The sequence below is a fragment of the Luteimonas sp. S4-F44 genome (assembly GCF_022637415.1).
Classification (GTDB): Bacteria; Pseudomonadota; Gammaproteobacteria; order Xanthomonadales; family Xanthomonadaceae; genus Luteimonas.
Window position 1 is genome coordinate 2720757 of record NZ_CP093340.1, and the last position, 57671, is coordinate 2778427.

General features: G+C 69.3%; 39 protein-coding genes and 1 tRNA gene (2 of these 40 cut by a window edge). 17 read left to right on the top strand and 23 right to left on the bottom strand.

Going from position 1 to position 57671, the window contains the following annotated elements; all coding sequences use genetic code 11:
* Nucleotides 1–1721, bottom strand: partial view of an efflux RND transporter permease subunit gene (locus MNO14_RS12455; protein WP_241944040.1) — the 5' portion only. Its footprint begins 1414 nt before the window's first position; 1721 of the gene's 3135 nt are visible here — the first part of the coding sequence; the start codon lies at nt 1719–1721; its stop codon lies off the left edge, out of view.
* Nucleotides 1718–2833: an efflux RND transporter periplasmic adaptor subunit gene (locus MNO14_RS12460; RefSeq protein WP_343226395.1), complete on the bottom strand. Its 1116-nt coding sequence runs from the start codon at nt 2831–2833 to the stop codon at nt 1718–1720. The genes MNO14_RS12455 and MNO14_RS12460 overlap by 4 nt, the downstream gene beginning before the upstream one ends.
* 172 nt (nt 2834–3005) lie before the next feature.
* Between MNO14_RS12460 and cysK the strand changes: the two genes are divergently transcribed.
* Nucleotides 3006–3965, top strand: a complete 960-nt coding sequence (cysK, locus tag MNO14_RS12465; protein WP_241944041.1) for a cysteine synthase A — start codon at nt 3006–3008, stop codon at nt 3963–3965.
* 13 nt (nt 3966–3978) lie between these two features.
* Here the strand turns inward: cysK and MNO14_RS12470 are convergent, their stop codons facing one another.
* Nucleotides 3979–4437: a hypothetical protein gene (locus tag MNO14_RS12470; RefSeq protein ID WP_241944042.1), complete on the bottom strand. Its 459-nt coding sequence runs from the start codon at nt 4435–4437 to the stop codon at nt 3979–3981.
* Between the two features lie 89 nt (nt 4438–4526).
* On the opposite strand from MNO14_RS12470, the gene MNO14_RS12475 reads away from it, so the two are divergent.
* Nucleotides 4527–5045 (top strand): O-acetyl-ADP-ribose deacetylase, encoded by a 519-nt coding sequence (locus tag MNO14_RS12475; RefSeq protein WP_241944043.1) that lies wholly within the window; start codon nt 4527–4529, stop codon nt 5043–5045.
* A 166-nt stretch (nt 5046–5211) separates the two neighbouring features.
* Here the strand turns inward: MNO14_RS12475 and MNO14_RS12480 are convergent, their stop codons facing one another.
* The 7 genes from MNO14_RS12480 to gap form a co-directional block, all read right to left on the bottom strand.
* Nucleotides 5212–6219 carry a class I fructose-bisphosphate aldolase gene (locus MNO14_RS12480; protein ID WP_183426679.1) on the bottom strand — a complete coding sequence of 336 codons (1008 nt, stop codon included), beginning with the start codon at nt 6217–6219 and terminating at the stop codon, nt 5212–5214.
* A gap of 188 nt (nt 6220–6407) precedes the next feature.
* Entirely contained in the window at nt 6408–7898 is a 1491-nt protein-coding gene (gene pyk, locus MNO14_RS12485) for a pyruvate kinase (RefSeq protein ID WP_241944044.1), read from the bottom strand.
* 129 nt (nt 7899–8027) lie between these two features.
* A complete protein-coding gene (locus MNO14_RS12490) occupies nt 8028–8672 on the bottom strand; it encodes an HAD-IA family hydrolase (RefSeq protein ID WP_241944045.1) in 645 nt (214 codons plus the stop codon).
* The gene (locus MNO14_RS12495; RefSeq protein WP_241944046.1) at nt 8669–9844 is read right to left on the bottom strand and encodes a phosphoglycerate kinase; all 1176 of its coding nucleotides are present in this window, start codon (nt 9842–9844) and stop codon (nt 8669–8671) included. Before MNO14_RS12495 ends, MNO14_RS12490 begins: the two co-directional genes overlap by 4 nt.
* 573 nt (nt 9845–10417) lie before the next feature.
* Complete coding sequence (locus MNO14_RS12500) at nt 10418–11770, bottom strand: DUF3999 domain-containing protein (RefSeq protein WP_241944047.1); 1353 nt, start codon at nt 11768–11770, stop codon at nt 10418–10420.
* Nucleotides 11767–14490 (bottom strand): DUF2339 domain-containing protein, encoded by a 2724-nt coding sequence (locus MNO14_RS12505; protein WP_241944048.1) that lies wholly within the window; start codon nt 14488–14490, stop codon nt 11767–11769. The genes MNO14_RS12500 and MNO14_RS12505 overlap by 4 nt, the downstream gene beginning before the upstream one ends.
* Nucleotides 14491–14608: 118 nt before the next feature.
* Nucleotides 14609–15613 (bottom strand): type I glyceraldehyde-3-phosphate dehydrogenase, encoded by a 1005-nt coding sequence (gene gap, locus MNO14_RS12510; protein ID WP_241944049.1) that lies wholly within the window; start codon nt 15611–15613, stop codon nt 14609–14611.
* 226 nt (nt 15614–15839) lie between these two features.
* Here gap and MNO14_RS12515 point away from each other — a divergent pair, with 226 nt between their 5' ends.
* The 9 genes from MNO14_RS12515 to MNO14_RS12555 all read left to right on the top strand — a co-directional run bounded on the left by MNO14_RS12515 (nt 15840) and on the right by MNO14_RS12555 (nt 23146).
* Nucleotides 15840–16457, top strand: a complete 618-nt coding sequence (locus MNO14_RS12515; protein ID WP_241944050.1) for an OmpW family outer membrane protein — start codon at nt 15840–15842, stop codon at nt 16455–16457.
* A 43-nt stretch (nt 16458–16500) separates the two neighbouring features.
* Nucleotides 16501–17310, top strand: coding sequence for a S1/P1 nuclease (locus MNO14_RS12520; RefSeq protein ID WP_241944051.1), 810 nt, complete (start codon nt 16501–16503; stop codon nt 17308–17310).
* 67 nt (nt 17311–17377) lie between these two features.
* On the top strand, nt 17378–18241 hold the full coding sequence (locus MNO14_RS12525) for an MBL fold metallo-hydrolase (RefSeq protein ID WP_241944052.1): 864 nt from the start codon (nt 17378–17380) through the stop codon (nt 18239–18241).
* Between the two features lie 73 nt (nt 18242–18314).
* Entirely contained in the window at nt 18315–18830 is a 516-nt protein-coding gene (locus tag MNO14_RS12530) for a hypothetical protein (protein WP_241944053.1), read from the top strand.
* Between the two features lie 21 nt (nt 18831–18851).
* Nucleotides 18852–19637: a molybdate ABC transporter substrate-binding protein gene (gene modA, locus MNO14_RS12535; RefSeq protein WP_241944054.1), complete on the top strand. Its 786-nt coding sequence runs from the start codon at nt 18852–18854 to the stop codon at nt 19635–19637.
* A gap of 8 nt (nt 19638–19645) precedes the next feature.
* On the top strand, nt 19646–20353 hold the full coding sequence (modB, locus tag MNO14_RS12540) for a molybdate ABC transporter permease subunit (protein WP_241944055.1): 708 nt from the start codon (nt 19646–19648) through the stop codon (nt 20351–20353).
* Nucleotides 20350–21015 (top strand): molybdenum ABC transporter ATP-binding protein, encoded by a 666-nt coding sequence (gene modC, locus MNO14_RS12545; protein WP_241944056.1) that lies wholly within the window; start codon nt 20350–20352, stop codon nt 21013–21015. The genes modB and modC overlap by 4 nt, the downstream gene beginning before the upstream one ends.
* Nucleotides 21016–21142: 127 nt before the next feature.
* On the top strand, nt 21143–22564 hold the full coding sequence (locus tag MNO14_RS12550; RefSeq protein ID WP_241944057.1) for a carbon-nitrogen hydrolase family protein: 1422 nt from the start codon (nt 21143–21145) through the stop codon (nt 22562–22564).
* A 24-nt stretch (nt 22565–22588) separates the two neighbouring features.
* Nucleotides 22589–23146, top strand: coding sequence for a flavin reductase family protein (locus tag MNO14_RS12555; protein WP_241944058.1), 558 nt, complete (start codon nt 22589–22591; stop codon nt 23144–23146).
* A gap of 69 nt (nt 23147–23215) precedes the next feature.
* Here MNO14_RS12555 and fhuE read toward each other — a convergent pair whose 3' ends face one another.
* Nucleotides 23216–25411, bottom strand: coding sequence for a ferric-rhodotorulic acid/ferric-coprogen receptor FhuE (fhuE, locus tag MNO14_RS12560; RefSeq protein ID WP_241944059.1), 2196 nt, complete (start codon nt 25409–25411; stop codon nt 23216–23218).
* 214 nt (nt 25412–25625) lie between these two features.
* On the opposite strand from fhuE, the gene MNO14_RS12565 reads away from it, so the two are divergent.
* From MNO14_RS12565 to MNO14_RS12580, 4 genes are all read left to right on the top strand, one after another.
* Nucleotides 25626–26087, top strand: coding sequence for a transporter substrate-binding domain-containing protein (locus MNO14_RS12565; protein ID WP_241944060.1), 462 nt, complete (start codon nt 25626–25628; stop codon nt 26085–26087).
* The gene (locus MNO14_RS12570; protein WP_241944061.1) at nt 26084–27070 is read left to right on the top strand and encodes a cation transporter; all 987 of its coding nucleotides are present in this window, start codon (nt 26084–26086) and stop codon (nt 27068–27070) included. The genes MNO14_RS12565 and MNO14_RS12570 overlap by 4 nt, the downstream gene beginning before the upstream one ends.
* A gap of 188 nt (nt 27071–27258) precedes the next feature.
* A complete protein-coding gene (locus tag MNO14_RS12575) occupies nt 27259–29235 on the top strand; it encodes an acetyl-CoA hydrolase/transferase C-terminal domain-containing protein (protein WP_241944062.1) in 1977 nt (658 codons plus the stop codon).
* Nucleotides 29236–29429: 194 nt separating this feature from the next.
* Nucleotides 29430–29777, top strand: a complete 348-nt coding sequence (locus MNO14_RS12580) for a BolA family protein (protein WP_241944063.1) — start codon at nt 29430–29432, stop codon at nt 29775–29777.
* Nucleotides 29778–29847: 70 nt separating this feature from the next.
* On the opposite strand, the gene tkt is transcribed toward MNO14_RS12580, so the two are convergent.
* On the bottom strand, nt 29848–31836 hold the full coding sequence (tkt, locus tag MNO14_RS12585) for a transketolase (protein WP_241944064.1): 1989 nt from the start codon (nt 31834–31836) through the stop codon (nt 29848–29850).
* A gap of 99 nt (nt 31837–31935) precedes the next feature.
* The gene (locus MNO14_RS12590; RefSeq protein WP_241944065.1) at nt 31936–33354 is read right to left on the bottom strand and encodes a dicarboxylate/amino acid:cation symporter; all 1419 of its coding nucleotides are present in this window, start codon (nt 33352–33354) and stop codon (nt 31936–31938) included.
* Nucleotides 33355–33433: 79 nt separating this feature from the next.
* On the opposite strand from MNO14_RS12590, the gene recQ reads away from it, so the two are divergent.
* Complete coding sequence (recQ, locus tag MNO14_RS12595; protein ID WP_241944066.1) at nt 33434–35296, top strand: DNA helicase RecQ; 1863 nt, start codon at nt 33434–33436, stop codon at nt 35294–35296.
* Between the two features lie 82 nt (nt 35297–35378).
* Here recQ and MNO14_RS12600 read toward each other — a convergent pair whose 3' ends face one another.
* The 5 genes from MNO14_RS12600 to MNO14_RS12620 all read right to left on the bottom strand — a co-directional run bounded on the left by MNO14_RS12600 (nt 35379) and on the right by MNO14_RS12620 (nt 55046).
* Complete coding sequence (locus MNO14_RS12600) at nt 35379–36821, bottom strand: DUF11 domain-containing protein (protein WP_241944067.1); 1443 nt, start codon at nt 36819–36821, stop codon at nt 35379–35381.
* A 26-nt stretch (nt 36822–36847) separates the two neighbouring features.
* Nucleotides 36848–40522, bottom strand: coding sequence for a hypothetical protein (locus MNO14_RS12605; RefSeq protein WP_241944068.1), 3675 nt, complete (start codon nt 40520–40522; stop codon nt 36848–36850).
* A 14-nt stretch (nt 40523–40536) separates the two neighbouring features.
* Nucleotides 40537–48909 (bottom strand): isopeptide-forming domain-containing fimbrial protein, encoded by an 8373-nt coding sequence (locus MNO14_RS12610; RefSeq protein WP_241944069.1) that lies wholly within the window; start codon nt 48907–48909, stop codon nt 40537–40539.
* Nucleotides 48910–49795: 886 nt separating this feature from the next.
* Complete coding sequence (locus MNO14_RS12615) at nt 49796–50485, bottom strand: response regulator transcription factor (RefSeq protein ID WP_241944070.1); 690 nt, start codon at nt 50483–50485, stop codon at nt 49796–49798.
* Between the two features lie 127 nt (nt 50486–50612).
* A complete protein-coding gene (locus MNO14_RS12620) occupies nt 50613–55046 on the bottom strand; it encodes a DEAD/DEAH box helicase (RefSeq protein WP_241944071.1) in 4434 nt (1477 codons plus the stop codon).
* Between the two features lie 175 nt (nt 55047–55221).
* On the opposite strand from MNO14_RS12620, the gene MNO14_RS12625 reads away from it, so the two are divergent.
* Entirely contained in the window at nt 55222–55368 is a 147-nt protein-coding gene (locus tag MNO14_RS12625; RefSeq protein ID WP_241944072.1) for a hypothetical protein, read from the top strand.
* Between the two features lie 82 nt (nt 55369–55450).
* On the opposite strand, the gene MNO14_RS12630 is transcribed toward MNO14_RS12625, so the two are convergent.
* The 5 genes from MNO14_RS12630 to ybgF all read right to left on the bottom strand — a co-directional run.
* Nucleotides 55451–55526 (bottom strand) — tRNA-Lys (locus MNO14_RS12630).
* A 151-nt stretch (nt 55527–55677) separates the two neighbouring features.
* Entirely contained in the window at nt 55678–55851 is a 174-nt protein-coding gene (locus MNO14_RS12635; RefSeq protein ID WP_241944073.1) for a hypothetical protein, read from the bottom strand.
* 195 nt (nt 55852–56046) lie between these two features.
* Nucleotides 56047–56727, bottom strand: coding sequence for a 7-cyano-7-deazaguanine synthase QueC (queC, locus tag MNO14_RS12640; protein WP_241944074.1), 681 nt, complete (start codon nt 56725–56727; stop codon nt 56047–56049).
* A gap of 96 nt (nt 56728–56823) precedes the next feature.
* Nucleotides 56824–57504, bottom strand: coding sequence for a 7-carboxy-7-deazaguanine synthase QueE (gene queE, locus MNO14_RS12645; RefSeq protein ID WP_241944075.1), 681 nt, complete (start codon nt 57502–57504; stop codon nt 56824–56826).
* Between the two features lie 4 nt (nt 57505–57508).
* Nucleotides 57509–57671 carry the 3' portion of a tol-pal system protein YbgF gene (ybgF, locus tag MNO14_RS12650; protein WP_241946338.1) on the bottom strand. 677 nt of this gene lie beyond the right edge of the window, so the window shows 163 of its 840 coding nt (coding positions 678–840); its start codon lies beyond the right edge, outside the window — the gene reads right to left on this strand; its stop codon occupies nt 57509–57511.

Here is a 57671-nt window from a genome sequence, read left to right on the forward strand (position 1 = left end):
GCGCCCTCCGGGCCGTCGACGCCGACGAAGAACCGCCCGCGGTCCTCGGCCGGCGACAGCTCGCTGGGCACGCGCGCAAACAGCAGCACCGCAGCGGCCATGCATATCGCGATCGCCGCCACGAGCAGCAACAGCAGGCGACCGGCGGGCAAGGCCACCAGCGTGTCCACGCGACGGCCATAGCCGCTGCCCAACCGCGCCAGCTGCCGGTTCATCCACGCATTGAAGCCGCGTTGCTTGGTATGCGGCCGCACCAGCTTGGAGCACATCATCGGCGTGAGTGTCAGCGCGATGAACGCCGACAGCGCGACTGCGCCGGCCAGCGCAACCGACAGTTCGCGGAACAGCCGCCCCGAATTGCCCTCCATGAAGCCGACCGGCAGGAACACCGCGACCAGCACCGCGGTCGTGGAGATCACCGCGAAGGCGACCTGCGCGGTGCCGCGGCGCGCGGCCACCAGCGGCGGCTCGCCGAGATCGGCACGGCGCTGTACGTTCTCCAGCACGATGATCGCATCGTCCACGACCAGGCCGATGCACAACACCAGCGCCAGCAGCGTCAGCAGGTTGATCGAGAAACCGAACACGTACAGCGCAATGAACGCCGCGATCAGGCACACCGGCACGGTCAGCGCCGGGATCAGGGCCGCGCGCAGACTGCCCAGAAACAGCCAGATCACCAGGAACACCAGCACCATTGCCTCGCCCAGCGTCCAGTAGACGCGGGTGATCGCCGCATCGATGAACACGGTGTTGTCGGAGGCGACGAAAATCTCGGTGCCCTCGGGCAGCGTTTGCTGGATGCGCTCGGCCTCGGCCCGCGCGGCGCGCGCGACGTCGAGCGCGTTGGCCGTCGAGGTGCGCACGATGCCCAGGCCGACGTTGGGCACCGAGTTGCTGCGCATGTAGGAGCGCCGCTCGGCCGAGCCCAGTTCGATCTGCGCCACATCGCCCAGGCGCACGACATAGCCATCGCTACCGCGGCGTACCGGAATTTGCGCGAACTGCGACGGCTCGCGGAAGCCGCGCTCCACGCGCAGGGTGAAGTCGCGGGTCCGCGACTCGATCCGGCCGGCCGGCAACTCGACGTTCTCGGTGCGCAGCGCATTCTCGACATCGGCAGCGGTGATGCTGCGCGCGGCCATCTCGTCGCGGTCGAGCCAGATCCGCATCGCATAGCGATGGCCGCCGCTGAGCAGTACGCGCGCCACGCCGTCGAGCGAGGACAGCCGGTCGAGAATGTAGCGGTCGGTGTAGTCGGTCAGCTCGAGCGTATTCATCGTGCTCGAACGCAGGTTCAGCCAGACGATCGCGTCGGCATCGGCCTCGACCTTGGAAATCTCCGGCGGGTCGGCCTCGATCGGCATGCGGTCCATGACCCGGCTGATCGCATCGCGCACGTCGTTGGCGGCGGCCTCGATGTCGCGGGTCAGGTTGAATTCGATGGTGACGTCGGCGCGGCCGTTGCGGCTGCGCGACTCGATCGTGCGAATGCCCTCGATGCCCGACAGCGCGTCTTCGAGAATCTGCGTGATGCGGGTCTCGACCACGGCCGCCGAAGCGCCGGGATAGCTGACGTCGACCGAGACGATCGGCGGGTCGATATTGGGCAACTCACGCAGCGTCAGCCGGGTGAACGCCATGATGCCCAGTGCCACCAGCAACAAACTGATCACCGCCGCGAACACCGGCCGACGGATCGAGACATCCGACAGTTTCATCGCACCTCGTCTCCGGCGGCATCGGCGTCCTCGGCCGATTGCGCCTTGGCCTCCTGCACCGTGCCTTCGACGATCTTCATGCCAGGCCGCAGTTTGCCCGTGCCGTCGAGCACGATGCGCTCGCCCGGCGCCAGGCCCTCGACCAGTTCGGCCAGGCCATCCTGGCGCACGCCGATCTCGACCGGCGCCTGCTCGACCGTCTCGTCCTCGCGCACACGGTAAACGAAGGTGTCGCGACCGACCTGGATCACCGCGATCTCCGGCACCATCAGCGCCTGGCGGGTGCGCTGCTGCAGGCGCACCTGGATCAGCATGCCCGGACGCAGCCGGCGGTCGGGATTCCCAAACGCGCCGCGCACGGTGACTGCGCGAGTATTGGCATCCACGCGCGCGTCGATCGTCTGCACCACACCCTCGAACTCGTCGGCCGGATACGCCGCGCTGCGTCCGAACACGCGCTGCCCCGGCGCGATCGCCGCCAGCCGGGTCTCGGGCACGGGGAAATCGACATAGACGGTCGAGACATCGTCGAGCGTCGCGATCGGGGTGCCGGGCGTGACCAGCGCACCCGGGCTGACCTGACGAATACCCAGCACCCCGGCGAACGGCGCGCGGATGGTGCGGTCGCCGACATTGGCCCGCATCTCGGCCACATTCGCAAGGGCGGCGTCGCGGGTCGCCCGCAGGGTGTCGAGCGAGGCACGTGCGATCAACTGCTGATCCACCAGGCCCGCACCGCGTCGGAACTGCTGCTCGGCCTCGAGCGCCGCCGCCTCGGCTGCCTCGAGCGCCGCCTGCTGCTGGCTGCCGGTCAGCGTGACCAGCACCATGCCGGCATCGACGTCGTCGCCACTGTCGAAATGCACCCGCTGCACCGTTTCGCTGACCTTCGCGGTCAGCATGATCGACTCGCGCGCCTTGACCGTGCCCAGCGCCGCGACGGTGTCGTTCCAGTCGCGCAGCGCGGCGACCGTCGTGGTCACCGGTACCGCAGCACCGGCCTCCGGGCGGGCCGCATTATCCGGACTGCCGCAGGCTGCGAGCATCGATGCGAGGAGGGCGACGAACGCGCACGACACGGTGCCGCGGCGGCCTGGGGCTTGCTCGGACAAGGGAAGACCCTGAGACGGTGAAAGCGCCGGAGTGTACCCGCTGGCTCGTGACGCCGACTGTGCCATCGGATGGTGTCGAAAAAACAGCGTTCCATGTCAACGCATGGTCCGCCGGCGCGTTTTGTCGCAGTCTGGAACGACCGCGCACCGCGCCTGCCCCCGCGAGTTCCTCATGGCCCTGTACGACAGCATCCTCGACACCATCGGCAACACGCCCATCGTCCGGCTGAACAGGCTGGCGCCACCCCATGTCGCACTCTACGCCAAGGTCGAATCCTTCAATCCCGGCGGCTCGGTCAAGGACCGTCTGGCGCTGGCCATCGTGCTCGATGCCGAGCGCCGCGGCCTGCTCAAGCCCGGCGACACGATCGTCGAGGCCACCTCCGGCAATACCGGCGTCGCCCTGGCGATGGTCGCGGCCGCGCGCGGCTACAAATTCGTCGCCACGATGGTCGAGACGTTCTCGATCGAACGTCGCAAGCTGATGCGGGCTTACGGCGCCAAGGTGATCCTGACCCCGGCCGCCGAGCGCGGCTCGGGGATGGTGCGCAAGGCGCGGGAGCTGGCCGAGCAACACGGTTGGTTCCTCGCCAGCCAGTTCGCCAACCCCGCCAATCCCGCCTACCACCGCAACACCACCGCGGCCGAGATCCTGCGCGACTTCGCCGGCCGCAGACTCGACCACTTCGTCACTGGCTGGGGCACCGGCGGCACGCTGACCGGCGTGGGCGAGGTCCTCAAAGTCGCCCGCCCCGAGGTCAAGGTCACCGCGGCCGAGCCCGCTGGGGCGGCCATGCTGCAGGGCAAGGACTGGGCGCCGCACAAGATCCAGGGCTGGACGCCCGACTTCGTGCCCGAAGTGCTCAACCGCGACATCGCCGCGCAGGTGCTGTCGATCGACGACGGGCTGGCGATCGAGACCGCGCGCCGGCTTGCGGCCGAAGAAGGCATCTTCGTCGGGATCTCGGCCGGCGCCACGGCCGCCGCCGCGCTTGAGGTTGCCAAAACCGCCAGCGACGGCGAGGTGATCCTGACGATGCTGCCCGACACCGGCGAGCGCTACTTCTCCACGCCGCTGTTCGCCGACGTCAACGAAGGCTCGGACGACGACTGGCTGGCGGGCCTGCCGTGACGGCCGCTCGGCGCTAGCCCTGCCCCATCAACAGCGCCAGGCCGGCGCCGAGCGCCAGCAGCAACGCCACCCAGAGCAGCCAGCCATACCGGCCGCTGTCGCCGACGACGACCGTCTCCTGGCGCGCCTCGCGCAGCAGCGGCGAGGCGTGTCGGGACACGGTCTGCCGCGCGGCCTCATCGTCGAGCGCCGGATCGAGCTCGCGCAGGCGCCGCGCCGCGTCCTCGGTATTGCCCGTCGCGATCCGCGCCGCGACCTCGGTGGGCAGCGTCGCCTCGCCCACAGGTCGCGCCTGGGATGACGGGCGGTACGGGTCGTCGCGCCCGTCGAGGGCCTCGACCGTGTCCTTCGCGGCCCGCAGCGACAGCCCCGGATTGGCATCGCGCAGGACCTTGATCGCCTCAAGCGTGCGCCCGCGGCGCATCAGGTCGTGGACGGGGGACGGGACGTGCAGCGGCGCGCGATCGCTCATTGAAAAGTCACTCTCGGGACAAGACCGGCCGCCAGCATCGCGCAGACGGCGTGATGCCACGATCCACCCGCCGCCGATATGCTGCGTCGATGGACCGCCTCCGCGCCCTGCATGCCGACATCACCCGCTGCGACGTCGATGCCATCGTCAACGCTGCCAACCCCTCTTTACTCGGCGGCGGTGGCGTCGACGGCGCGATCCACCGGGCGGCCGGGCAGGACCTGCTGCGCGCCTGCCGCGCCCTGCCCGAATCGCGGCCAGGCGTGCATTGCCCGGCCGGCGAAGCCCGGATCACACCCGGCTTCGCGTTGCCGGCGCGCCATGTGATCCACACGGTCGGCCCTATCTGGCAGGGCGGCCAACACGGCGAGCCGGCGCTGCTCGCCGCCTGTTACCGCAACGCGCTTGCGCTGGCGCGGGCGCATGGACTGACGTCGATCGCGTTTCCGGCGATCAGCTGCGGCGTCTACGGGTATCCGCCCGACGCCGCGGTCGCGATCGCCGTCACGCAGGTGCGCGGTTGCCTGGCCGAGGGCCCATTGGACGTGGTGTTCTGCTGCCACGACCCCCCGATGCTGGCGCGCTACATCGCGGCGCTCGCGGCCTGAGCGGCCGCTCCGGCGTTTGTAGTCCTTCATCCTCGTACGGGGGACCGAAGTCCCACTCTGACCCCGGTTCTGGGTCCTGGTTTTGCGAGCGGACAAACGGGGGCGGGCCCACTACGCGAAACGCCGGCGCAAGGCCGGCGTTTCGAGGGGCGAACGGGGATGAGGCTCAGCCCTTCTTCCACTTGCCCTGCGCGGCCAGGCCGTTGTCGCGGGCGCGGGCGAACACCGTCTCCTGGGCCTTGGCGACGTTGTTGGCCAGGTCCTGCGACCACAGCTTGAGCGCGGCCTGCTGCATCGCACGGCCATAGGAGAACGACAGCGGCCACGGGTTCGGCCCGAGGCGGTTCATCGCATCCAGATGCGCGGTCGACTGCTCGTCGCTCTGTCCACCCGACAGGAACACGATGCCCGGCAGGATCGCCGGCACCGCCGACTTCAGGCACATCAGCGTGGCCTCGGCGACCTCGTCGACCTCGGCGGTCTCGCCGCTGTCCTTGCCCGGCAGCACCATCGAGGCCTTGAGGATCGTGCCCTCGAGCATGACGTTCTGGTTGTACAGCGCGTCGAACAGTGCGCGCAGCGTGACCTCGGTGACCTCGTAGCAGGTCTCGATGTCGTGGCTGCCGTCCATCAGCACTTCCGGCTCGACCATCGGCACCAGGCCCTGCTCCTGGCACAGCGCGGCGTAGCGCGCGAGCGCATGGGCGTTGGCCTCGATGCAGGTGCCCGACGGGATGTCCTCGCCAATGTTGATCACCGCGCGCCACTTGGCGAAGCGGGCGCCGAGCTTGTAGTACTCCTCCAGACGCGCGCGCAGGCCGTCCAGACCCTCGGTGACGAGCTCGCCCGGGAAGCCGGCGAGCGCGTGCGTGCCCTTGTCGACCTTAATGCCCGGGATCATGCCGTGATCGCTCATGTACTTGGCGAACGGCACGCCATCCTTGGTCGACTGGCGGATGGTTTCGTCGAACAGGATCGCGCCGCTGATGTGGTCCGACAGCTTGGGCGTGGTCAGCAGCAGCTCGCGGTAGGCGCGACGGTTTTCCTCGTTATTCGGGATGCCCACGCCCTCGAACCGCTTGGCGATGGTGGAGGTGGACTCGTCGATCGCGATGATGCCCTTGCCCGGGGCGACCATGGCCTGGGCGATGTCTGCAAGCTGTTCGATGCTCATGTGGCGGTGACGTCCATCGGCGGGGGAAGGCGCCCATTATAGCCCGCCGCCCTTGAGTGAGCGTCCAGCGCGCAGCGCCGCCGCGCGCGGAAATCGCGCGCAACGTCGGGGAAAACGTTTACAGAGCGCCGCGATCCGTGCAGGCAACGCGAGAGGGCCGATGACGACCGGCCCCGCGCGCGGGCCGGCTACAGCTCGCCAAGCCCCTCGGCCCGGCCGTCAGCGCCGACCTGCAACAGGCGCAGCGTGTTGGTCGCGCCATGCGTTTCCATGTGCTCGCCGCTGGTGAACACCACGCGCTCGCCCGGCCCGAGCAGGCCGGCGTCGACCAGCAGCCGGATGCTGCCGCGCGCCGCTTCGCGCGGCGTCTGGCCGCGGCTGTCGTAGTTGAACGGGAACACATCGCGCATCAGCGACATGCGCCGGCGCGCGCCGTCGTGGCGGGAGAACGCGTAGATCGAGGCCCCGCCGCGGAAGCGCGACAGATAGCGCGCCGTGCCGCCCGACTCGGTCATCGCGACGATCGCGCCGACGCCGACATGCTCGGACAGGAACATCGCCGCCATCGCGATCGCGTGGTCGGCGCGTTCCAGGTTGCGCTGCGCCTTCTCGAAATCGGTCTCGTGCGCGAACTGGCGCTCGGCGCCGACGCAGACGCGCGCCATCGCCTCGACCGCGCGCACCGGGTACGCGCCGGCGGCGGTCTCGGCCGAGAGCATCACCGCGTCGGTGCCGTCGATGACCGAGTTGGCGACATCGAGCACTTCGGCGCGCGTGGGCATCGGGCTTTCGACCATCGACTGCAGCATCTGGGTGGCGGTGATCACCACCTTGTTGCGCGCCAGCGACTCGCGAATGATCTTCTTCTGCAGGCCCGGCAGCTCGGCATCGCCGATCTCCACGCCCAGGTCGCCACGCGCGACCATCACCACGTCGCTGGCATCGATGATCTCGGTGAGATTCTCGATCGCCTCGGTGCGCTCGATCTTCGACACCAGCGCGGCATCGCTGCCGTGCGCACGCGCGATCGAACGGGCCTCCTCCATGTCGGCCGCATTGCGGCAGAACGAGACCGCGATGAAGTCCACACCGATCTCGGCGGCGACCTGGATCAGCGCGCGGTCGTGATCGGTCAGCGCACCGAGCGACAGGCCGCCGCCCTGCTTGTTGAGTCCCTTGCGGTTGGACAGCACGCCATCGTTGAGCACGGTGGTGACGATGCGCACGCCGTCGACGGCGGTCACCTGCAACTGCATCAGGCCATCGTCGAGCAGCAGCACATCGCCTGCCGCCACATCGCCGGGCAGGCCCAAATAGCTGACGCCGACCTCGTCGACCGTGCCCAGGGGCGCGTCCGGATCGGCGACCAGGTCGAAGCGCGCGCCCGCGCGCAGCGTCACCTTTCCTTCGACGAACTTCTCGATACGGATCTTCGGACCCGGCAGGTCGGCCAGGATGCCGATCTCGACACCGGCGCGATCGGCCGCGGCGCGGACGGCCTCAGCGCGTACCTTCTGCGAGGCCGGATCACCATGCGAAAAGTTGAGGCGGACGGCGTTGACGCCGGCGGCGATCAGCGCGTCGAGCACGCCCGGCGCGTCGGTGGCAGGGCCGAGCGTGGCGAGGATGCGTGTGCGGCGCCGATGCGCCGGGACGGGAAGCAATTCGTTGGCAGTCATTCCGCGATCTTAGTGTCCACCGATGGTCAGGCGCGCGCTGGCGGGCAACGCACCCGAGGCATCCCGGAACGGCATGCCGCCTGCGAGCTTACTTGGAAACGCTTGCAACGGCATGGCGGCCTCCTAGGATCAGCCCACCGCCGCGACCAGCGCGGCCGGCGAGTCGACAACGAGGTCGGCGCCGGCCTGGCGCAATTCGTCGGCCGAGCCGAAGCCCCACAGCACGCCGATCGCGCGCATCCGGTGCTGGCGCGCGCCCTCCATGTCCATGCGCCGGTCGCCGATCATCGTGCAGCGCGCGGCCGGGAGCGCCAGCCGCGACAGCGCTTCGGCGATCAGCTCGCGCTTGTAACGGCGCACGCCATCGTCGCTGGCGCCGACGATCGTCGAGAACGCATCGCCGAACGGCAACGCCTCGACGATCCGGCGCGCGAAGCGCTCGTTCTTCGAGGTCACCACCGCCAGCGTGCGGCCGCCTGCCCGCAGGGTCTCGATCGCGTCCGCCACACCGGGATAGACGCTGTGCTCGCGCCAGCCGACCGTGTCGTAGCGTTCGCGATAGATCGAGATTGCGCGGTCGACCCGGTCGGCATCCCCTCCGAACAGGGCATCGAAGCTGTCGCGCAGCGGCGGGCCAATCCACGGCAACAGCGTCTCGCGCGGCAGCGACGCATGTCCCAGGGTGTGCAGCGCATGGGCGATACCGCCCAGGATGCCGGGTTCGGAATCGATCAAGGTGCCATCGAGATCGAAGAACAGCGCATCGCCGCTCACGCCCCGCGCGCCTCCAGCGCCGCGACCGCCGGCAGCGTCTTGCCTTCGAGGAACTCCAGGAACGCACCGCCGCCGGTCGAGATATAGGACACGTCGTCGGCGATGCCGTACTTGTCGACCGCCGCCAGCGTGTCACCGCCACCGGCGATCGAGAACGCCTTCGAGGAGGCGATCGCGCGCGCCAGCGCTTCGGTGCCGTGACCGAACGCGTCGAACTCGAACACGCCGACCGGGCCATTCCAGACCACGGTGCCGGCGTCGGCGATCATCGCCGCATAGCGCTTCGCGGTGTCCGGGCCGATGTCGAGAATCATGTCGCCGGCCTCCACCGCGTCCACGGCCTTGACCGTCGCCGGTGCATCGGCCGCGAAGGCGGGCGCCACCACGACATCGGTGGGCACCGGAATCTCGGCGCCGCGTGACTTGGCATCGGCCATGATCTGCTTCGCGGTCTCGATCAGATCGGTCTCGACCAGCGACTTGCCCACGCCGTGTCCGAGCGCGGCGATGAAGGTGTTGGCGATGCCGCCGCCGACGATCAACTGGTCCACCTTGCCCACCAGCGACGACAGCAATTCGAGTTTGGTGGAGACCTTGCTGCCGGCCACGATCGCCAGCAATGGGCGCGCCGGCGCGTCGAGCGCCTTGGCCAACGCGTCGAGTTCGGCCATCAGCAGCGGGCCGCCAGCGGCCTGCGGTGCGAAGCGGATCACGCCGTGGGTGGAGGCCTGGGCGCGATGCGCGGTGCCGAACGCGTCCATGACGAAGACATCGGCGAGCGCTGCGTACTTGCGTGCCAGCGCCTCGTCGTCGGCCTTCTCGCCGACGTTCATGCGGCAGTTCTCCAGCAGCACCAGTTGCCCGGGCGCGACCTCGACGCCGTCGACCCAGTCGCGCACCAGCGGCACCTCGATGCCGAGCAGCTCGGACAGGCGCGCGGCGACCGGCGCCAACGAATCGGCCTCGCTCCAGCTGCCCTCCTTCGGCCGGCCCAGATGCGAGGTCACCATCACCGCCGCGTTCTGTGCCAGGGCCTGACGCAGCGTGGGCAGTGAGGCGAGGATGCGCTGATCGGACGTGACCTTGCCGCCATCGACGGGGACGTTGAGGTCCTGCCGGATCAGCACACGCTTGCCGGAAAGGTCGAGGTCGGTCATGCGAACGATGGTCATTGGGACTGGACTCACTTGAGAAGGAGAAAGAGGGTCGCGCCATGCCGTCCATGGCGCCGCATGACGGCTTCGGATGCACCTGCCCGGCCATCCTTGGCCGGGCGCTCGCCGCGCGGACTGCCGGAAAGGCAGTCCGCTCAGACCGGCTCGCCCTGCCGGATCAGCACACGCTTGCCGGAAAGGTCGAGGTCGGTCATGCGAACGATGGTCATTGGGACTGGACTCACTTGAGAAGGAGAAGGAGGGTCGCGCCATGCCGTCCATGGCGCCGCATGACGGCTTCGGATGCACCTGCCCGGCCATCCGTGGCCGGGCGCTCGCCGCGCGGACTGCCGGAAAGGCAGTCCGCTCAGACCGGCTCGCCCTGCCGGATCAGCACACGCTTGCCGGAAAGGTCGAGGTCGGTCATGCGAACGATGGTCATTGGATCTGCACTCGCTGAAAGGGGAAATTGGCGCGCGCGCCGGGCAGCTCGCACGGCACCTGCGGCATACCGGCACCTGCACGCGGATGGCACACGACCCGGCATTGTCGGCGCAGCCGTCGTGGACAGGCAAACCCGGCGCGGCGACCTCAGGCGGCCTTGCGTCCGCGCAGCAGGCTCAGCGCGAAGCCACCCACGACGAGCACGCCGAGCAGCAGTACCCCCCACAGCATCCAGGTCTTCCAGTCGCGCGTGGGGGCCGCCGGCCGCAGCGCCGCCTCGCCGGCCAGCACCTTCATCGCACCGGGCACCGCATCCGCCGGGCGCCAGTCGGACCCGTGCTGGGCGCGCAGCGCAGCGAGCAGCGGCGCGACCGGCGCGTCGGTGCGCGCCGCGCGCGCGCTGCCGGCCTGCAACGCATAGGGCGCACGGCCCTCGGCGACGAACACCAGCGTCTCGGGCCGGTAGCCCAGACGCAGCGCAGGCGGTGCGCCGGGCGCCGCAGTGGCCGGTGTCAGCCGCCATTGGCGATCGCGGACAGGCGCCGACAGCGCCAACGGCGGCGACCGCCGCAGGTCCGCGCCGCTGCCGGCCTGGAACACCACATGATCGGCAGCCACCGTGCGCCAGGGCGCATCGTCGGCATCGCGTCGCTCGAGCGTCCAGCGTCCGGTGCCGTTGCCGGCGAGCGCGATCTCGATCCGCTCGACCGGGAAGCGACCGTCGCTGAGATAGACGAGCGCGCCGCGGTCGTCGGCGACCTGCGGCACCGGCAGATCCCAGTGCCAGGCCACCGGCGCCTGCACCGGCGCCAGCTCGGCCTCGACCGCCTGCAACCGGAGCGGCGCCGCGGCCGCACCCACCGGCGTCAGTCGCAAGTAGCGCGCATGGACCGGCGTGGGCAGCGCGATGCGCCGCTCGACCAGCCGCTGCGCATCGCGCCGCAGGTCGAGCACACGCGCCTCATCGTGCACGTTGCGCCATTGGCGCAGATCGTCGGACGCCTCGATCCGGTAGGCCTGCTCGAACGGCGGCTGCGCCTCGTCCCAGCGCAGCGCGAGCGCGGCCACCGGCCCCTCGACCGCACTGGCATCGACCAGGAACGCGCCGGCGGCCTCGCCGCCCGATGTCCGCAACTGCACGCGCCGCAGGCTGCCGTCGGCGGCGATCTCGCTGATCGCGGCGATGTCGCCGTCACGGCGGCCGGCGTCGGCGGGCAGCGGAAACCACGGCAGTTCGCGCTGTGTCGGCGTCGCCGGCGCCATCGCGGCATCGACGAAGGCTGCAGGCACCGCGCGACCGTCGCCGTCGACCACGACCACGTCGCGCAGCGACGGCGACCAGACCTGGGCGTAGATCTCGGGCGTGAGCGTGACGCGGTACGCGCTCGCCGACGGGTCCTCGAGCGTCAGCGGCCACTGCGCGGCGAAGTCCGCTTGCGCAGCGGCGACTGCGGATGCGCCGAGCAGGCAGACGGCGATGGCGGGACGGAATCGGATCATGCAGGCGCCTCCTCGCGGGGAACGACGGCGCGCGGCGGTGCCGGCGCGAAGAAGCCCACGACCGTGCACAGCAGGCCGTAGGCGATGAACGAGCCGATGCCCCACAGGTTGCCGAGGTGGCCGCGATCGACCAGCACCAGCTTGGCCAGCACCACCGCCATCAGCACCGCGCCGGCAAGCCACAGCGCGCGCTGGCCGCGGCGCGAGCCGATGATCCAGCCCAGCACGCCGAGAATGCTCCAGACCACCGTGAGGCTGGTCTGGGCCAGGCTGCTGCCCGCCAGGCGTGCATTCCACGGCGCACCGCCCCAGTGATGCGCCGCACGCAAGGTGATCACGGTGACCAGCACGAAGGCCAACAGCGACAGCACCGGGACGCGCGGCGCGCCCTGCGGCGCGGTGCCGTCCGGCGACCACAGCCAGCGGGCAAGCAGCAGCACCACGCCGAGTTGAGCGAGATCGAGCGGGTTGAGCAGCGCGATCCACGGCAGCGGTGCACTGTCGCCGGGGTTGCCCAGCGCGACCAACCACCACAACGCGAGCACGCCCAGCAACGCGCCGCGCAACGGCGTGCGTGTGGGATCGAACCGCTCGCCCAGCGGCTGCGCCAGCCACGGCCAGCGCCACAACGACAGCGCCGAGACGACCAGCCACGGCAAGGCGATGGCGACCGCGAACCAGCCGCCGGCCAGCCCGGCCACGCGGGCGACATGCCCCAGCAGCAGCGACAGCACCAGCGGCCACAGCAGCCACCACAGCAGCTGCGCAGCGCGCGCCAGGCGGTCCTCGCCCGCGCGCAGGCACACCAGGCCGCGGAAACCGAGTGCGGCGAACACCGCCCAGGCCGGTGCGCCGTAGCCGGCGAACGGCTGCACATGCGTCTGCATCTGCCAGAACGCCAACGGCGCGGCGACCAGCAACGCGGCGAACAGCGTCGCGCCGAGCGCCGGGTCGGGTCGGCGGTGATGGACCTCGGCCGCGAGCCAGCCGGTGACCACCGCCAGCACCAGCAGGGCATCGGGCAGCGAGGCCGACGGCACGGCACGTCCGAGCTCCTGGATCCAGGCGCCCAGCCACCAGGCCAGCGCCCAGACATAGGCGATGCGGGCGACCGGCACGCGCCCGGCCTGTCGATAGGCGGCCGCGATCGCCAGGCCCGACAGCGCGATCAGCAGCGCGCCGACGAAACCGCCGTTGGCGAACATCGGAGCTACCGGGCGCGGCCAGGCGGTGATCCCGAGCGCATAGGCCACCGCTGCGGCCAGCTGCAGGCCCACGCCGGACAGCTGCGGCAGCAGGCGGCGCTGGCGCAGGCCCAGCCAGACCAGCCCGGCGCCTTCGAGCGCGAACACGCAGGCGGTCGCGCGGGCCGACAGCGCCAGCGGCACGGCCAGCGTGGCGAAACCGACCGCGAGCAGCGCATAGGCCTGGCCGAGTACCGCTTCGCGGCTGCGGCGCAGCAGTGCCCAGGCCAGCGCGGCGTAGATCGCGGCCACGCCCAGCGCGCACAGCGCGAGCGCGAACGTGCGCCCCTGCAACAGGCCGGCCTGCAGCGAGAACGCGACCAACGGCGTGCCGAACACCAGGCAGCCGTCGACGATATCGCGCCGCGACGGCGGCCGACGCCGCGCGTAGAGCAGCGGGATCGCCAGGTAGAACGCGAAGAACAGCGCCAGGAACGGCTGGGTCGTGGCGAAATCGCCGGGGCTGTAGCGCAGCACGCCCCAGAGCGTGCCGATGCCGAAGGTGAAGGCGAAGCCCAGCAGGTTGAGCACCCGCCATGCCCGGAACCAAGCGATTCCCAGGATCGCGGCATTGAGCACTGCGTAATACGCGAACAGCGCGACATGGCTGCCCCCGCCGCTCGACAGCCAGATCGGTGCGAGAAACCCGGCCAGCACCGCGAACACCGCCAGCGCGCGGGCGTTCTGCAGCACTGCCAGCACGCCGGCGCCGGCGACCAGCGCCACGCTGGCGGCGAACGCGATGCCGCCGGGCAGCATGCCAAACTGCTTGTAGGCGGCGAACACGACCAGCAGCAGGATGCCGATCATCCCGCCCTGCAGGCTCAATGCGAACGTGCGGTGGCTGTCGCGGCGGTGCCAGCCGAACGCCAGGCCGCCGATCGCCGCGGCCGCGACCGCGGCCAGCCGCAGCTCCACCGGCACCGACAGGTAGCCCTGGTCGCTGGCGTACTTGAGCAGTGCGGCGACGCCGGCGAACAGCACCAGCATGCCGATCTTCACCGGCACGTTGCCAGTGGTGAACCAGCTGCGCACCCAGCGCGCCGCGCGCGCCAACGGATCTGGCCCGGCCGGGGGCGGCATGGGACCAGCCGTCGGCTCGGACGCAGCGGCTGCGGGATCGGCATCGCGCCAGGCCGCGCGCGGCGGCGCCGGCGGCAACGGCGGTGGCACCGAGGCAGACCGCGGAGGCCAGGGATCGGCCAATGACGACGGCGCGTCGCGATCAGTGATCGGTCCGTCATCGCCACTGGGGCCAGAGGCGGCGTCGACCGCGCCGTCCTGCCAATCCCCCTCTGGCGCGGCGGCATCGACCGCCGCGTCCGGCACCGCGATCGCGCGGGCCTGCAGCGCCTCAATCTGTGATTCGAGCCCGGCCACCCGACGACGCAGGCTGAAGACCGTCACGATCGCGACGATCGACATGATCGGCGCCGCGACCAGCAGCGCGACCCCCAGAAAGAGCAATGCTTCCATGGCGCCCATCCGTCCGCGCCAGACGGCGCGTCTGGGCGCACCTTACCCGGCCGGACGCGAAAACGAGAAGCCCCGCGCAAGGCGGGGCTCCGGGTCGCGCGTGGGCGTGCGGCGCGGCTTACTTGCCGGCGACCACCCGGGCCAGCTCCAGGCACTTGTTGGAGTAGCCCCACTCGTTGTCGTACCAGGCCACGAGCTTGACGAACGTCGCGTCGAGTGCGATGCCGGCTTCAGCATCGAAGATCGACGTGCGCGCATCGCCGCGGAAATCGGTCGCCACGACCTTGTCCTCGGTGTAGCCCAGCACGCCCTTGAGCGCGCCTTCGCTCTGCGCCTTGATCTCGGCCTTGATCTCATCGTAGCTCGCCGGCTTCTCCAGTTCGGCGGTCAGGTCGACCACCGACACGTCCGAGGTCGGCACGCGGAAGCTCATGCCGGTGAGCTTCTTGTTGAGCGAGGGAATCACCACACCGACCGCCTTGGCCGCGCCGGTCGAGGACGGGATGATGTTCTCCAGAATGCCGCGGCCGCCGCGCCAGTCCTTGTTGGACGGGCCGTCGACGGTCTTCTGGGTCGCGGTCGCTGCATGCACAGTGGTCATCAGGCCGCGCTTGATGCCCCACTTGTCGTGGATGACCTTGGCCAGCGGCGCCAGACAGTTGGTCGTGCACGAGGCGTTGGAGACGATCGCCTCACCCGCGTAGCTTTCATGATTGACGCCGTAGACGAACATCGGCGTGTCGTCCTTCGACGGCGCCGACAGGATCACCTTCTTGGCGCCGGCATCGATGTGCTTCTGCGCGGTGTCCTTGGTCAGGAACAGGCCGGTCGATTCGATCACGACCTCGGCCCCGACCGCGTCCCACTTCAGGTTCGCCGGATCGCGCTCCTGGGTCAGGCGGATCTTCCGGCCGTTGACGACCAGCGTGTCGCCGTCGACCGACACCTCGCCCTGGAACCGGCCATGCACCGAGTCGTACTGCAGCATGTAGGCCAGGTAGTCGGGCTCGAGCAGATCGTTGATCGCGACGATCTCGATCTCGCCGTCGAAATTCTGCACCGCAGAGCGCAGCACGTTGCGGCCGATGCGGCCGAAGCCGTTGATGCCTACCTTGATCGCCATGAATCCGGACTCCTGCAGCCGCGCGGGTGCGGCATGTGAAAGGGAAGGAACGCCATGCCGGCGATGCCGGCATCGGAGATAGCACCGTCGATTCTACCGCGAGCCCGGTTCGCGCGTGGCCCTGCGGCCCAAGCGCAGAACGCTTGCGATGGCGTTGATCGGGATCAAGGCGCACACCGGCCCAGCGGCAGAGACTGGCGCCAGTTCCCACGAAGAGACCGCCCCGATGCGTCCGCTGTCCATTGCCCTGCTCGCCCTCGCCTGCGCTGTTCCCGCCCTCCCCGCCGCCGCCCAGTCGGCCGGCGAATGGACCGTCGCGATCGGCGCCCACAACGTCAATCCCAAGTCCGACAACGGCGCGCTGGCCAACGGCACCCTGCCGCTGTCGATCGGCAGCAGCACCCGTCCCACAATCGCGGTCGAGTATTTCGTGCGCGACAACCTCGGCGTCGAAGTGTTGGCCGCCACCCCGTTCCGCCACGACATCAACATTGAAGGCCTCGGCCAGGTCGGCAGCACCAAGCACCTGCCGCCGACGGTGAGCCTGCAGTATCACTTCAACAGCGCCGGCGCGGTCTCGCCGCTGGTCGGCGTCGGCGTCAACTACACCACCTTTTTCGACGAAGACGCCCGCGGCGCACTGGCCGGTTCGCGTCTGGCGCTGAGCAACTCCTGGGGCCTGGCCGCGCATGTCGGCGTCGACTTCAAGGTCGGCAACGGTGCGATCCGCGTCGACGCACGCTGGATGGACATCGACAGCGACGTCCGCCTGGACGGCGCCAAGCTCGGCACCGCGAACATCGACCCGCTGGTCTACGGCGCGGCGTACGTGCTGAAGTTCTGATCCATCGAGTTCGACGGGCGGCGCATCCGATACAATGGATCGGATGCGCCGTTTCGTTCTGTCGTCCTGTCTGCTCGCCCTCGCGGCGGCCTCGCCGTCCGCATTCGCCTGGGGCCAACTCGGCCACCGGCTGGTCGCCCAGCTCGCCGAGCGCGACCTCACCCCGCAGGCGCGGGCGCAGGTCGATGCGCTGCTCGCGGGCGAACCCGACCCGACCCTGGGCGGCATTGCCTCCTGGGCCGACGCCCTGCGTGAGCACGACCCGGCCCTGGGCCGCCGCTCGGCGAAATGGCATTACGTCAACATCGGCGAGGGGGCCTGCCGCTACCAGGCGACACGCGACTGCCCAAACGGTGATTGCGTGGTCGAGGCGATCGTCGCCCAGACCGCGATCCTGGCCGATACCACGCGCCCGCGCGCAGAGCGCGTCACCGCGCTGAAATTCGTCGTGCACTTTGTCGGTGATGCGCACCAGCCGATGCACGCCGCCTACGCCCACGACAAGGGCGGCAACACCCACCAGATCAACCACCGCGGACGCGGCACCAACCTGCACGCGTTCTGGGACAGCGGCATGCTCAACAGCGCCGGGCGCCGCGATACCGACTGGCTGACGCACCTGACGACGCTGCCGCCGCCTGCCCCCGCTGCACGCGTTCTGCCACCGCCCGCGCAGGACTGGGCCGAAACCGCCTGCCGCATCGCAGTCGCACCCGGCGTATATCCCGCGCGCGGCCGGCTCGGCCAGGACTATGTGAGCGCCCACCTGCCGACTGTCGAGCAGCAGCTGCGCGACGCCGGTGCACGGCTGGGGACGCTGCTCAATGCCGCGCTGGCGCCTGCGGCGCCCTGAATCGCGCGCGAACCTTCTCGCCACAGCGGGGTCCTACACTGGTCTGGCCCGCACGCAGGAGCTGTTCATGCCGCCCGAGGTCACCCCGTTCTTCCACGTCGGCAGCAGCACGTGGAGCTACGTCGTCCGCGATCCGGCATCGCGTGCGGCCGCGATCATCGATCCGGTACTCGACTTCGACGCCGCCTCGGCGAGGACGGACACGGTGTCGGCCGCCCACCTGCTCGACCACGTGCGCAGCCGCGACCTCGATGTGCGGTGGATCCTGGAAACCCATGCCCATGCCGATCATCTCTCGGCGGGCGATTGGCTGCGCCGACAACTGCCCGGCGCGCGCCTGGCGATCGGCGAGGGTATCCGCACAGTGCAGAAGGCCTTCCGTCCGATCTTCAATCTCGGCGAGCATTTTCCAGTGGACGGGTCGCAGTTCGACCAGTTGTTCGCACCCGATGCTGCGTTCGCGATCGGCGAGGTGGCAGCGCAGGTCATCCCGGTGCCCGGACACACTAGCGACAGCAATGCCTATCTGATCGGCGACGCGCTGTTCACCGGCGACTCGCTGTTCATGCCCGACGGCGGCACCGCACGGTGCGATTTTCCCGGTGGCGACGCGGCGATGCTGTATCGTTCGATCCAACGGCTGTTCGCCCTCCCCGACACCACCCGCGTGTTCGTCTGCCACGACTACGGACCGGGCGGTCGCCCGGTGGCGTGCGAGACGACGATCGGCTGCCAGCGACGCGAGAACATCCACGTGCGTGACGGTATCGACGAGGCGACGTTCGTGGCGATGCGCACCGCGCGCGACGCGACCCTGGCGATGCCCGCGCTGCTGCTGCCGGCGGTGCAGACCAATCTGCGCGCGGGGGCCCTGCCTGAGCCCGAAGCCAACGGCGTGCGCTATCTCAAGCTACCGATCGACACGTTGTAGCCAGGCGCCAAGGCCATGCTTTACCGACCACCGCACCCTCGTTATTCTCGTTCGAACATAACGAATGGACCCGATGATGCCCCTGCTCTGCCACCTGCTGCCGGCCTTGCTGCTGACGCTGCCGCTGTGCGCCGGCGCCCAGGACATGGCCACGGATGCAGCGGCCGGACGGGCGTCCCCGCCCGCGGCCGTCGCCTCGCCGCAGGTGGTCTCGCTCGATGAGGCGGCGCGTGCGACGCTGCAACGCCACGACCTCACGTTCGACGACCACGGCACCGCGCGCCGCTGCGAGGGCGTGTCGCTGGCTGCGATGCTGCAGGCCAGCGGCGCGATGCCGGTCACACCGTTGCGTGGCGGAGACCTGACGCGCTACGTACTGGTGAGCGCACGCGACGGCTACCGTGCGCTGTTCTCGCTGGCCGAGCTTGACCCGACGCTCGGTGGCCGCATGGTCCTGCTGGCCGACCGCTGTGATGACCGGCCGCTGGAGGCGACGCAAGGTCCGCTGCGGCTGGTGGTCGCCGGCGACACGCGCGCGGCACGCAGCGTGCGCCAGGTCGAGCACATCGTCGTGGTCGCCGCCCCCTGATCCCGAACCGGACCCCTTGCGATGCTCCCCTCCTTCTCCCGTCATCTCCGCGCCTGGCTGCTGCCGGCCTTGCTCCTGTTCGCGGCCGTGCCCACGTCCGCGCAGACGCCGCTGACGGTGTTCGCGGCCGCCAGCCTCAAGGAATCGCTCGATGCCGCCGCCACCCAGTACACGCGCGAGACCGGCCAGCCGGTGCGGGTGTCGTACGCGGCCAGTTCGGCATTGGCGCGCCAGATCGCCCAGCGCGCGCCGGCTGACGTGTTCGTCTCCGCCGACCTGGATTGGATGAACTGGCTGGACGAGCGCGGGCTGATCGACGCCGGATCGCGGCGCAACCTGCTGGGCAACCAGCTGGTGCTGGTCGCGCCAGCCGGCAGCGCCGCGCAGCCGTTCGCGCTGGACGCGCGCAGCGACCTGCTGCCGCTGCTGGGCGCGCGCGGCCGCTTGTCGCTGGCGCTCACCGCCAGCGTGCCGGCCGGCAAGTACGCCAAGGCCGCGTTCGACTCCTTCGGTACCTGGGACGCACTGCGCCCGCGCGTCGCCGAGTCCGATAGCGTGCGCGCGGCCCTCGCCCTGGTCGCCCGCGGCGAAGCGCCGCTGGGCGTGGTCTACGCGAGTGACGCGCGCGCCGAGCCGCGGGTCAAAGTGCTGGCGACGTTTCCGGCCGACAGCCATCCGCAGATCGTCTATCCGGTCGCGCGCGTGGCGGGCAGTGCGCAGCCGCGCCAGGCCGACGCGTTCGTGCACTGGCTCGACGGCGACGCCGCGGCGGAGATCTTCCGTCGCCACGGCTTCACGATCCGCTGAGCCGCACGATGGCGTCGACCGCCTGGTCCAGCTTTTCGCCCGACGAACTGGTCGCGATCGGGCTGAGCCTCAAGGTCGCGACCGCGGCTGCGCTCGGCAGCCTGCCGGTCGGCATCGCGATCGCCTGGCTACTGGCGCGCCGGCGCTTCCCAGGCAAGGCGCTGCTCGACGCCCTGGTGCATCTGCCGCTGGTGCTGCCGCCGGTCGTGGTGGGGTACGCGCTGCTGGTGATGCTCGGCGGCAACGGCCCGGTCGGCCTGTGGCTCGAAGACACCGTCGGCATCAGCGTCGCATTCCGCTGGACCGGCGCCGCACTCGCCAGCGCGCTGATGGGCTTTCCGCTGATGGTGCGCACGATCCGCCTGTCGATCGAGAACGTTGACCGCCGGCTCGAGCAGGCGGCGGCGACGCTCGGCGCAGGCCCGTGGCGCGTGTTCCTGACGATCACGCTGCCGCTGGCCTGGCCGGGCGTGGTGGCCGGCGCGGTGCTCGCCTTCGCCAAGGCGCTGGGCGAGTTCGGGGCGACGATCACCTTCGTCTCCAACATCCCCGGCGAAACCCAGACCATGTCCTCGGCGATCTACGGCCTGCTGCAGGTGCCCGGCGGCGAAGCCGGCATCTGGCGACTGGCGCTGGTCGCGGTCGCGATCTCGCTGGCGGCGCTGCTGGCCTCCGAATGGCTGATCCGCCGCCAGCGCGGAGGCCGCGACGCATGAGCCTGGCGATCGACATCCAGCTGCGTCTGGGCCACTTCGCGCGCGCGGTGCGCATCGACGCCGATCAACGCGTGGTCGCACTGACCGGGCCTTCCGGCGCGGGCAAGACCAGCGTGCTCAACGCGATCGCCGGCCTGGTGCGCCCGCACACCGGCCGTATCGAGATCGACGGCCGCGTGCTGTTCGACAGCGCACGCCGGATCGACCTGCCGGCGCATCGGCGACGCGTGGGCTACGTGTTCCAGGACGCCCGGCTGTTCCCGCACCTGGACGTCCATCGCAACCTGCGCTACGGACGCCACACGGGCCCGCAGACCATCACGCTCGATGACGTGGTCGAGCTGCTCGGCATCGGTCACCTGCTCGCGCGACGTCCGGCACATCTGTCGGGCGGTGAGGCACAACGCGTTGCGATCGGGCGCGCACTGCTCTCGCAGCCGGCGGTGCTGCTGTTCGACGAGCCGCTGTCGGCACTCGACCAGGCACGCCGGGAGGAGCTGATTCCCTGGCTGCAGCGCGTGCGCGACGAAGTCCGGCTGCCGATGCTCTACGTCAGTCATCACCCCGACGAAGTCAGGCGGCTGGCGGATACCGTGCATGTGCTCGACGCACCGGTCGCATCGGCGACGCGCAGCGAGGGCCGACCGCTCTCGCATCGATGACCTTCGGCACTGCGTGCCGTCGCCCTGGATCGCCATTCTGCCGCTCCCGCATCTCGTGTCGGCCTCCATGGTCCAGTCGCGCACTCCGTCGCTGCTTCATCGTCCCCTCGTCGTCCTCCTCCTCGCAGTGGCCGCCGGCCTGCTGCTGCGCTCGGCCATCGGGCCCGAACCCAATGCCTGGCTGATCTGGTTCGCCCCCGTGCCCACGCTGTGGCTCGCGCTGTCGCTGCGGCGCCGCGGGTGGGCGCACGCGGCGGTCCTGACCGCCACGCTGGTCGCGGCCACGACCTATGCAAGCTATCTGCGCATGCTGATGCCAGCCCCGTTCGCGGCGCTGGCCGTGTGCGGGTTCGCGGCAGGCTGGTGGCTGGCGATCATGCTGGCGCGACGGATCGTGCTGCGCTTCGCCCGCTGGTGGACCGTGCTGGCCTACCCGTTGGCCTGGGCCGCCATCGACCTGGCCATGGGCCGATTGCTGCCCGACGGCCAGTGGGGCGGCGCCGCCTACAGCCAGAGCGAGTGGCTGCCGATGCTGCAGACGACCGCGTTGGGCGGCACACCGGCCCTGTTGTTCGTCCTCTGCCTGCCCGCGTCCGGGCTGGCCCTGCTGCTCGCAACGTCCTGGCCGTTTCGACAGCGCCTGCTCGCCGTCGCAGTGGCCGCGATCGTGCCGCTGGCGGCGTTCGGCTACGGCAGCGCGCGACTGCAAGCCGCTCCGGAAAGCAACGGCCACCTGCGCATCGGCCTGGCATCGATCGACGACCTCGTGCTGCCGCGCATGCCCGAGGCCGTCGCCAACGAAGTCCGCGCAGGCTACGCCCACCTGGTCGCCCAGTTGGCCGACGACGGCGCCGAGTTGATCGTGCTGCCGGAAAAGGCCGCGATCCTGACACCGGCGGCCGCAACGACTTGGCAGCGCGACTTCGCCGCGCTCGCCCGTCAGCACGGCGTGTGGCTCGAAGTGGGCGTCGGGATCGACGACGGCCGCGCGCCGCGCAACCAGGCCTGGCTGTTCGACCCCGAGGGGCGGCTGCGCCAGGACTACGAGAAGCTGCGACTGGCGCCGCCCGAACGTCGCCAGGGCTACCGCCACGGCAGCGAGATCGCGGTGCAGGAGATCGACGGTCTGCGAACCGGCCTTGCGATCTGCAAGGACATGCACTTCGCCAGCGTCGGCCGCCGCTATGGTCGCGATGCGGTGGGGCTGATGCTGGTGCCGGCCTGGGACTTCGACTACGTCGACGCCTGGATGGGGGCGCGCATGACCCTGGTGCGCGGCGTGGAGAACGGCTACGCCGTCGTGCGCCCCGCGCGGGAGGGCCTGATGAGCGTCAGCGACGGCTGGGGCCGGCTCGTCGCCGAAGCGCCGAGTGCGCCGCTGCCCGGCGCCCGACTCCTGGCCGAGTTGCCACGCGCCTCACCCGGCATGACGCCCTACGCGCGGGTCGGCGACCTGTTCGGCCTGCTCTGCCTGCTCGCCACAACGGCGCTGGTGCTGGCGACATGGCGCCGCGGTCACGTCTCCCCGACGGCGCGCCGCACACACTGAGTACCCCGCGCCGAGGCATCGCCGATGCGTCGTCCACGCAAGCAATCGGTCCCGGTCGAACACACCCGCCGCTTCCTGGAGCCGGGACCGGTCGTACTGTTGTCGACCGCCCACCGCGGCGAGCGCGGGATCATGACGCTGGGCTGGCACATGATGCTGGGCTACGACATGGTGGGCACCTACGTCTGGCAGGCCAACCGCAGCCACGCGCTGGCCAAGCGCAGCCGCGAATGCGTCATCAACCTGCCCACCGACGCGTTGCTCGACACCGTCGTGGGCATTGGCAACTGCAGCGGCCGCGAGGGCGACAAGTTCGAACGCTTCGGCCTGACCGCACAGGCAGCGACCGACGTCGGGGCGCCGTTGATCGCCGAATGCCATGCCAACTTCGAGTGCCGGCTGCACGAGACGCGGATCACCGCCGACTATCCGCTATTCGTCTGGCGCGTGGTCCGCGCCCACGTCGCGCCGCGGCCGGTGTGGCCGCGGACCGTGCATTATCGGGGCGATGGCCGCTTCATGATCGCCGGCCGGACGCGCTCGCGGCGCGCGCTGTTCCGGCCGGACATGCTCGACAACTGACGGCGCTGTCGCGCGCCGCGAGCGCCACGGCGTTCGGTGCGGGCGCCCGCCCTACGCGCGGGCGGGTCTTCAGAAGCTATAGGTGAAGGTCAGCTGGCCGTTGCGCTTGTCGCCATAGGCGCCATAGCCGCTGATCTGCGCGTAGTACAGCTTGTTCAACAGGTTATTGGCGTTGAGCTGCACGCTGAACTGCGGTGCCAGTCGATAGCGCACGAAGGCGTTGACCAGCGCGTAGCTGGACTGCTCGAAACGGCCATAGGCCGGCACCGGATAGTAGATGCCGTTCTGCCAGTTCACGCCCCCACCGAGCGTCAGTTCCGGCGCGCTGCGCGGGGTATAGCTCGTGAACGCCTTGATCGTGGACTGCGGCAGGCGCGTATTGATGTCCACGCCGTCGGCGTCCTTGGCCACGTAGCGCGAGGCACCGAAGGTCGCATTCCAGCCCGGCGCGAGCTCGCCGTTGAGCTCGAACTCGAAGCCGCGGCTGACCGTGCCGCGTGCAGCGACGGATGCAGTCTCTCCTGCCGATCCACCGGGAATCGGCACATTGGTCGACTGCGCCACGTTATCCTGCTCGATGCGGAACACCGCGAGCGAGGCATTGAGGCGATTGTCGAACCAGGCGCCCTTGACGCCGACCTCGTAGCTCTTGCCGTCGACCGGGTCGAGATAGCGGTTGTTGATGTCGCGCGCAACCTGCGGCTGGAAGATTTCGGTGTAGCTGGCGTAGGTCGACCAGGTATCGTCGATATCGAACACTAGGCCGGCGTACGGCGTCACCGCGTCGTGCTTGCGGTCGGCGCCCTCGCCTTCGCTCTCCCATTCGGTGTAACGCGCACCCACGATGAGCTTGAGCGGATCGGCCAGCGACAGGCGCGTCGCTGCGTAACCGGCCCTCTGGGTGATCGTGCCCTGGCTCTGCAACGGCAGCACCGCGGTCCAGTCGGGCTGGGAGATATCGCCAGTCCAGCCGAGATAGCTGTCGAACGGGTCCCAAGGCAGGCTGTTGCCGAGCGCGTCCTTGCCGCCGACCTGGTAATCGCCGTAGTTGGCGTACTCACGCTTGTTGTAGCTCACGCCGGCCATGAACTGGTGTTCGCGGCCGAACGCCTGGAACGGCCCGTCCACGTAGCCGTCCAGACCGTCGACCTTGCGGTGGGTGTTGTAGAAGCCCGCCGATGGCGAGATGCCCGTGCCGGTGACGGGGTCAAAGTTCGACGCACCCGTCGCCCAGTCGTTGTAGGCCGGGTAGAACAGCTTGTCGTCGGCGTCGGTCTTGTCGTGGGTCGCGCCGACCTTGAACTTCCAGCCATTGGCGAAGGCGTGCTGGAGCGTCGCGAACGCGCGCTTGCTGGTGGTGTCCCAGTAGGTCCAGTCGGGCGAAGGATTGAACGTGACCGGGTAGCCGGTCGAGCTGCCGTCGGAGAAGACCATCGGGAACCCGCCCCAGGTCGCCCCGTCGGCGCGCTTGTGCTGATAGTCGTAGCCCACGCTGAGCTGGGTGTCGGGCGTCAGGTCGGCATCGATCACCACATAGCCCAGTTGCTTGCGCTGGCTATAGCGCTCCATCTGGGCATCGGTCTCGAGATAGCTGCCGATCGCCCGGGCGCGCACCGTGCCACTGGCGTTGAGCGGCGTGGTCACGTCGACGGTCGTGCGATTGCGACCCCACTCGCCGATGTTGAGCGACACGCTGCCCGTCAGTTCGGCGCTGTCGGCATGCTTGCGGACCAGGTTGACCGAGGCCGAGGGATTGCCCGCACCGCTGAGCAGGCCGGTCGCCCCGCGCACGATCTCGACACGGTCGTACAGCGCCAGGTCGAGCCCCGAGTCGCCGTAACTCCAGTTTTGCACCATCTGCGTCGGCAGCCCGTCGAACTGATAGCTGTCGATGTAGAACCCGCGCGCATAGAACTCGGTGCGCTCGCTGTCGGACTGCGTGCTGCTGACGCCGGTGGTGTTGGCCAGCACGTCGATGATGTCGTCGAGGTTCTGATCGGCGATGCGCTCGTGACTGATGATGCTGACCGACTGTGGGATCTCGCGCGCGGTCAGGTCGAAGCGGGTACCGGCGGATGTCCGACGGACCGAGTAGCCCTCGGCGCGTTCGCCCTTGACCTGCAGACCGTCAAGGGTGGTGACCCGGTCGGCGGCATCGTCGGCGATCGCACCCGACGCGAAGCCCAGGGAGGACAGCGCGACCAGGGTCGCACAGGCGAGCGGTGCCCGCCGGACGGGGGGGACATGCAGAGGACGACGGCGCATGGGGATCTTCTAGTGATGGTGGGAGGGGCACCGCGCGACACAGCCGCATCGCGCTGATACGCGAATGCTAACGATTCTCAATCAATCCTGCCACCCGAAACCGGGGGCAGCGTGCAATTTCCGATGCCGTTTGCTCGAAATTGCACGCTGACCCCGGTTTTGGATGGCATGCCCACGACGACGCCTGCACATCGGCTGGTCGATAACGCCGCCCATGTTCATCCGCGCCTGGCTCGCCTTGCTCCTGTTGTCGCTGACCGCCTGCGACAGCTACCCGCGCGATGCCCAGGGCAGCACCGAGCGTGCGCGCCAGACCATGCGCGTCGGCGTCAGTCACGATCCGCCGTTCGTGGCGCTGCGTGCCGGTCGGGCCCCGACCGGGAGTGAAGTCGAACTCGTCCAGGCCTTCGCGCGCGACCGCGGCTACACGATCGAGTGGGTCGAGGGTGGTCACGACCCGTTGATGACCGCCCTGCTCGGCCACCGGCTGCATCTGGTCGCCGGCGGGCACGGCGAGGATTCGCCCTGGACGGATGTCGGCTGGTCGCGTGCGTTCGTGCTGCGCGCCCCGGACGGCGGCTTCGCCCGACGCCGGCTGGCGTTGCCACCTGCCGAGAATGCCTGGCAGCTGTCGATCGACCGCTATCTGCACGCCCGCGAACGGACGCTGCGATGAGCGCCGGCGCCAACCGTCCGCACCCGCCACCCGCCGAACGCGCACCGGACCCGCTCGGGCCGGCGCAGCAGCGCGAGCTCCAGCGCGCCGCCCTCCTGTGCTGGTGGTCGCTCGGACTACTGAGCGCAGTGTCGGGGATGATGTACGTCGCGATGGGCGGCTCGAAGGCGATGCAGACCGCGTTGGTCGAGGACCTGCTGAGCCTGTTGCCGCCGGCCGCGTTTTTGATCGCACTGCGCTTTCGCGCCCGAGGCGTCGACCGCACCTATATCAATGGCCGCGAACGCGCGTTCGACATCACCTTCCTCGCGTCTTCGGTCGCGCTGACCGGCATGGGCGCCCTGCTGGTGCTCGACGGCCTGCATGTGCTGATCACGCGGGCGCATCCCGTTGTCGGCACCGTGCTCATCGGCGACACCGTGGTCTGGCAGGGCTGGTTGATGATCGCCGCACTGGCGGTCTCGGCCATCCCGCCGGTGATCCTGGGCCGCATGAAGCTCAAGGTGGCACTCGCACTGTCGTCCAAGCCGCTCTACACCGACGCCGATATGAACAAGGCCGATTGGATGACCGCGCTCGCGGGGATCGCCGGCGTACTCGGCATCGGCTTGGGCCTGTGGTGGGCGGACGCCGCGGCGGCGATCTTCATCGCCATCGAGGTACTGCGCGACGGCGTACGCAACCTGCGCAACGCCGTGCGCGACATGCACGACGCCCGCCCACAGCGCGCCGACCGCAGCGATGACGACCCCTTGCCCGCGCAGGTTGACGAGGCGGTCCGCGCACTCGAGGGCGTGCGCGCCTGCCGCGTGCGCTTCCACGAAGAAGGCCTGCGGCTGTCGGGCGTGGTGTTCGTGGAGACCGATGACGGCACCCTCGATGCGGCGACAGCGCAGGCCGTGCGCGAGACCGCCCGCGCCGTCCACTGGCGGATCGATGACGTCACCGCGACCGCCGCGCCCCCGCGCACGCCATCCGCCTGACCTGCCCTGCCACGAGCCCACCCAGAACAGGGGCCCAGAACCGGGGTCAGAGTGCAATTTCGAGCGCCATCGCCCAGCGCAGCCCACTGAATCCAAGGAATCAAGCACGCTGACCCGGTTTCTGGGACGCGTGATCACGCGGCGCGCTTGCCTGCGCGCCCACCCGCGCGTCCGGTAGGCTTGCCGGCATGACGTCCCATCTCCACGACCTCGACGCCGCCGTCGCCCGCATCCGCGCCCATGTCGACGGCCCGCTCCACATCGGCGCCCCGCTGGGCCTGGGCAAGCCGCACCGCCTGCTCAACGCGCTGTACGCCGCGGCGGTGGCGGACCCGTCGCGCCCGCTTACCCTGTACACCGCCCTGTCGCTCGATCCACCATCGGGCGGCGCTGACCTGCAGGGTCGCTTCCTCGGTCCCTTCGCGCAGCGCCATTTCGGCGAGGACTTCGTCCGGCTCGACTACGTGCGGGCACTGCGTCACGACGCCCTGCCGCCGCATATCAACGTCGAAGAGTTCTACCTGCAGTCCGGCGCGATGCTGGGCTCCACCCAGGTCCAACGTCGTTACGCCAGCCTGAACTACACCCACGTGGCCCGCGCGCTCGTCGACCGCGGCGTCAACGTGGTGGTGCAGAAGGTCGCGGCCAACGAGGACGGCAGCCGGCTGTCGCTGTCGTCGAACACCGACCTGACTTTCGACACGATCGACGCGCTTGTCCAGGCCGGCCACCCGCGGCCGCTGCTGGTGGCCGAGATCGACCCCGACCTGCCGTGGCTCGGCGGGACGGCCGCGGTCGACACCGGCTTCTTCGACCTCGTCGTGACCCCGCCACCGCCGTATCCGCGCCTGTTCGGCCTGCCGCGGCAGCCGGTCTCCGATGCGGACTACGCGATCGGGTTCTACGCCAGCGCCCTGGTCCGCGACGGCGGCACGCTGCAGATCGGCATCGGCGCGCTGGCCGACGCGTTGTGCCACGCGCTGGCGTTGCGCCACATCGACAACGCCGCCTACCGCCGGGTGCTGCACGCGCTCGACCCCGACCTGATCACGCATCCGACCGTCGTCGCCTGCGGTGGACTCGACCCGTTCGAAACCGGCCTGTACGGCTGCAGCGAAATGATCAACGAGGGCTTCAAGCGCCTGGTCGAGGTCGGTGTGATCCGCCGCAAGGTGGTCGACAAGGCCGCATTGATGCGGCGGGCCAACGACGGCACCGCCAGCGCGCTGGACCGGGAGCTGATCGAGCGCGACGGCGAATTCCTGCATGGCGCGTTCTACCTCGGCTCACCTGATTTCTATGCCTGGCTGCGCGGACTCGACGAGGACACCCGGCGCGGCATCGGCATGAAGCGCGTGGGCGAGGTCAACGAGCTCTATGGGCTCGATGAAGGGCTCGAACGCCTGCAGCGCCGCGACGCGCGCTTTTTCAACAGCTGCATGATGGCGACCGCGCTCGGCGCCGCGGTGTCCGACGCGCTCGACGACGGCCGCGTGGTCTCGGGTGTCGGCGGGCAGTACAACTTCGTGGCGATGGCACATGCGCTGCCCGATGCGCGCTCGGCGCTGATGTTCCGCGCCACGCGCGAGACCGGCGGCCGACACGAATCGAATATCCGCTGGAATTACGGGCACACGACGATTCCCCGACACCTGCGCGACCTCTACATCACCGAGTACGGCATCGCCGACGTGCGCGGCGCGACCGACGAGGACTGCGTGCGGGCGATGGTGCGCGTGGCCGATGCCGACCACCAGCCCGCGCTGCTCGAACGCGCCCGCGCGGCCGGCAAGCTCGATCCTCGCTTCGTCCGGCCTTCGGCCTGGGGCCGCAACAGCGCCGCGCACCTGCGCGACGCGCTGGCACCGTTCCGCCGCGACGGCACGCTGCCGGCCTATCCGCTGGGCAGCGACTTCGACGCCGTCGAACAGCGCCTGTTGCCAGCCTTGTCTTGGCTCAAATCGGCCTCCGCGACCCGTGCGGGCAAGCTGCGCACCGTGCTCGCGGCGCTACGTGAGGGCCGCACCGACGACACCGCCGCGCTGCAACGCATGGCACTCGACGCGCCCCGCGGGCTACAGGAACGCCTACTCGCGCGTCTACTGGCACTGGGACTTAGCAAGACGGCGGCGGCCGACACCGCGGCCCCCTCACCGGACGCCTGACCGGCCCGGACGAGCCTGCATACATCGGATGGAAGCCGCGCCGGCGTGCAGGCGTCCGGCGCCGCACACGCCGATGGCCCGCCGTTTCGGCCACGCTGGGAAAGGGCTATGACGCCGCGCACGCACCCCGCCAGCCATTGCAATGCCGCGCATCGCCACCATCATGACCCTAGCCTCCCTGCCCTGCCGATGCCATGACCACGCGAGCCGACCACCTGCGCGATGCCCTCGCCGCCCTGCAGCCCAGCCATCTGGAGGTGCACGACGAGAGCCACATGCACAGCCGCGGACTTGAGACGCACTACAAGGCGGTGATCGTCAGCGCGGCATTCACGGGCAAGCGCGCGATCCAGCGCCACCAGCTCGTCTACCGCACGCTGAGCGAGCAGATGCAACGCATCCACGCACTGGCGTTGCACACCTTCACGCCCGAGGAGTGGGCGACCGAGGCCCAGGTACCCGATTCGCCGACCTGCCGTGGCGGCAGCAAGCACGACCTGAAGAACGCCCCCGCGCCCGAGGCGCCCTCACGCACCGCGTAGGGTCAAAATCGGGTTCCACACAAGAAGGCCCGCTTGCGCGGGCCTTCTTGTGTCGGGGTGGTCGCGGCGATCAGAGCGCCTTGGCCGCCTCGACGATCTTCTCGACGGTGATGCCGAAGTAGGGATAGAGCTTGTCGGCCGGGGCCGAGGCGCCGAAGCGGTCGATGCCGATGACCGCGCCGTCAAGCCCGACATAGGCACGCCAGAAGCCGGTGACGCCGGCTTCGATCGCGACACGGCGACGCACTGCATTGGGCAGCACCGATTCGCGATAGGCCGCATCCTGGCGCTCGAACACGTCGGTCGAGGGCATCGACACCACGCGCACGCCATCGCCGAGCTGCGCGGCGGCCTCCATCGCCAGGCCGACCTCCGAGCCCGTCGCGATCAGGATCAGCTCCGGCGTGCCGGCGGCGTCCTTGAGCACGTAGCCGCCCCGTGCGATGGCAGCGACCTGCGCCGCGTCGCGCGCCTGGTGCGGCAGGTTCTGGCGCGAGAACACCAGGCAGCTGGGGCCGTCGCTGCGCAGCACCGCCGACTTCCAGGCCACCGCCGACTCGACCGCGTCGCAGGGGCGCCAGACGTCGTTGTTGGGGATGTAGCGCAGGCTCGCCAGATGCTCGACCGGCTGGTGCGTCGGGCCGTCCTCGCCCAGGCCGATCGAATCGTGGGTGTAGACGTGGATCGCGTGCGCCGGGATCAGCGCGCTCATGCGCACCGCATTGCGGGCGTAATCGCTGAACACCAGGAAGGTCGCATCAAACGGCACGAAGCCGCCGTGCAGCGCCAGGCCGTTGGCGATCGCGCTCATGCCGAACTCGCGCACGCCGTAGTAGACGTAGTTCGCATCGGCATCGTGGCTGGCCGCGGTCTTGCAGCCCTTCCACAGTGTCAGGTTCGAGTGCGCGAGGTCGGCCGAGCCGCCGACGAGCTCGGGCAGCAGCGGCGCGAATGCCTCGATCGTCATCTGCGAGGCCTTGCGCGAGGCGATCGTCGGGCCATCGGCCTGCAGCTTGGCGACGAACGCGTCCGCGGCCTCGGCGAAATCGGCCGGCAGCTCACCGCGCGTCCGGCGCAGCAACTCGGCGGCCAGTTCCGGATGTGCGGCCTGGTAGGCCTCGAAGCGGCGGTTCCAGGCGTCCTCGCGGGCCTGGCCGGCCGTCGTCGCGCGCCAGGCGTCACGGATCGCCTCCGGGATCTCGAACGGACCATGCGTCCAGCCGAGTGCGGCGCGCGTGGCGTCGGACTCTTCCTTGCCCAGCGGCGCGCCGTGCGAGGATTCCTTGCCGCCGCGGTTCGGCGAACCGAAGCCGATCGTCGTGCGGCAGCACACCAGCACCGGCCGGTCGTCCTGCGCGACGGCCTCGCCGATCGCGCGCGAGATCGCCGCAGCGTCGTGACCGTCGACATCGCGGATCACGCGCCAGCCGTAGGCCTCGAAGCGCGCCGGGGTGTCATCGGTGAACCAGCCGGCGGTGTTGCCGTCGATCGAAATGCGGTTGTCATCCCAGAACGCGACCAGCTTGCCCAGGCCCAGGGTGCCGGCCAGCGATGCGGCCTCGTGCGAAATGCCTTCCATCAGGCAGCCGTCGCCCAGGAACACCCAGGTGCGGTGGTCGACGATGTCGAAACCGTCGCGATTGAACTGCTGGGCGAGCAGCCGCTCGGCGAGCGCGAAGCCGACCGCATTGGCGAAGCCCTGCCCCAGCGGCCCGGTGGTCGTCTCCACGCCCGGCGTCTCGTAGCGCTCGGGGTGGCCGGCGGTACGGCTGTGCAACTGCCGGAAGTGCTTCAGCTCCTCAATCGGCAGGTCATAGCCCGACAGGTGCAGCAGCGCGTACTGCAGCATCGAGCCGTGGCCGTTGGACAGCACGAAGCGGTCGCGGTCGATCCAGTGCGGATTGCCCGGGTTGTGGCTGAGGTGGTCATTCCACAGCACCTCGGCGATGTCGGCCATGCCCATCGGCATGCCGGGGTGGCCCGACTTGGCGGCATCGACCGCGTCGATGGCGAGAAAGCGGATGGCGTTGGCGAGTTCGCGACGGGTCGGCGTGGTCATGGGCTCGGGAGCAGCGGACGGAAGCGCCCATTGTCCCATGCCCGCCGCTCCGCTGCCGGCCCGCGCAGACCGCGCCGCGGCCAGGCTGTCGGCCGGGGCTCAGCCCGCCCGCTGCCGCGCCTCGCCATCACCGTGCACGTGGTGCACGTGCAGTTGGCCATCGGCGCCGGTCCCGAGGTCGTCGTGGTCGTGCGCGGCCTCGCTGCGCCCGATCACGACCGAGGCCACCATGTCGCCGCCGATGTTGACCGTGGTCCGGCACATGTCCAGAAACCGGTCCACGCCCAGGATCAGTGCGATGCCTTCGGCCGGGATGCCGAACGTCACCAGGATCGTGGCGATCACCGGCAGCGAACCGCCCGGCACGCTGGCCGCGCCGATGCCGCCCATAACGCACATCACCAGAATCATCAACTGCTGGACCAGCGTCAGTTCCACCCCGAACAACTGCGCCAGGAACAGCACGGTCACGCCCTCGTAGAGCGCAGTGCCGTTCATGTTGACAGTTGCGCCGAGCGTGCACACGAATCGCGCCACCCGGCGCGGCACGCCCAGGTTCTCCTCGGCGGTCTTGAGGGAGGTGGGCAGTGTCGCCGCGCTCGAGGAGGTCGAAAACGCGGTCAGCAACGCTGGCTGCGCCCCGCGGAAGACCTCCAGCGGCGAACGCCGGCCCAGCAGCGCGATCAGCAGCGGATAGACGACGAAGAAATGCACGCCCAGCGCCGCGGCCGCAGTGCCGACGAAGCGCCCGAGCTGCAGCATCAGATCCAGGCCCATCCGCGCCGACAGCGTGAACAACAGCGCGGCCACCGCGTACGGCGCCAGGCGGATCACCCAGTCGATAAGCTTCAGGCTGATGTCGTACACGCCCTGGACCGCCGACACGAAGCTGCGCGTGCCCGGCGAATCGACCACGGCGGCCGCGATGCCGAACAGCAGCGCGAAGCACATCACCGCGATCAGGTCGGTGTTGGCCGCGGCCGCGATCGGGTTGCGCGGCACCATGTTGAGCAGCATCTCGATCACGCCGATCGGCTTGTGCTCGCCGGCGACGACGCCCGCGGCCGACGAATTGGCCAGCGCGGCGTCCAGCAGCGCCCGGTCGATCCCCACGCCCGGCTGCAGCAGATGGGTCATCGCCAGGCCGATCAGCACCGCGATGAAGGTGGTGCCGAACACCCAGGCCAGGGTCTTGCCGCCCAGGCGCCCCAATGCACGCGGATCGCCGATCTCCACCACACCCAGGATCAGCGCCGAGAACACCAGCGGCACGACCAGCATGAACAACAGCCGCAGGAACAGCTGGCCGACTGGCTCGGTGAGATTGACGATCAGCCCCTGGACCCACGGCTGGAACGCCGGCACGGGCTGGCCGTCGGCGCCGGGCACCAGCCACAGTCCGTTGGCGACCGCATAACTGCTCAGCAGGTTGATCGACAGTCCGGCGATCGCGCCGATCGCGAATCCGATCAGCATCTTGGTGTGCAGCGCCATGCCGCGCCCGTTCGATGAGGTCATCCGCCCGTCCCGTGCAAAACGGGGGAGCTTAGCAAAGCGCCTTGATGGCCCCCGGCCTGGCAGCCGGTATCCTAGACGGATGTTCCCGCTTCCCGACTCCGGCGCGTCCCCCGCACACACGCCGGCTCAAGACGCACTCGGCGTGCTCCAGCGCGTGTTCGGCCACGCCGCGTTCCGCGGCGAACAGGCGGCGATCGTCGAACACGTCGCTGCCGGCTTCGATGCCCTGGTACTGATGCCCACCGGCGGCGGCAAGTCGATGTGCTACCAGGTCCCCGCCTTACTGCGAGACGGCGTGGGCATCGTCGTCTCGCCGCTGATCGCACTGATGCAGGACCAGGTCGATGCGCTGCTGCAGTCGGGCGTACGTGCGGCCTACCTCAACTCCACGCTCGACGCCGAGACCGCACAGCGGGTCGAGCGCGAACTGCTGGCCGGCGAGCTCGACCTGCTCTACGTCGCGCCCGAGCGCCTGCTCACCCCGCGCTTCCTGTCGCTGCTCGACCGCGCCCCGCTGGCGCTGTTCGCGATCGACGAGGCGCATTGCGTCTCGCAATGGGGGCACGATTTCAGGCGCGAGTACCGCGAACTGACGATCCTGCACGAACGCTGGCCGCAGGTGCCGCGGATCGCGCTGACCGCGACTGCCGATCCGCCGACCCAGCGCGAGATCGCCGAGCGCCTGCAACTCGAGGATGCGCGCCGGTTCGTCAGTTCGTTCGACCGCCCGAATATCCGTTACACCGTCGTGCAGAAGGACAACGCCAAGCGCCAGTTGCTCGACTTTCTGCAGGCCCATCGCGGCCAGGCCGGGATCGTCTACTGCCTGTCGCGGCGCAAGGTCGAAGAGACGGCCGAGTACCTGGCCGGCCAGGGCATCGACGCGGTGCCCTACCACGCCGGCATGGACGCGTCGCTGCGCGCGGCCAACCAGCGCCGCTTTCTGCGCAGCGAGGGCGTGGTGGTCGTGGCGACGATCGCCTTCGGCATGGGCATCGACAAACCCGACGTGCGCTTCGTTGCGCATACCGACCTGCCCAAGTCGATCGAAGGCTACTACCAGGAGACCGGCCGCGCCGGCCGCGACGGCGAGCCCGCCGAAGCCTGGATGTGCTACGGCCTGGGCGACCTGGTGCTGCTGCGGCAAATGATCGAACAGTCCGATGCCGGTGACGAGCGCAAGCGCCTGGAACACCGCAAGCTCGATGCGCTGGTCGGCTACTGCGAAACCATGCGCTGCCGGCGCCAGGTACTGCTGGCGAACTTCGGCGAGGATTACGCCGGCACCGGCGAAGGCCGGGCCTGCGGCAACTGCGACAACTGCCTCGATCCGCCGGCCGCCTGGGACGCGACCGTCGCCGCGCAGAAGGCACTGAGCTGTGTGTACCGCAGCGGCCAGCGCTTCGGCGCCGCGCACATCGTCGACATCCTGCGCGGCAGCGACAACGAGCGCATCCGCCAGTTCGGCCACGCCCAGCTCAGTACCTACGGCGTGGGCAGCGACCTCGACGCCCGCGCCTGGAAGGCGGTGCTGCGCCAGCTCGTTGCCCACGGCCTGCTCGAGGTCGATGCCGAAGGCTACGGCGGTCTGCGCCTGACCGAGGCCAGCCGCGCGGTGCTCAAGGGCGCCGAAAGGGTGATGCTGCGCAAACCCACCGCCGCCCGCGAGCGCGGACGTACCGTGCGTGCGGTGGCGACGGCCGACATCGAACTGGCGCCCGTCGACCGACCGCTGTACGAGGCCCTGCGCGCACTGCGCGCCAAGCTCGCCCGCGAGCAGAACGTGCCGGCCTACGTGATCTTCCACGATGCCACGCTGCGCGAGATCGCGCGCCAGCGGCCACTGACGCTGGGTCAGCTCGGCGGCATTGGCGGGGTCGGCGCAGGCAAGCTCGAGCGCTACGGCGACGCCGTGCTCGAGACCGTGCACGAAGCCGGCTGACGCCCCCCTGCCCCGTGACCGCCGGGCCGCAGGCACCGCCATGCGGCGCGCAGTTCGCGACGCCGCCCTGTCGCGCGCTGCTCTACGGCGAAGCGGTCACGACGCAGCTGAAGCCCAATTCCAGCTGTCCGCCCACCGGTAGCGTCGGGACAACCAGGCCAGCGTTCTGCAAGGCACCGATCGTCGGCGATGCCGGACAGACGGCGCCGCCGCTCGCGCTGCACGAGACGACGGCCGCGCTGCAGTCCAGGCCGGCCACGGCGGGATCGCGAATCACCGCACCGCTGCCGTCCACGCCGTCGAGATGCGCGACTCTCAGGGTGAACGCGACATCACCGCCCACCGGTACGTTCGTCGCCGATGCGGTCTTCTCGATCGACAGGTCGAGATCGTCGTCGAGCAGGGTCCACGTGGCCTGGGCGACCGCAGCTGCGCCACACGACTGGGTGGAACTGAGCAGGTAGTCGTCGGGACTCGGCTGCAAGGTCAGTTGTACAGTCCGGTTGCCGTCGATGATGGCATTGCCCAACGCCGTGAGGCCGAGCGGCTGCGCGACATTGCCCTCGTAGGTGCCGGCCGGGATGAAAACGCTGAACGTATTGGTGCCGCTGGGGGTGGTGAAATCCGTCCCCAGCACGGCGGTGCCGCCGGTGACCGAGACCAGGATGTTCAAGTCGTCGTCGAGGGTGCCGACGACGCGCAACTCCGGCAGGCCGGCGCTGGTCCCTTCCACGGTCTGGAACCCATTGCCAGTCAGCTCGATGAAGGGCTTGAGATAGACCTGAATGTCGTCGAGGAAGTTGCCCATCGCCGCCCCGCCCGACAGCGCTTCGAAGCCGATGTTGGTGACGCCGCCTGTCCCGTTGTAGGCGAAGCTGCCGTTGTAGTCGCGCCACCCGTTGGGCCCGAGTACGGACGTCGCGGTGCCCTGCGATACCTGGAGCACGCCACCGCTGCCATTGTTGGTGGTCCCCACCTGCACGATCGGCGCGGTGCCGAGCAGAAAGGCCATCCGGTCCTGGGTGGTGGCACTGCTGCGTCCGCGATGACTGAACTGCCAGCGCACCACGTCACCGGGGACCAGGCAGACGTTCTGCGCGATACGCGACAACTGTTCCGCATTGAGCTCGGCCAGCTGCGAGCCAGTGCGTGCATTCACCGTCAGTCCGCCATTGGTCCGCGGCGTGCGCCATATCTCGAGGATGCGTGCCTGTTGGCCGGCGACGAAGCCGGTCGGCACCACGCAGCCGCCCACGTTCTCCTGGGCCCAAGGGCCATGGCTCGTCGTCCAGCCGGGGACGAACTGCTCGCCGATGTAGACACGGCACCCTGCAGTCTGCAGGTTCGGCTCTTCGAAGCTCAGATTGATGAAGCTGCGCTGCACCGAATTCACGCCCACCTGGGCAGACGCCTGCGGCATGGCGATGGCGGCGATCGCGGCCGCCAGGGCGGCACCCAGCAGGGAGCCGCGGCGCGGCGCGGAAACAACGGAGTGGCGATCTTTCATAGTCGAACCCTTGCTCATCGGTGCGGGCAGCCAGCGCTGCGTCCTTAGTAGCTACCCACGAAGTTGACGAACCAGCCCCGATGGTCGTAATCGAAATCGGTGAGGTCGTCGGTGAAGTCGGTGAAGTTGTAGCCGGCGCCGATGCGGAAGTTCCGACCGATGTCGCGATCGAGGCCGGCCATCCAACCCTTGCGCGCGCCGCCATCCTTGACGTCCAGCCAGCGGTATTCCGCCATCGCGTGCCAGCGCTCGATCAGTTCGTAACGGACCTGACCCGCGGCGAACGTGGTGGCCGAATCGAACCAGGCGCCAGTGCCGCGGCCGAAGCGCACGTCGCCCTCGCGCCGCGCCAGCTTGCCGGCGAACTCCCAGTGATGATCGAGTCGGTACACGCCCTCCAGCGACAGCACCTGCGTCCGCTGATCGTACTGCGCGCCGCCGAGTTGGCCCAGCGTCGCCAGGTCGTAGAGATAGGTGTAGCGACCGAACAGGCCCCAGCGCGTGCTGTTCCACGGGCGGTAGGCGAAACCGAGATTGCTCTCGATGAACTTGGCGCTGGCGAACGGATTCAGATCGTCCTGGGTGTCGGCGTAGTTGAAGCGTGCGGCAATGCGCCAACTCTCGTTGAGCTTGTGGGTCAGGCGATGGGTGGTGACCCATTGGGTGATCCGCTCGGCACCGGTGTCCTCACGCCACTCCAGCTTGCTCTGCCAACTGGTGTCGCCGGAGGTCCGCCCGCCGCTCAAGCTCACTGCGCGCCGGTCGACCTGGCCGCCGTCGCTGTTGGTCAGTTCGCCGTCGCTCAGGGTGAAGCCGAGGTTCCAGCCGTAGGCCGGGAAGAAATCCATGCCGTAGGTATGGGCCAGGCCGCTCTCGCGCCGGCTCTTGAGGAACTGGCTTTCGTTGAAAAGGTTGACCTGGTTGGACAGACGCCAGCGCTGGCCGAGCGTCCAGCCGTTCTGCGCATTGGGGTTGAACAGCGGATCGTAGTCGCTGCGGTCGGTCGAGTAGGTGTAGGCGCCATAGAAGCTGTGCTGCGGCGACAGCCGATATTCGGCATCCACGCGCGCGGCATCGCCGCGATCGCCCGTGGTCAGTTCGGCCCCCACGGTGGAGAGATTGGCGAAGTTGTAGCGCCCGCCGAGCGTGAACGCATCATTGTCCGCGTAGCGGCCGCTGTCGTCGTCCAGGGTCAACTGCGCGGTGCCGTAGACATCCAGCGCAGTGCCGAACCGGCGGGTGTAGCGCAACGCACCGAGCAGGCCTGCGGCGTCGAAGAAGGCGCGCGACTCCTCGACCCGACGCAATTCGAACGCGAGCGCATCGGCCTCGCCGATCCGCCACTCGGCATTGGCCTGGGCCTGCGTGAGGGCGTCGGCATTGCGTTCGGCACGGCTGAAGCGCGCATAGACGCCGACGTTGGCACCGAACTGGCCCAGCACCTCGGCCCCGTACTCCTCGATCTGCGCACCGGTATCGAAGCGCGAGATCGAATAGCCGGCGTCGACCTGACGCCACCACGCCCCCGCGCTCCACGGCTGCTCACTCCAGCCGAGCTCCTGGAAATTCGCGCGGGCCTCCACTGCGGTCGCCTCGCCTTCCCGGGATCCGCCGGGATTGAGCCGGCTGAAGCTCAGGCCGCCGTTGTCGGAGAAGAACACCGGTGCGCTCGTCGATTCGGTCCGGCTGTGCTCGAGCTTGAGATAGGTGCCCTTGCCGGCCTGAAGCGTGACGTCGGCCGACATCAGCGAGTAGTCCTCGCCGGCACGATTCTCGTCGACGTAGGTCAGGCCGACACCGAGGTGGTCGCCGAACCAGTGCTTACCGCGCACACCGGCGGCGATCTCGTCGGCGTTGAAATCGTTGGGCACCCACTCGTAATCCACGAGCAGCCGCTGCTCAAGACCGTCGAGCGGCGCATCGCGGGTCAGCGTGGGCATGTTCTGCCGCGTGATCTGCGCCAGCGCCCGGGTCAGCAGGATGCGGCCCTGGAGTTCGTCGATCTCGTAGTCGGCGCCGCGCAACAGCACCACCCGCTGCTCGACACGGCCGGTGGTCCGGTCGCGCACTTCCAGCACCACCTGGTCGGAGCCGGGCAGCACGTCAGTGTGGCGCAGGTAGTACAGGCTGCCGCCGGTGCCGATGAACTCGCTGTGGCCGGGGGCGGTCTGCGCTTCGGACGCGAACGTCCGGAGCTGGCTCACCGGATCGCCCCAGGCATTGGCACCGCGCGAACGCCAGTTCAGCGCCGCGCCGTAGAGCGAGCGCACGTACTGGCCGTACTCGGTGCCGGTCAGGCCGGTGCTGAAGTTGCCCCACAGTGCCTCGTTCTTGTCCCACTCGGCGCGCAGGTAGAAGCGGCCCATGGTGTCGACATCGCGCCAGACGCTCGAGTCGTCGCCGTAGGTCGGGTAGTACAGATCCGGATCGAGACGACGGAAGACGTCCTGCGGATCGGCGGACGTAAAGCCGTCGAACAGGTCCTCCAGCGGGCGATTCTGGGTGTCGGCCTGCGCCGTGATCAGGTACTTGCCCTGGGCCTTCGCCTTCAGATAGAAGGCCAGGCGCCCGTCGCTGAGGATGTCGTCCTCGCGGCCCGCCATGGCCAGCGAACGTCCAGGCCCGCTGGCCTTGTTCTGATACACCGTGACGTCGGCCAGGCCCACGCCGAAGAAGTAGCGGCCGCTGACGTCAACCTCCAGCGCCCGTTGCAGCGGCGCCTCGCCCTCCGGCGCTTCGAGGGTGATCTCGAACCGGTGATGGCCGATCGGCATCAGGTACTCGGCGACGAACTTGCGCTCCAGATCGACGGGATAGTTCTCGCCGTTGATGCGCAGGCCATAGCCGGCGGGCAGGTTGCGGCCCTGTACGCGCACCCGCGATCCATAGATCGGGATGTTCTGCTGGCGCAGTCCGTTGTCGGCGAACACGTCGTCGATCAGCGCCTGGTTGCGCGCCTGCTCGATGCCCAGCGCCGTGCCGAGCGAGCGCTCGACCCCGTCGCGCAGCCGCTGGATGCCCCGCTCGGCCTCGTCGGGGCGCACCAGTTGCAGCTTTCGAGGCGAGGTCTCGTCGAAGTTGCCCGCCGCATCGTAGGCGCGCAGGACATAGACCAGTTCGTCTCCGGTCCGCAGCGACAGGCCCGCCGGCAACGCGCCATCCCACTCGCTCTGCGAGACCGCTTCGACCGGCAACCCGAAGCGGGCGACCGGCTCGACCAGATCGGCATCGTTGCCGCGATAGAGCGTCAACTCGTATCGCTCGACAAACGACACATAGTTACTGCGGACAAAGAACTTGACCGGCTCGACAATCCGCCCGGCATCGAAGGCCACCATCGCCGGAGCCGACACCGTCAACTCGGGCGCCCCCAGGCTCGGGTCCTCGGTGGCCCAGACCACGCCGCCCCCGGGCAGCTGGGCGGAGAACGCGCCACGGACGGTCGCACGGCCAGGTTCGTCCAGAGCGACGGACACCCGGCGGTCGGGCTGCAGCGCCTCGGACGACGAGCGTGCGTCGGTGCCGACGCTCACCGGCTGGTCGAAGCTGCGGGTGCGTACCCGGAACACCAGGTCGCCGGCCTCGGTGGTGCAGGCACCGTCGTCGCAGTCCATCGTCGGATCGGTCGCGGGTTCCGCGGCCCGGGGCTGGCCCAGCACGGCGGAACTCATGCCCGCCAGGATGCCGATCAAGGCGGTATCAAGCAGTTTCATCTTCATGATCCGGCGATTCCTCACTTGCGCTCTTCATCGACAGGCGCGGTCGGATCGGCGCTGGATTCCACGCGGACCTTCTGCCTGGTCTCCTCACGCAACCGCGCTGCCAGCGCCTGTTGCACTGCAGTCGCACGGCGCAGTCCCAGTGTCCCGTTGTAGGCGTGCGATCCGCGCACATCGGTGTGACCGACGAGCACCACCACGCCGCCGCCGAGCGCGTCCAGGCGCCGGGCGACCTCGTCCAGCAGTGCACCGAACTCCGGCTTGACCTCAGCGCGATCGGTATCGAACAGGACGGTTCCCAACAACGCGCCCCGGGCATCGACACCGGCTACCAGCGCGTGCTGGTCGTCCACCACCGTGCGCAGCGCAACCGACAGACCCGCCCGCGCTTCCGGACCGACCTGTGCCTGCAGGGCATCGCGCACCGCCGCCGCACGGGCGAATGCCAGTGCTTCTTCGCCACCCTCGGCGACGATGGAGACGTCACCGCCGCCGTAGCGTTCGACCTGCTCGGCCATGCGCTCGATCGCCGGCAACCACATCGCACCGACCTCCGCGCTGCCCGGCGCGAAGATGACTTCGCCCAGTTCCAGATCGACCCGCTGCCCGCCGCCCGGCAGTTGCTCGACCGGCAGACGCACGCCGAAATCGAACCGGACCGGCAGGCCGGGCGTGACACGCCGCACCAGCGGGTTCGCGGTGGTGAATTCGGTGCCCGGCGGCAATGTGGCCGGATCGACCTTCAGGATGAAGTTGCGGCCATGGCGCCAGTCCCCGCCCTGCACATCGGCCAGGTGATAGCGGCCGTACTGATCCGTTTCGATCAACAGCCCCTCCACCGACGCGATCCGCACACCAGGAATACCGCGCTCGTCGATGCCGTGGTTCTCGACGATGTAGGCCACTTCGTAGCCGTTCTCGACCGCCGACACATGACGCGTCACCACCGGCTCGGCGGCATTGAGCCCCTTCGCCGCCTCGCCGTCGCGCTCCACCCGGGTCGACCCGTCGGCCGCCATTCGCACGGTGACGCCCTGCCCGCTGACCAGAACGAAGTCGTCGGTGAAGTCGGGCGCGCTCAGACGCTGGCGGATGATCACCCGATGGGCCTCGGCCGGATCGCCCACGGACTGCCGCGCCGAGATCGCACCGATCTCGATGCCGTGGAGTAGCGGCGCGCTGGCATCGGCGAGCGGCTGCGGGCCGTTGCCTCGGTCGATCGTCGTGGAGCCGGCGACGTACAGGTCGGACGCGAAGCCGCCCTGCACCCGTACCTCGGACAGATCCGCGCGGTCCTGCCACCCGTCACCGTCGCGATCGTCGAACACGGTGCCGAAGACCAGGCTGTCGTCGAGCAAGGGGTCTGACTCCAGCGACACCTGGGCAGTCGCCACATTGGACACCGGCGTCCCGGTCGTATCGACCGCTACCGCTTCATTGACGTGCACGCCCTGTCGCACGCCTGCCCCGACCCGCAGCAGATACACCACGGTCGCGCGCTCACCGACGGCGATGTCGATGCCGCCGATGCGCAGCGGGTGCTGGCCGGTCAGAGTGAAGGCGCCATCGCGATCGGCGACCGCCATCGACCCTTCGACGTAGCTGAAGCCCGCAGGCGGCGTGTCCACGATGATGCCGTCGGTCACGTTCACCGTGCCCACGTTCTCCACCGTCACGGTGTAGCGCACCAGGTCGCCGATCTTCACATTCCGGCTGCCGACGGCCTTGCTGATGCGCAACTGCGCCTTGTCGGACACCTCATGGCGGGTCTGGCAAGTGGCGCACTCGGGCTCCGGACCACCGCCTTCGCTCATATAGCCACCGAACACCCGGTTCTCCACCGCGCCGATCGCATCGGCGGTCACCGTGGCCGGATAGACGAAGGTGTAGGTGCCCGGCACGGTACCGGCGGGCAGCATGCAGACCACATTGCCGACCTCGGCAAGGCAGCCCGCCGGCAGCACGCCCACCGCCAGGCCCTGCCCGGGGGTGTCGGACAACCGCATATCCGCGAGCGTGGCCGAATTCGCGACGTCCACGGTCAGCGTGTACTCGATGACATCGCCGACCTGCACCTGCTGCGCCTCGCCGGGCGTAGCGTGCTTGGCAATGCGCACGCGCGGCTCTGCCAGCGGATGCTCGGTGCTGCATGCGCCGCACACTGGAGGAGGTCCGCCCTCGCCGGTGCCGCCGCTGGCGGTCACGACGTTGCCGACGGTTCCGGTGGCGGCGCTGTCCACGGTGGCTGTGTACGTCAGCGCATAGCGGCCCGGGAGCGTGCCGACCGGCAAGGTGCAGGTCAGCGCGCCCGTGCAGGTGAACGCACCGGCGTCGGTCACTTCGCCGAAGGTCAGACCGGTGCCGAGCGTATCGGTCAGTGTGAGCGTGTCGAGGGTGGCGGAGTTGGCGACGACCGCGGTCAGCGTGTAGACGAGCACATCGCCTGCGCGCACTTCCGTACCATTCCCTGGCTCGGAGGTCTTGGTGACCTCGATTGTCGGCTGCTCGACTTCATGCTCGGTCTGGCAGGTGGTGCACACCGGTTCCGGGCCGTTACTGCCCGGCGGGATGCTCGCCACCACGACGTTGCTCAGGGTGCCGGTCGCATCCGCGTTGACGGTCGCGGTGTAGGTCAGCGTGTAGATGCCAGGCAGCGTGCCCGCCGGCAATGTGCAGGTCAGTGCACCGGTGCAGGCGAAGGCACCCGCATCGGTGACCGCACCGAAGGTCAAGCCTGCCCCAAGCGTATCGCTCAGGGTCAGCACTTCGGTCGTCGCCGAGTTCGCGACCGTCGCGGTCAGGATGTAAGTCAGCGTGTCGCCAGGCGACACCTCGCTCCCGGAAGCCGGGTTGGAGCTCTTGCTCACCGTGATCGACGTCGCGACGACCGGATGTTCGGTCTCGCAGGTCGTGCACACCGGCTCGGGGTCATTGCCGCCAGGCGGCGTGGTCGCCACGACGGCGTTGCCGACGCTGCCGGTCGCATCCGCGTTGACGGTCGCGGTGTAGGTCAGCGTGTAGGCGCCCGGCAAGGTGCCGGCTGGCAACGTGCAGGTCAGTGCGCCAGTGCAGGCAAATGCGCCCGCGTCGGTCACGACACCGAAGGTCAAGCCTGCCCCAAGCGTATCGCTCAGCGTCAGCACTTCAGTCGTCGCCGAATTCGCGACCGTCGCGGTCAGCGTGTAGGTCAGCGTGTCGCCGGGCGAGACCTCGCTACCCGTCGCCGGATTGGAGCTCTTGCTCACCGTGATCGCAGTCGCGACGACCGGATGCTCGGTCTCGCAGGTCGTGCAGATCGGCTCGGGGTCATTGCCGCCAGGCGGCGTAGTCGCCACGACAACGTTGCCAACGCTACCCGTCGCGTTGGCGTCCACCGTGGCGGTGTAGGTCAGCGTGTAGATGCCAGGCAGCGTGCCCGCCGGCAATGTGCAGGTCAGTGCACCGGTGCAGGCGAAGGCACCCGCATCGGTGACCGCACCGAAGGTCAAGCCTGCCCCAAGCGTATCGCTCAGGGTCAGCACTTCGGTCGTCGCCGAGTTCGCGACCGTCGCGGTCAGGCTGTAAGTCAGCGTGTCGCCAGGCGACACCTCGCTCCCGGAAGCCGGGTTGGAGCTCTTGCTCACCGTGATCGACGTCGCGACGACCGGATGTTCGGTCTCGCAGGTCGTGCACACCGGCTCGGGATCGTTGCCACCCGGCGGGTTGGTTGCCACGACGACGTTGCCGACGCTGCCGGTTGCATCCGCATTGACGGTCGCGGTGTAGGTCAGCGTGTAGGCGCCCGGCAAGGTGCCGGCTGGCAACGTGCAGGTCAGTGCGCCAGTGCAGGCAAATGCGCCCGCGTCGGTCACGACACCGAAGGTCAGTCCCGCACCGAGCGTATCGGCGAGCGTCAGCACTTCGGTCGTGGCCGAATTGGCAACCGTCGCGGTCAGCGTGTAGGTCAGCGTGTCGCCAGGCGACACTTCGCTGCCCGAGGCCGGATTGGAGCTCTTGCTCACGGTGATCGACGTCGCGACGACCGGGTGTTCGGTCTCGCAGGTGGTGCACACCGGCGGCGGATCGTTCCCGCCAGGCGGGTTGGTCGCAGTCACAACATTGCCCACGCTGCCCGTCGCATCCGCATTGACGGTCGCGGTGTAGGTCAGCGTGTAGCTGCCCGGCAGCGTGCCGGCCGGCAGCGTGCAGGTCAGTGCGCCGGTGCAGGCGAAGGCACCCGCATCGGTGACCGCACCGAAGGTCAAGCCTGCCCCAAGCGTATCGCTGAGGGTCAGCACTTCCGTCGTGGCCGAGTTCGCGACCGTCGCGGTCAGCGTGTAGGTCAGCGTGTCGCCAGGCGACACCTCGCTGCCGGAAGCTGGGTTCGAGCTCTTGCTCACCGTGATCGACGTCGCGACGACCGGATGTTCGGTCTCGCAGGTCGTGCACACCGGTTCGGGGTCATTACCGCCCGGCGGGGTGGTCGCCACAACAACGTTGCCGACCGTCCCGGTCGCATCCGCATTGACGGTCGCGGTGTAGGTCAGCGTATACGTGCCCGGCAGCGTGCCCGCCGGCAAGGTGCAGCTCAGTGCACCGGTGCAGGCAAACGCACCCGCATCGGTGACCGACCCGAAGGTCAGACCGGTGCCGAGGGTATCGGCGAGGGTCAGCACTTCAGTCGTCGCCGAATTCGCAATCGTCGCGGTCAGCGTGTAGGCCAGCGTGTCGCCAGGCGACACTTCGCTACCCGAGGCCGGGTTCGAGTTCTTGCTCACGGTGATCGACGTGGCAACGACCGGATGTTCGGTCTCACAGGTCGTGCACACCGGTTCCGGATCGTTGCCGCCCGGCGGCGTGCTGGCCACTACGACATTGCCGACGCTGCCGGTCGCGTCCGCATTGACGGTCGCGGTGTAGGTCAGCGTGTAGGTCCCCGGCAAGGTGCCGGCCGGCAGTGTGCAGGTCAGTGCGCCGGTACAAGCAAAGGCACCCGCATCGGCCACGGCACCGAAGGTCAGTCCCGCACCGAGCGTATCGGCGAGCGTCAGCACTTCAGTCGTGGCCGAATTGGCAACCGTCGCGGTCAGCGTGTAGGCCAGCGTGTCGCCAGGCGACACTTCGCTGCCCGACGCCGGGTTCGAGGTCTTGCTCACCGTGATCGACGTCGCGACGACCGGGTGCTCGGTCTCGCAGGTCGTGCAGACCGGCGGCGGATCGCTACCGCCTGGCGGCGTGGTCGCCGTCACGACGTTGCCCACGCTACCCGTCGCGTTGGCGTCCACCGTGGCGGTGTAGGTCAGCGTGTAGCTGCCCGGCAAGGTGCCGGCTGGCAGCGTGCAGCTCAGTGCACCGGTGCAGGCGAAGGCACCCGCATCGGTGACTGCACCGAAGGTCAGGCCCGTGCCCAGCGTATCGCTCAGCGTCAACACTTCGGTCGTCGCCGAATTCGCGACCGTCGCGGTCAGGATGTAGGTCAGCGTGTCGCCAGGCGACACTTCGCTGCCCGACGCCGGGTTCGAGGTCTTGCTCACCGTGATCGACGTCGCGACGACCGGGTGCTCGGTCTCGCAGGTCGTGCAGACCGGCGGCGGATCGCTACCGCCTGGCGGCGTGGTCGCCGTCACGACGTTGCCGACACTACCCGTCGCATCCGCATTGACGGTGGCGGTGTAGGTCAGCGTGTACGTGCCCGGCAACGTGCCAGCCGGCAGCGTGCAGCTCAGCGCGCCCGTGCAGGCAAACGCGCCCGCATCGGTGACCGCGCCGAAGGTCAGACCTGCACCGAGCGTATCGCTCAGCGTCAGCACTTCGGTCGTGGCCGAGTTCGCGACCGTCGCCGTCAGCGTGTAGGTCAGCGTGTCGCCAGGCGACACTTCGCTACCCGACGCCGGGTTGGAACTCTTGCTCACCGTGATCGACGTCGCGACGACCGGATGCTCGGTCTCGCAGGTGGTGCACACCGGCGGCGGATCGCTACCGCCCGGCGGCGTGGTCGCCGTCACGATGTTGCCGACACTACCCGTCGCATCCGCGTTGACCGTGGCGGTGTAGGTCAGCGTGTAGCTGCCCGGCAGCGTACCGGCAGGCAAGGTGCAGCTCAGCGCGCCCGTACAGGCGAACGCACCGGCGTCGGTGACCGCACCGAAAGTCAGGCCGGTACCCAGCGTATCGCTCAGCGTTAACACTTCGGTCGTCGCCGAATTCGCGACCGTCGCGATCAGGATGTAGGTCAGCGTGTCGCCAGGCGACACCTCGCTGCCGGAAGCTGGGTTCGAGCTCTTGCTCACCGTGATCGACGTGGCAACGACCGGATGCTCGGTCTCACAGGTCGTGCACACCGGTTCCGGATCGTTGCCGCCCGGCGGGTTGGTGGCAACGACAACGTTCCCAACGCTGCCCGTTGCCGAGGCATCCACCGTGGCCGTATAGGTCAGCGTGTAGGTGCCCGGCAAAGTCCCGGCCGGCAGCGTGCAACTCAGTGCGCCGGTACAGGCAAACGCACCCGCATCGGTCACGGCACCGAAGGTCAGTCCCGCACCGAGCGTATCGGCGAGCGTCAGCACTTCCGTTGTGGCCGAGTTCGCGACCGTCGCGGTCAGCGTGTAGGTCAGCGTGTCGCCAGGCGACACCTCGCTGCCGGAAGCTGGGTTCGAGCTCTTGCTCACCGTGATCGACGTCGCGACGACCGGATGTTCGGTCTCGCAGGTCGTGCAGACCGGCTCGGGATCGTTGCCGCCCGGCGGCGTGGTCGCCATGACGACATTGCCGACGCTGCCGGTCGCATCCGCATTGACGGTCGCGGTGTAGGTCAGCGTGTAGATGCCCGGCAGCGTGCCCGCCGGCAATGTGCAGGTCAGTGCTCCAGAGCAGGCAAATGCACCCGCATCGGTGACCGCACCGAAGGTCAGACCGGTGCCGAGCGTGTCGGCGAGGGTCAGCAGTTCGGTCGTCGCCGAGTTGGCGATCGTCGCCGTCACCATGTAGGTCAGCGTGTCGCCAGGCGACACCTCGCTACCCGACGCCGGGTCGGAACTCTTGCTCACCGTGATCGCAGTCGCGACGACCGGATGCTCGGTCTCGCAGGTCGTGCACACCGGCTCGGGATCATTGCCGCCCGGCGGGGTCGTCGCCACAACAACGTTCCCAACGCTGCCCGTTGCCGAGGCATCCACCGTGGCCGTATAGGTCAGCGTGTAGGTGCCCGGCAGCGTACCGGCCGGCAAGGTGCAGGTCAGTGCGCCGGTGCAGGCAAACGCACCCGCGTCGGTCACCGACCCGAAGGTCAGACCGGTGCCGAGCGTGTCGGCGAGGGTCAGCAGTTCGGTCGTCGCCGAGTTGGCGATCGTCGCCGTCACCATGTAGGTCAGCGTGTCGCCAGGCGACACCTCGCTGCCGGAAGCTGGGTTCGAGCTCTTGCTCACCGTGATCGACGTCGCGACGACCGGATGCTCGGTCTCGCAGGTGGTGCACACCGGCTCCGGGTCATTACCGCCCGGCGGGTTGGTCGCAGTCACGACGTTGCCGACACTGCCGGTCGCATCCGCATTGACGGTGGCGGTGTAGGTCAGCGTGTACGTGCCCGGCAAGGTGCCCGCGGGCAGCGTGCAGCTCAGCGCGCCGGTACAGGCGAAGGCACCCGCGTCGGTCACGGCACCGAAGGTCAGGCCGGTACCCAGCGTATCGCTCAGCGTCAACACTTCGGTCGTCGCCGAATTCGCGACCGTCGCGGTCAGGATGTAGGTCAGCGTGTCGCCAGGCGACACCTCGCTGCCCGACGCCGGGTTCGAGGTCTTCGCCACCGTCACGACCGAGGCCAACGGATGCTCGGTGGCGCAGCTTGTGCATGTCGGCGAAGGGGACTGCGGATCATCAGGATCGCCACCGCCCGTGGCGACCACCGCATTCCCGACCGATGTCTGCGCATCCGCGTCGACGGTGGCGGTGTAGACGACGCTGTAGTCGCCCGGCGCCGCCCCGGCCGGCAGGGTGAAGGTGCGGGCGTTGCCGCTACCGCTTTCAACGAAGCCGCCGGCGCTGGTCACTGCGCCGAAGATCAGCCCGGCGCTGAGCGTGTCGTTCAACACGACGTCGGACTGGGTGGCGGCTTCGGTCACCCTCACGTTCAGCGTGTAGCTGATGACCTGCCCCACGACCACGGTCGAACCGGCGGCGGGATCGGCGCTCTTGACGACCTCAACGATCGGGCGCGCCGCGGTGACCGTTGCGCTTGCCGTGTTGTTGGCAAGCTCGATGTCGTTCGTACCCGGCGGCGCGGAGACGGTCGCGACATTGGTCACGGACGTCGACTGGGCGAACGCCGCAGACGCTCCCGCCAATCCCAGAAGACACGCCAGTACCGTACCGCCGGCGGCCGCTGCGGCCGCCCGGATGTTGTTCAACAGCATCCCGCAATCCCCCGAAAAACCTGCCATGGCCCGAGATCGACGGACCCGCATTTCCTGAATGACGATCCGGCCGCGCGACAACGCGCTCCATTGAGCTCGTCGTTCAGAAAGAAACTTCCCCACTGCGTGTGATGCCGCGCGCCTGACGAACCATTGGCGGGCGGGACGGCATTCTATGCATGCAAAAAATTAGACGTCAATCACAGATTTTCTGAGTCACACTGTGTTAGCTGACGAGAGAATTGGTGAGAAAAATGACCCGCATTCATCATTCTCAGGTCGCGTCGCTGAAGCCGAGATTTGGCGTATTCACCTCCCCTGTGAGCGTTGTCCATCCAACGCAGTACCAGGAAAAAGTGGCGATCTGTGCCTGGCTTTTCCGCCACGGCGCCTGCGTTGACGTCCAGACCGCATGCGATTCGCGCTCGACTGAACAACGAGACGTCGGTGGCTAGAATTCGGCGAACCCGTCTTCGGCCTGCAGCCACATTGGATTCGACGCCCGCGCACGCCAGAGCGCCTGCAGGTGGGCTGCCAAACCTACGCACCGGCAGCGGCCGGGCTCTGCGGCTTGTCGCCGTCCTGCCCGGGCCTTTGCGCCCGACACCGTGATCTAGAGGCTGCACCCGAACAAGAGCGTCACTGCGGGCGGCACCAAGGCTGGCAACGGGCCGGACTCACTGCGGGCGCTGCTGTTGTTCGAATGCGTGCAATTTTTGCGCACCGAGGTTGTGCGCACTCGATCGCGCCAGGGATCGCCGAGACGAGCCCGGCCCCCTGCCCCGGGTCAGACTCGACGAACGATCCAGGTTCCCGCGGTCGCACAGGACCGGCACCATCCGGTCCCCGACCGTCGCCTCATCGCGTCAGCCTTGCAGCGCCGCCATTACCAGGTCAGCACATACCCCACACCGCGCACCGAGCGCAGGGGCAGCGCCATCCCGGTGCTTTCCTGGCATTTGCGCCGCAGCCGATAGACCAGCATCTCGAGCCGGTGCGGATCGAACTCGTGCACGTCGTCGGCAAGCCCGGCGATCAGATCCTCGCGTCGAACCGGCTGTCCCGGGGAGCCGGCGAGCCGGCGCATGACTTGCTGCTCGGCGAGCGTGAGTTCGACCGCGCGACCGTCGGGCAGCAGGATGTTCCAGCCGCGTTCGTCGAGCCGCCAGCCGGTCTCACCACTGCCCTCATCACCCGCCTCACCGCCTTCGCTGCCGTCGGAAGGGACGACGCGGCGCGAGAGGTTGCGCAGCGTGGCGATCAACGCGCTGGCCTCGACCGGTTTGGTCAGATAGGCATCGACACCGGATTCCAGGCCACGCAGCCGGTCGTTGTTGGAGACGTAGCCGGTTAGCATCACCAGCCCGATCGTAGGCGCGGCCTCGCGGAGATGGCGGGCGATCGCGAAGCCGTCCTCATCCGGCAGGCCGACATCGAGCAGCACCAGGTCGTAGCGGCTGGCCACCAGATCGCGATACAGCGCCAGCGCGCCGGGCATGCCGGTCGCCTCGAACCCAGCCGCACGCAGCAAGGGCACCAGGATCTCGTCACGCAGTTCGTCGTCATCCTCGACCACCGCGACTCTGACACGCTCAACCGCCGCCCCGTTCACGCCATGTATCCCATTCCGAAGCGGGCGCCTCTCCCCGCGGGTCATGCGACAACGATAGCAAAACCCCGGTGAGCGCTGATCCCGGTTACCGTCACCCGGCGTGACCGTCAGGCGCAGCCGCGCCATGCCGGCCGTGTGCGGGACGCGGCAGTGCGCCGGGATGCTGGAGCAGCGCTCGTGCCGCGGCAGCCTCATCGGCCGAGAGCGCATCGTCGACACTGCAGCGATCACCCACCCGGCTGGCGACCACACGCCCATCGCGCAGGACCAGCCGCGCACCCGGCTGCCGGGGCACGCGCTCGCCGGGCAGCAACGTCCCGGCGAGATTCAGCGGATCGGACACGCTCACACACATCAGTTCGCCGTCCGCAGGGCGCGCACGGACCGCACGCAGCAAGCCCACGGCCTCGGGCAGCGCGTACTGCTCGCCAGACAGCCCGGCCACGAAGCGGCCGCCGCGGATCTCGCCGCGGGCCTCGAGGCGGCGATAGACCCGCACCAGCTCGCGCCACGGCGGCAGCCAGTCGGGTTCGCGATCGAGGATCCGCCAGCAGACCACGCCATAACGCCGCAACAGCACGCGCGCGACGTGCTCCAAGTCCTCGGCATCGGCACCGTCAGCACCGCGCCTTGGCTGGCTCCAGCGCCCGGCATCGGTGATGCCGACCAGCGGCCTCCCGCGCCGGCGCCCACCGGTCGCCGGCCGACGCGAAGGCGGCACCAGCAATGCGCGCAGGCCCGCGAAACTGTCGCAGTGCGCGCGTCCGGCGGCGACCAGTTCCGACAGCCCGTCCTCCAGTTCGGTCTGCAGCAGGCGCGTGTGCGCCTGCAGGTCGTCGAAGAACGAGGCGCCGTCTCGTGCCAGCGCCTCGTCGACCCGACGCGCGCGCGAAGACAGCACCTCCACGTCTGCCGGCGCCGGCGCCAGCCGCATCCAGCGCGGCGCATCCGGCCTCGGCAGCAGCGCGATCGGGGTCTGGCGCAGGTGGCCACTGCTCCCTTCGCCGGCACGCGGCCGCAGGCGCAGCCATACCAGGCGCCCGGCGGTGCACAGCGCATCGAGCCAGCCGGGCGAGAAGTCCGGCACCCGCGCCGGCAATAGATCCGACTCCCATGCCGCTGCAGGCGCTTCGTAGCCTTCGAACTGCGCCAGCACGCCGGGCAAGGCCTCTGCACCGCGCACGCGACTGCTTCGCGACACACGTTGCCAATCGCACAGAAAGCGGACGTAGTCGGCCACCGGCACCGGCTCGATCTCGCGGCGCAGGCGCCCCAGCGTCTCGCGATGGATGCGGGCCAAGAGTCCACGCTCACACCACTCGACTGGCCCCGCAGCGTCGCCGCAGAACCAACCCCGCATCGCGGTGCCCTCATGCTCAAGCGCGTGCAGTGCCGGCAGCAGCGCGGAGGCGCTCAAGCCGAGCGGCGCGGCCAACGCCTCGGCCGTCACCGGCCCGAGTCCGCCCAGGCGCGCACGGACCAGCTCCAGCAGCGCGGCCTCACGCGTCCACGCCATCGCATACTCGGCCGGCACCGCGACATCGGGCCGGATCGCCGCATCGGGATGCACCACGCGCAGCAGCGGCAGCCGCTCGACCGCAACCCAGACCGCGGCCTCGCCGCCCACGGGCACACGCGTCGCACGCACATCGTCGGCCAGCGCCGCCAGCAGTGCAGGCCAATGCGCGACGGCCGCCGCCTCTTCCTCGGCGATGGCGCCCAGCATCATCAAGGCATCGTGCATCTCGTCCGGCGTCGCCGCGTCCGGCCACGCCTCGTCGCGCACCCGCGCGATCGCCGCAGGATCGAGCCGCCCCAGGTCGTCCGCCGTCGCCGGATCGTCCCAGCGGCGCTGCTGTACCGCCTGGGTTCGGCGTTCCTCGAGAGGGGCATCATCGAGAAAAGCGTATGGGCGCGCATTGATCGCCTCGGCGGCCAGCGGCGACGGCGCGGTCAGCTCGCAGGCGCGTACTTCGATCCGGCCCGCCTCGATGTCGCGCAGCACGGCCAGCCAGCCCGACGCGTCCATCGCGACTTCCAAGCAGTCGTACAGCGTCTGCGCGACCAGTGGGTGATCGGGAATCTCGCGCTCGCCGACGATGTTCTCCAGGCACGCGACCTGGTCGGGGAACACCGCCGCTAGCAGGTCCTCGCTCTTCATCCGCTGCAGCTGCGGCGCGACCTTGCGGCCGCCGGCAAAGCGCGGCAGCGCGAGCGCGGTGGTCGCATTCCAGCGCCAGCGCACGCCGAACAACGGCGCGTCCAGCAGCGCCTGCACCAGCACCTCGCGCGCACTCGCCGCGCGCAGATAGTCCATGACCTCGGCCAGCGGGAAGCTGTGGCTGGTCGAGAGCGACAGCACGATCGCATCCTCGGTCGCCGCTGCCTGCAATTCAAAGTTGAACTTTCGGCAGAAGCGCTTGCGCAGCGCCAGGCCCCAGGCGCGATTGATGCGGCTGCCAAACGGCGTATGCAGCACCAACTGGGTGCCGCCGGTGGCGTCGAAGAAGCGCTCGAGCACCAGGCGCGACTGCGTCGGCAGCGCCCCGAGCGCATCGCGCGCACGCGCCAGGTAATCGACCAGTTGCGTGGCCGCCTCGGCCGATAACCCCACCTCGTCCTGCAGCCAGGCGTGGGCACGCGGATGCCCCGTCGCCTCGCCCGGTGCATCGAGCAAGGCCTCGACCTGCGCACGCAGCCGCGCCACGCCCGCCGACAACGCGTCCGTGCGCCCAGGCGCCTCGCCGATCCAGAACGGGATGTTCGGTGGCAGGCCCTGCGCATCTTCCACGCGTAGCCGCCCCGCCTCCACCCGCAGAATCCGGTAGCTGGCATTGCCCAGCTGGAACACGTCGCCGGTCAGGCTTTCGACTGCGAAGTCCTCGTTGACGGTGCCGATCGACTGCGACTGGGGCTCAAGCAGGACCGTGTAGTCGCCGGTGTCGGGAATCGTGCCGCCGGACATCGTCGCGACCATGCGCGCGCCCTTGCGCCCACGCAGTCGGCGATGCACCGCGTCGCGATGCACGTGGCCTGCGCGCGGCCCGTGGCGCCCGACGAAGCCCTCGGCCAGCATGCGCACGACCGCGTCGAAGTCCGCGCGCGCCAGGTCGCGATACGGCCACGCCCGCCGCACCAGCGCAAACAGCGCGTCCTCGTCCCAATCCTGCATCGCGGTCTCGGCGACGATCTGCTGCGCCAGCACGTCGAGCGGCGCTGGCGGGATGCGCACTGTGTCGAGTTCGCCGCGGCGCACGCAGTCGAGCAACGCCGCGCACTCGACCAACTCGTCGCGCGTGGTCGCCAGCAGCCGTGCCTTCGGCACGCCGCCGACCTGATGACGCGAGCGACCCGCCCGCTGCAGGAACGCGGCGATCGAACGCGGCGAACCGATCTGGCACACCAGGTCGACATCGCCGATATCGATGCCCAACTCCAGCGACGCAGTCGCGACCAGCACCGTCAGCTCGCCGCGCTTGAGCCGCTGCTCGGCGTCGAGCCGGGCCTCGCGCGCCAGACTGCCGTGGTGCGCGGCAACGCGCTCGCGGCCCAGCAGTTCGCCGAGGTGACGGGCCGCCCGCTCGGCCATGCGACGCGTGTTGACGAATACCAGCGTGGTTCGGTGCGCCTGCGCCAGGTCCGCGATGCGCCGGTAGAGCTGCATCGCCTGGTCGTTGGACAGCACCGCCGACAGCGGCGTGGGCGGCAGTTCGAGCGCCAGGTCGCGCGAACGGTCCAGCCCGACCTCGACGATGGTGCAACCGCTGTTGTCCCGCTCCGCTGTGCGGGCCGTGACCTCGCCCGCCCCCGCATGCGAGACCGAGTCGGGCTGGGCATGCGCGGCCGCTGCAATGTCCCCACCGCGCTCGCCGACCAGGAACCGGGCCACCGTGCCGATCGGCTTCTGCGTCGCCGACAATCCGACCCGCTGCAATCGCCGGCCGCACAGCGCCTGCAGGCGTTCCAGCGTCAATGTCAGATGGCTGCCGCGCTTGTCGCCGGCGACCGCATGGATCTCGTCGACGATGACGCTGCGCACATCCCCGAGCATCGCCCGCCCGGAGGCCGAGCCGAGCAACACGTACAGCGACTCGGGCGTGGTCACCAATATGTGCGGCGGCCGTCGGCGCATCCGCGCACGCTCAGCCTGCGGCGTGTCGCCGGTCCGCACCGCGGTGCGGATCGCCACCTCCGGCAATCCCATCGCCGCCAGCGCCGCACCGATGCCGGCCAGCGGCGCTTCGAGGTTGATGCGCACATCGTTCGACAGCGCCTTGAGCGGCGACACATAGACCACCCGCGTCGTGTCCGCCACCTCGCCGCCGGCCTCGAGCCCCTCGCGGACGAGCCCGTCGATCGCGACCAGGAATGCGGTCAGCGTCTTGCCCGAACCCGTCGGCGCCGACACCAGCACGTCGCGCCCGGCCGCGATCGCCGGCCACGCCGCGACCTGCGCCGGTGTCGGCGCCGCAAACGTGTCGCCGAACCACTGCGCGACGGCGGGATGGAGGGTGTCGAGGGGCATGGAACGCATCGTCGCGCGGACGACCGGACGGGGGCGAGGACGGCGGGAGCCCACGATATGCGACTGCCGCAGGCCAGCTTCAACGATGCTTCGACCCGCGTTCAGACCACAGCCTGCACCAGGCCCCGGCCCACCGCGTTACCCTTTCCGCTCGCCTTCCATCATGGCCCGGGGCATGTCCAAGCAACGCTCAGATGTCCTTTTCGCCCTGCGTGAGCTCGCCTTCGGCAAGACCATGCTCGACGGCACCGCAAAGGTGCTGGCTTGGGCCGTGCTGCTGTGCGTGCTCGCTGGGCTGATGGTCTCGGCGCTGCTGCGCTGAGGCCGCGGCGCGCTGCACCTCGTCTGGGCGACACGCGCACGCGCACGTGCGTCACTGCACGCGTGATGGATGGTCTTGAGGATGGTGGGTCGTGATGGATTCGAACCATCGACCAGCGGATTAAAAGTCCGATGCTCTACCGACTGAGCTAACGACCCATCGACGGGCGGCGTACCACCCGGTCAGCACCTCCTGGCCACCAGGGGGCGGAGGATGCCTGCCGCCCTGTGGCGGCACCGGCACAGATGCCGGCGGCGCATTGTACCGGACAGGAGCCGCCGTCTGCAGCGGTGCGCCACCAAGCGTGCTCTAGGCGTGCGGGCCGCCGACGAGCTCACGCCCCTGTTCGGTCAGGTCGATGTCGCCATCCTCGGCCAGCACCGCATAGCCGGCACGCACGGCCCAGTCGGTCTCGGCCTCGGTGATCGGCGTGGTGGCGTCGATATCGCGCAGGATCCGCAACTGGTCGTCGGTCAGGGGCATCGGAGGTGTCCGCGTGTGGAATCCATGCCCACGGTACGCACGCGCTGTGACAGGCACGTCGCGGTGCGCGTCCCAGAACGCGCTAGCGGCGGTGTGCCTCATCTACATCGCGCACGCATCGGCGATGCCCGCATGCACTCAGCGGGTGGGAGGGACGCCGCCGACAATCCAGTCGGCGGCCGCGAGCGCGCCGGCTCAGCCGGCGACGGTCGGCACGTAGTGCGTCGGATCGGGCGCACCCGCAGCGGCGAAGCCATCGGCGCGCAGGCGGCAGGCATCGCAATGGCCGCAGGCACGGCCCTGCGCGTCGGCGCGGTAACACGACACGGTCAGCCCGAAATCCACGCCCAGGCGCAGGCCCTCGCGGACGATGTCGGCCTTGCTCATGTGCTGCAGCGGCGCGTGGACGCGGATGCCGGCGCCTTCGACGCCGGCCTTGGTCGCCAGGTTCGCCAGTCGCTCAAATGCGGCGACGAACTCCGGTCGGCAGTCCGGATAGCCCGAGTAGTCGACCGCATTGACACCGCAGAACAGGTCGGCCGCGCCGATCACCTCCGCCCAGCCCAGGGCCAGCGACAGCATGATCGTATTGCGGGCCGGCACGTAGGTGATCGGAATGCCGGCACTGCCGGCCTCGGGAACCTCGATATCGTCGGTCAGCGCCGAGCCGCCGAACGCGCGCAGATCGACGTCGACGGTCTTGTGCGCGACCGCGCCCAGGGCCGTGGCGACGCGCACAGCGGCGTCGAGCTCGGAGGTATGCCGCTGCCCGTAGCGCACGCTCAGCGCATGGACCGCGAAGCCCTGCTCTCGGGCGATGGCGACGACGGCGGCGGAATCCATGCCTCCGGACAACAGGACGACGGCGTTCTTCATGGCGTTTGTTTCGTGTTTCATATGAATCGAAGGCTAGCGCATCGGGCGTACCGCGGCTGCGGATCGCCAATGCCCCATCACGATGAAGGGCGTCGGCTACCGCCCCGGCTCGTCGTTCCACAGCAGCTTGTGCAACTGCATCTGGAACTTGACCGGCAGGCGGTCGGCCACGATCCAGTCGGCGAGATCGCGGGCGGAGATTTCGCCCTTGCTTGGCGAGAACAGCACATCGCAGCGCTGATGCAGGCCCCGTTCCAGGACGAGATCGCGGGCCCATTCGTAGTCAGCGCGCGAGCAGATCACGCACTTGATCTGGTCGTGCGCGGTCAGCAGCGCGAGGTTGTCCCACAGGTTGCGGTGGGCCTCGCCCGAGCCCGGCGTCTTGATGTCGACGACGCGGCTCACGCGCGGGTCGACTTCGGACACATCGAGCGCGCCCGAGGTCTCGAGCGAGACCTGGTAACCGGCATCGCACAGGCGCTGGAGCAGTCCGATACAGCGTTTCTGCGCCAGTGGTTCGCCGCCAGTCACGCAGACGTGGCGTACGCCCTGCCGGGCGACTTCGTCGAGGATCGCGTCGATCGTCCACCATTCGCCGCCGTGGAAGGCATACGCGGTGTCGCAATAGCCGCAACGCAGCGGGCAGCCGGTCAGACGGACGAACACCGTGGGCCAGCCCGCGTCGCGGGCCTCGCCCTGCAACGACAGGAAGATCTCGGTGAGCTTGAGCCGGTCGGCCGCGGATGCGGCGACCGCATCGGGCGCGACGGCGGTCATCGGATCAGCGCAGGCGCGAGAGCTGGATCGCGCGCAACCGGTCGGCTGCCGTGCGGGCCGCATCGGTGCCCGGATACTGTGTGCCGACCTCGGCCAGCGTGGCCTCGGCCGCGTCCAGATTCTTCAGCCCGTACTGCGACAGGCCGACCTTAAGCAGGGCGCCTGGC

Excerpts from the sequence above, each read along its gene's own strand:
- MNO14_RS12580 (WP_241944063.1), top strand. The coding sequence starts at position 29,430 with ATGACCACGCGAGCCGACCACCTGCGCGATGCCCTCGCCGCCCTGCAG.
- cysK (WP_241944041.1), top strand. The coding sequence starts at position 3,006 with ATGGCCCTGTACGACAGCATCCTCGACACCATCGGCAACACGCCCATC.
- MNO14_RS12500 (WP_241944047.1), bottom strand. The coding sequence starts at position 11,770 with ATGATCCGATTCCGTCCCGCCATCGCCGTCTGCCTGCTCGGCGCATCC.
- MNO14_RS12495 (WP_241944046.1), bottom strand. The coding sequence starts at position 9,844 with ATGACCATCGTTCGCATGACCGACCTCGACCTTTCCGGCAAGCGTGTG.
- MNO14_RS12605 (WP_241944068.1), bottom strand. The coding sequence starts at position 40,522 with ATGAAGATGAAACTGCTTGATACCGCCTTGATCGGCATCCTGGCGGGC.
- MNO14_RS12625 (WP_241944072.1), top strand. The coding sequence starts at position 55,222 with ATGTCCAAGCAACGCTCAGATGTCCTTTTCGCCCTGCGTGAGCTCGCC.
- fhuE (WP_241944059.1), bottom strand. The coding sequence starts at position 25,411 with ATGCGCCGTCGTCCTCTGCATGTCCCCCCCGTCCGGCGGGCACCGCTC.
- MNO14_RS12475 (WP_241944043.1), top strand. The coding sequence starts at position 4,527 with ATGGACCGCCTCCGCGCCCTGCATGCCGACATCACCCGCTGCGACGTC.
- MNO14_RS12620 (WP_241944071.1), bottom strand. The coding sequence starts at position 55,046 with ATGCCCCTCGACACCCTCCATCCCGCCGTCGCGCAGTGGTTCGGCGAC.
- MNO14_RS12520 (WP_241944051.1), top strand. The coding sequence starts at position 16,501 with ATGCGCCGTTTCGTTCTGTCGTCCTGTCTGCTCGCCCTCGCGGCGGCC.
- MNO14_RS12570 (WP_241944061.1), top strand. The coding sequence starts at position 26,084 with ATGAGCGCCGGCGCCAACCGTCCGCACCCGCCACCCGCCGAACGCGCA.
- MNO14_RS12470 (WP_241944042.1), bottom strand. The coding sequence starts at position 4,437 with ATGAGCGATCGCGCGCCGCTGCACGTCCCGTCCCCCGTCCACGACCTG.
- MNO14_RS12590 (WP_241944065.1), bottom strand. The coding sequence starts at position 33,354 with ATGACCTCATCGAACGGGCGCGGCATGGCGCTGCACACCAAGATGCTG.
- pyk (WP_241944044.1), bottom strand. The coding sequence starts at position 7,898 with ATGACTGCCAACGAATTGCTTCCCGTCCCGGCGCATCGGCGCCGCACA.
- modC (WP_241944056.1), top strand. The coding sequence starts at position 20,350 with ATGAGCCTGGCGATCGACATCCAGCTGCGTCTGGGCCACTTCGCGCGC.
- queE (WP_241944075.1), bottom strand. The coding sequence starts at position 57,504 with ATGACCGCCGTCGCGCCCGATGCGGTCGCCGCATCCGCGGCCGACCGG.
- MNO14_RS12565 (WP_241944060.1), top strand. The coding sequence starts at position 25,626 with ATGTTCATCCGCGCCTGGCTCGCCTTGCTCCTGTTGTCGCTGACCGCC.
- MNO14_RS12555 (WP_241944058.1), top strand. The coding sequence starts at position 22,589 with ATGCGTCGTCCACGCAAGCAATCGGTCCCGGTCGAACACACCCGCCGC.
- MNO14_RS12575 (WP_241944062.1), top strand. The coding sequence starts at position 27,259 with ATGACGTCCCATCTCCACGACCTCGACGCCGCCGTCGCCCGCATCCGC.
- modA (WP_241944054.1), top strand. The coding sequence starts at position 18,852 with ATGCTCCCCTCCTTCTCCCGTCATCTCCGCGCCTGGCTGCTGCCGGCC.
- modB (WP_241944055.1), top strand. The coding sequence starts at position 19,646 with ATGGCGTCGACCGCCTGGTCCAGCTTTTCGCCCGACGAACTGGTCGCG.
- MNO14_RS12515 (WP_241944050.1), top strand. The coding sequence starts at position 15,840 with ATGCGTCCGCTGTCCATTGCCCTGCTCGCCCTCGCCTGCGCTGTTCCC.
- MNO14_RS12600 (WP_241944067.1), bottom strand. The coding sequence starts at position 36,821 with ATGAGCAAGGGTTCGACTATGAAAGATCGCCACTCCGTTGTTTCCGCG.
- MNO14_RS12610 (WP_241944069.1), bottom strand. The coding sequence starts at position 48,909 with ATGCTGTTGAACAACATCCGGGCGGCCGCAGCGGCCGCCGGCGGTACG.
- MNO14_RS12635 (WP_241944073.1), bottom strand. The coding sequence starts at position 55,851 with ATGCCCCTGACCGACGACCAGTTGCGGATCCTGCGCGATATCGACGCC.
- MNO14_RS12525 (WP_241944052.1), top strand. The coding sequence starts at position 17,378 with ATGCCGCCCGAGGTCACCCCGTTCTTCCACGTCGGCAGCAGCACGTGG.
- recQ (WP_241944066.1), top strand. The coding sequence starts at position 33,434 with ATGTTCCCGCTTCCCGACTCCGGCGCGTCCCCCGCACACACGCCGGCT.
- MNO14_RS12505 (WP_241944048.1), bottom strand. The coding sequence starts at position 14,490 with ATGGAAGCATTGCTCTTTCTGGGGGTCGCGCTGCTGGTCGCGGCGCCG.
- MNO14_RS12480 (WP_183426679.1), bottom strand. The coding sequence starts at position 6,219 with ATGAGCATCGAACAGCTTGCAGACATCGCCCAGGCCATGGTCGCCCCG.
- tkt (WP_241944064.1), bottom strand. The coding sequence starts at position 31,836 with ATGACCACGCCGACCCGTCGCGAACTCGCCAACGCCATCCGCTTTCTC.
- MNO14_RS12530 (WP_241944053.1), top strand. The coding sequence starts at position 18,315 with ATGATGCCCCTGCTCTGCCACCTGCTGCCGGCCTTGCTGCTGACGCTG.
- gap (WP_241944049.1), bottom strand. The coding sequence starts at position 15,613 with ATGGCGATCAAGGTAGGCATCAACGGCTTCGGCCGCATCGGCCGCAAC.
- queC (WP_241944074.1), bottom strand. The coding sequence starts at position 56,727 with ATGAAGAACGCCGTCGTCCTGTTGTCCGGAGGCATGGATTCCGCCGCC.